Annotated in this window: 54 protein-coding genes and 1 tRNA gene (1 of these 55 running past the window's edge); 28 read left to right on the top strand and 27 right to left on the bottom strand. The window is 63.8% G+C overall.

What is annotated here, in order from left to right:
- The 6 genes from NKI06_RS06720 to NKI06_RS06695 all read right to left on the bottom strand — a co-directional run.
- A protein-coding gene (locus NKI06_RS06720) for an electron transfer flavoprotein subunit alpha/FixB family protein (protein WP_023685323.1) crosses the window boundary here: on the bottom strand, positions 1–378 show its start. 552 nt of this gene lie to the left of the window's left edge; 378 of the gene's 930 nt are visible here — the first part of the coding sequence; it begins with the start codon at positions 376–378; its stop codon lies beyond the left edge, outside the window.
- Positions 379–398: 20 nt separating this feature from the next.
- A complete protein-coding gene (locus tag NKI06_RS06715) occupies positions 399–1,148 on the bottom strand; it encodes an electron transfer flavoprotein subunit beta/FixA family protein (RefSeq protein ID WP_023685322.1) in 750 nt (249 codons plus the stop codon).
- 214 nt (positions 1,149–1,362) lie between these two features.
- The gene (locus NKI06_RS06710) at positions 1,363–2,163 is read right to left on the bottom strand and encodes a rhomboid family intramembrane serine protease (protein ID WP_023685321.1); all 801 of its coding nucleotides are present in this window, start codon (positions 2,161–2,163) and stop codon (positions 1,363–1,365) included.
- Positions 2,164–2,192: 29 nt separating this feature from the next.
- Positions 2,193–2,774: a cob(I)yrinic acid a,c-diamide adenosyltransferase gene (locus NKI06_RS06705; protein ID WP_023671672.1), complete on the bottom strand. Its 582-nt coding sequence runs from the start codon at positions 2,772–2,774 to the stop codon at positions 2,193–2,195.
- A 19-nt stretch (positions 2,775–2,793) separates the two neighbouring features.
- Complete coding sequence (locus tag NKI06_RS06700) at positions 2,794–2,985, bottom strand: twin transmembrane helix small protein (protein ID WP_023671673.1); 192 nt, start codon at positions 2,983–2,985, stop codon at positions 2,794–2,796.
- A 24-nt stretch (positions 2,986–3,009) separates the two neighbouring features.
- The gene (locus NKI06_RS06695) at positions 3,010–3,876 is read right to left on the bottom strand and encodes an SDR family oxidoreductase (protein ID WP_081732471.1); all 867 of its coding nucleotides are present in this window, start codon (positions 3,874–3,876) and stop codon (positions 3,010–3,012) included.
- Positions 3,877–3,936: 60 nt separating this feature from the next.
- On the opposite strand from NKI06_RS06695, the gene NKI06_RS06690 reads away from it, so the two are divergent.
- Positions 3,937–4,788: a YihY/virulence factor BrkB family protein gene (locus NKI06_RS06690; protein WP_023671675.1), complete on the top strand. Its 852-nt coding sequence runs from the start codon at positions 3,937–3,939 to the stop codon at positions 4,786–4,788.
- Here NKI06_RS06690 and NKI06_RS06685 read toward each other — a convergent pair.
- Positions 4,785–5,660 (bottom strand): DMT family transporter, encoded by an 876-nt coding sequence (locus NKI06_RS06685; protein ID WP_027050717.1) that lies wholly within the window; start codon positions 5,658–5,660, stop codon positions 4,785–4,787. The genes NKI06_RS06690 and NKI06_RS06685 overlap by 4 nt on opposite strands.
- A 189-nt stretch (positions 5,661–5,849) precedes the next feature.
- Between NKI06_RS06685 and NKI06_RS06680 the strand changes: the two genes are divergently transcribed.
- Positions 5,850–6,167, top strand: coding sequence for a hypothetical protein (locus NKI06_RS06680; RefSeq protein WP_245260927.1), 318 nt, complete (start codon positions 5,850–5,852; stop codon positions 6,165–6,167).
- Here NKI06_RS06680 and gluQRS read toward each other — a convergent pair whose 3' ends face one another.
- Entirely contained in the window at positions 6,168–7,043 is an 876-nt protein-coding gene (gene gluQRS, locus NKI06_RS06675; RefSeq protein ID WP_023704304.1) for a tRNA glutamyl-Q(34) synthetase GluQRS, read from the bottom strand.
- A 74-nt stretch (positions 7,044–7,117) separates the two neighbouring features.
- Here gluQRS and NKI06_RS06670 point away from each other — a divergent pair, with 74 nt between their 5' ends.
- Entirely contained in the window at positions 7,118–7,759 is a 642-nt protein-coding gene (locus tag NKI06_RS06670; RefSeq protein ID WP_352984577.1) for a DNA-3-methyladenine glycosylase family protein, read from the top strand.
- Between the two features lie 128 nt (positions 7,760–7,887).
- Positions 7,888–8,445 carry an HNH endonuclease gene (locus tag NKI06_RS06665; RefSeq protein ID WP_008874122.1) on the top strand — a complete coding sequence of 186 codons (558 nt, stop codon included), beginning with the start codon at positions 7,888–7,890 and terminating at the stop codon, positions 8,443–8,445.
- A gap of 265 nt (positions 8,446–8,710) precedes the next feature.
- Here NKI06_RS06665 and NKI06_RS06660 read toward each other — a convergent pair whose 3' ends face one another.
- Entirely contained in the window at positions 8,711–9,229 is a 519-nt protein-coding gene (locus NKI06_RS06660) for a disulfide bond formation protein B (RefSeq protein WP_023698696.1), read from the bottom strand.
- Positions 9,230–9,292: 63 nt separating this feature from the next.
- Positions 9,293–9,877 (bottom strand): YqaA family protein, encoded by a 585-nt coding sequence (locus NKI06_RS06655; protein WP_023673756.1) that lies wholly within the window; start codon positions 9,875–9,877, stop codon positions 9,293–9,295.
- Positions 9,878–10,083: 206 nt separating this feature from the next.
- On the opposite strand from NKI06_RS06655, the gene NKI06_RS06650 reads away from it, so the two are divergent.
- Positions 10,084–10,168 (top strand) — tRNA-Leu (locus NKI06_RS06650).
- Between the two features lie 187 nt (positions 10,169–10,355).
- Here NKI06_RS06650 and NKI06_RS06645 read toward each other — a convergent pair.
- Positions 10,356–10,931 carry a cation efflux transmembrane domain-containing protein gene (locus NKI06_RS06645; RefSeq protein ID WP_352984575.1) on the bottom strand — a complete coding sequence of 192 codons (576 nt, stop codon included), beginning with the start codon at positions 10,929–10,931 and terminating at the stop codon, positions 10,356–10,358.
- Positions 10,932–11,070: 139 nt separating this feature from the next.
- Positions 11,071–12,222 carry a YncE family protein gene (locus tag NKI06_RS06640; RefSeq protein WP_023701418.1) on the bottom strand — a complete coding sequence of 384 codons (1,152 nt, stop codon included), beginning with the start codon at positions 12,220–12,222 and terminating at the stop codon, positions 11,071–11,073.
- Between the two features lie 606 nt (positions 12,223–12,828).
- Here NKI06_RS06640 and NKI06_RS06635 point away from each other — a divergent pair.
- Together NKI06_RS06635 and NKI06_RS06630 are read left to right on the top strand one after the other, a co-directional pair.
- Positions 12,829–13,743, top strand: coding sequence for a hypothetical protein (locus tag NKI06_RS06635; RefSeq protein WP_023735178.1), 915 nt, complete (start codon positions 12,829–12,831; stop codon positions 13,741–13,743).
- Between the two features lie 63 nt (positions 13,744–13,806).
- On the top strand, positions 13,807–14,421 hold the full coding sequence (locus NKI06_RS06630; RefSeq protein ID WP_050589749.1) for a hypothetical protein: 615 nt from the start codon (positions 13,807–13,809) through the stop codon (positions 14,419–14,421).
- Between the two features lie 20 nt (positions 14,422–14,441).
- Here the strand turns inward: NKI06_RS06630 and NKI06_RS06625 are convergent, their stop codons facing one another.
- The 5 genes from NKI06_RS06625 to NKI06_RS06605 form a co-directional block, all read right to left on the bottom strand.
- Positions 14,442–15,722, bottom strand: a complete 1,281-nt coding sequence (locus NKI06_RS06625) for a GNAT family N-acetyltransferase (RefSeq protein ID WP_023673759.1) — start codon at positions 15,720–15,722, stop codon at positions 14,442–14,444.
- A complete protein-coding gene (locus NKI06_RS06620; RefSeq protein ID WP_352910749.1) occupies positions 15,722–17,125 on the bottom strand; it encodes a lipopolysaccharide biosynthesis protein in 1,404 nt (467 codons plus the stop codon). Before NKI06_RS06620 ends, NKI06_RS06625 begins: the two co-directional genes overlap by 1 nt.
- A 264-nt stretch (positions 17,126–17,389) precedes the next feature.
- Complete coding sequence (locus NKI06_RS06615) at positions 17,390–17,893, bottom strand: hypothetical protein (RefSeq protein WP_023694007.1); 504 nt, start codon at positions 17,891–17,893, stop codon at positions 17,390–17,392.
- A 158-nt stretch (positions 17,894–18,051) separates the two neighbouring features.
- Positions 18,052–18,351 carry a hypothetical protein gene (locus NKI06_RS06610; protein WP_352984572.1) on the bottom strand — a complete coding sequence of 100 codons (300 nt, stop codon included), beginning with the start codon at positions 18,349–18,351 and terminating at the stop codon, positions 18,052–18,054.
- Positions 18,329–18,601, bottom strand: a complete 273-nt coding sequence (locus NKI06_RS06605) for a DUF4242 domain-containing protein (protein WP_023673765.1) — start codon at positions 18,599–18,601, stop codon at positions 18,329–18,331. The genes NKI06_RS06610 and NKI06_RS06605 overlap by 23 nt, the downstream gene beginning before the upstream one ends.
- A gap of 244 nt (positions 18,602–18,845) precedes the next feature.
- On the opposite strand from NKI06_RS06605, the gene NKI06_RS06600 reads away from it, so the two are divergent.
- The gene (locus tag NKI06_RS06600) at positions 18,846–21,434 is read left to right on the top strand and encodes an ATP-binding protein (RefSeq protein WP_352984571.1); all 2,589 of its coding nucleotides are present in this window, start codon (positions 18,846–18,848) and stop codon (positions 21,432–21,434) included.
- A 215-nt stretch (positions 21,435–21,649) separates the two neighbouring features.
- Here the strand turns inward: NKI06_RS06600 and secA are convergent, their stop codons facing one another.
- The gene (secA, locus tag NKI06_RS06595; protein ID WP_023672992.1) at positions 21,650–24,382 is read right to left on the bottom strand and encodes a preprotein translocase subunit SecA; all 2,733 of its coding nucleotides are present in this window, start codon (positions 24,380–24,382) and stop codon (positions 21,650–21,652) included.
- Positions 24,383–24,626: 244 nt separating this feature from the next.
- Here secA and NKI06_RS06590 point away from each other — a divergent pair, with 244 nt between their 5' ends.
- The gene (locus NKI06_RS06590) at positions 24,627–25,547 is read left to right on the top strand and encodes a peptidylprolyl isomerase (RefSeq protein ID WP_023686683.1); all 921 of its coding nucleotides are present in this window, start codon (positions 24,627–24,629) and stop codon (positions 25,545–25,547) included.
- 46 nt (positions 25,548–25,593) lie between these two features.
- Here NKI06_RS06590 and NKI06_RS06585 read toward each other — a convergent pair whose 3' ends face one another.
- Both NKI06_RS06585 and NKI06_RS06580 read right to left on the bottom strand, forming a co-directional pair.
- A complete protein-coding gene (locus tag NKI06_RS06585; RefSeq protein WP_352984660.1) occupies positions 25,594–26,181 on the bottom strand; it encodes a TetR/AcrR family transcriptional regulator in 588 nt (195 codons plus the stop codon).
- 139 nt (positions 26,182–26,320) lie between these two features.
- Positions 26,321–27,604 carry a caspase family protein gene (locus tag NKI06_RS06580; protein ID WP_352984569.1) on the bottom strand — a complete coding sequence of 428 codons (1,284 nt, stop codon included), beginning with the start codon at positions 27,602–27,604 and terminating at the stop codon, positions 26,321–26,323.
- 115 nt (positions 27,605–27,719) lie between these two features.
- Here NKI06_RS06580 and argJ point away from each other — a divergent pair, with 115 nt between their 5' ends.
- From argJ to NKI06_RS06555, 5 genes are all read left to right on the top strand, one after another.
- Positions 27,720–28,961 (top strand): bifunctional glutamate N-acetyltransferase/amino-acid acetyltransferase ArgJ, encoded by a 1,242-nt coding sequence (argJ, locus tag NKI06_RS06575; RefSeq protein WP_352537044.1) that lies wholly within the window; start codon positions 27,720–27,722, stop codon positions 28,959–28,961.
- 29 nt (positions 28,962–28,990) lie between these two features.
- Positions 28,991–29,740 carry a GNAT family N-acetyltransferase gene (locus tag NKI06_RS06570; protein WP_023713717.1) on the top strand — a complete coding sequence of 250 codons (750 nt, stop codon included), beginning with the start codon at positions 28,991–28,993 and terminating at the stop codon, positions 29,738–29,740.
- On the top strand, positions 29,737–30,153 hold the full coding sequence (mutT, locus tag NKI06_RS06565; protein ID WP_352984567.1) for an 8-oxo-dGTP diphosphatase MutT: 417 nt from the start codon (positions 29,737–29,739) through the stop codon (positions 30,151–30,153). Before NKI06_RS06570 ends, mutT begins: the two co-directional genes overlap by 4 nt.
- A 97-nt stretch (positions 30,154–30,250) precedes the next feature.
- The gene (locus NKI06_RS06560; protein ID WP_023818501.1) at positions 30,251–30,559 is read left to right on the top strand and encodes a hypothetical protein; all 309 of its coding nucleotides are present in this window, start codon (positions 30,251–30,253) and stop codon (positions 30,557–30,559) included.
- A gap of 127 nt (positions 30,560–30,686) precedes the next feature.
- Entirely contained in the window at positions 30,687–30,869 is a 183-nt protein-coding gene (locus NKI06_RS06555) for a Flp family type IVb pilin (RefSeq protein ID WP_023818502.1), read from the top strand.
- 12 nt (positions 30,870–30,881) lie between these two features.
- Here the strand turns inward: NKI06_RS06555 and NKI06_RS06550 are convergent, their stop codons facing one another.
- Positions 30,882–31,754: a methyltransferase domain-containing protein gene (locus NKI06_RS06550; RefSeq protein ID WP_352984565.1), complete on the bottom strand. Its 873-nt coding sequence runs from the start codon at positions 31,752–31,754 to the stop codon at positions 30,882–30,884.
- Between the two features lie 72 nt (positions 31,755–31,826).
- Between NKI06_RS06550 and NKI06_RS06545 the strand changes: the two genes are divergently transcribed.
- From NKI06_RS06545 to NKI06_RS06530, 4 genes are all read left to right on the top strand, one after another.
- Entirely contained in the window at positions 31,827–32,612 is a 786-nt protein-coding gene (locus NKI06_RS06545; protein WP_502900578.1) for a ComF family protein, read from the top strand.
- Between the two features lie 22 nt (positions 32,613–32,634).
- Entirely contained in the window at positions 32,635–32,916 is a 282-nt protein-coding gene (gene grxC, locus NKI06_RS06540) for a glutaredoxin 3 (protein WP_023672982.1), read from the top strand.
- Between the two features lie 86 nt (positions 32,917–33,002).
- Positions 33,003–33,869, top strand: a complete 867-nt coding sequence (locus tag NKI06_RS06535; RefSeq protein ID WP_352984563.1) for a carbon-nitrogen hydrolase family protein — start codon at positions 33,003–33,005, stop codon at positions 33,867–33,869.
- Positions 33,866–34,291 (top strand): DUF1178 family protein, encoded by a 426-nt coding sequence (locus tag NKI06_RS06530; RefSeq protein ID WP_023672980.1) that lies wholly within the window; start codon positions 33,866–33,868, stop codon positions 34,289–34,291. The genes NKI06_RS06535 and NKI06_RS06530 overlap by 4 nt, the downstream gene beginning before the upstream one ends.
- Positions 34,292–34,295: 4 nt before the next feature.
- On the opposite strand, the gene NKI06_RS06525 is transcribed toward NKI06_RS06530, so the two are convergent.
- Positions 34,296–34,781 carry a MarR family winged helix-turn-helix transcriptional regulator gene (locus NKI06_RS06525; protein WP_352984562.1) on the bottom strand — a complete coding sequence of 162 codons (486 nt, stop codon included), beginning with the start codon at positions 34,779–34,781 and terminating at the stop codon, positions 34,296–34,298.
- 101 nt (positions 34,782–34,882) lie between these two features.
- On the opposite strand from NKI06_RS06525, the gene NKI06_RS06520 reads away from it, so the two are divergent.
- Positions 34,883–35,773: a DMT family transporter gene (locus NKI06_RS06520; RefSeq protein ID WP_023693996.1), complete on the top strand. Its 891-nt coding sequence runs from the start codon at positions 34,883–34,885 to the stop codon at positions 35,771–35,773.
- 87 nt (positions 35,774–35,860) lie between these two features.
- Here NKI06_RS06520 and NKI06_RS06515 read toward each other — a convergent pair whose 3' ends face one another.
- The 4 genes from NKI06_RS06515 to NKI06_RS06500 form a co-directional block, all read right to left on the bottom strand.
- A complete protein-coding gene (locus NKI06_RS06515) occupies positions 35,861–36,193 on the bottom strand; it encodes an MmcQ/YjbR family DNA-binding protein (protein ID WP_023693995.1) in 333 nt (110 codons plus the stop codon).
- A 25-nt stretch (positions 36,194–36,218) separates the two neighbouring features.
- The gene (ubiG, locus tag NKI06_RS06510) at positions 36,219–36,968 is read right to left on the bottom strand and encodes a bifunctional 2-polyprenyl-6-hydroxyphenol methylase/3-demethylubiquinol 3-O-methyltransferase UbiG (RefSeq protein WP_023672976.1); all 750 of its coding nucleotides are present in this window, start codon (positions 36,966–36,968) and stop codon (positions 36,219–36,221) included.
- Positions 36,969–37,053: 85 nt separating this feature from the next.
- On the bottom strand, positions 37,054–37,353 hold the full coding sequence (locus NKI06_RS06505) for an antibiotic biosynthesis monooxygenase family protein (RefSeq protein WP_050592920.1): 300 nt from the start codon (positions 37,351–37,353) through the stop codon (positions 37,054–37,056).
- The gene (locus tag NKI06_RS06500; RefSeq protein ID WP_502900577.1) at positions 37,350–39,191 is read right to left on the bottom strand and encodes a CHASE3 domain-containing protein; all 1,842 of its coding nucleotides are present in this window, start codon (positions 39,189–39,191) and stop codon (positions 37,350–37,352) included. The genes NKI06_RS06505 and NKI06_RS06500 overlap by 4 nt, the downstream gene beginning before the upstream one ends.
- Positions 39,192–39,436: 245 nt before the next feature.
- Here NKI06_RS06500 and NKI06_RS06495 point away from each other — a divergent pair, with 245 nt between their 5' ends.
- The 9 genes from NKI06_RS06495 (at position 39,437) to NKI06_RS06455 (ending at position 53,018) form a co-directional block, all read left to right on the top strand.
- Positions 39,437–40,690 (top strand): aspartate kinase, encoded by a 1,254-nt coding sequence (locus tag NKI06_RS06495; RefSeq protein WP_023672973.1) that lies wholly within the window; start codon positions 39,437–39,439, stop codon positions 40,688–40,690.
- A gap of 83 nt (positions 40,691–40,773) precedes the next feature.
- The gene (gene ptsP / locus NKI06_RS06490) at positions 40,774–43,044 is read left to right on the top strand and encodes a phosphoenolpyruvate--protein phosphotransferase (protein WP_023672972.1); all 2,271 of its coding nucleotides are present in this window, start codon (positions 40,774–40,776) and stop codon (positions 43,042–43,044) included.
- An 8-nt stretch (positions 43,045–43,052) separates the two neighbouring features.
- A complete protein-coding gene (gene prfA, locus NKI06_RS06485; protein ID WP_352746907.1) occupies positions 43,053–44,132 on the top strand; it encodes a peptide chain release factor 1 in 1,080 nt (359 codons plus the stop codon).
- Positions 44,125–45,003 carry a peptide chain release factor N(5)-glutamine methyltransferase gene (gene prmC / locus NKI06_RS06480; protein WP_352984557.1) on the top strand — a complete coding sequence of 293 codons (879 nt, stop codon included), beginning with the start codon at positions 44,125–44,127 and terminating at the stop codon, positions 45,001–45,003. Before prfA ends, prmC begins: the two co-directional genes overlap by 8 nt.
- A 304-nt stretch (positions 45,004–45,307) precedes the next feature.
- Complete coding sequence (locus tag NKI06_RS06475; protein WP_352498162.1) at positions 45,308–46,303, top strand: DUF4167 domain-containing protein; 996 nt, start codon at positions 45,308–45,310, stop codon at positions 46,301–46,303.
- Positions 46,304–46,511: 208 nt separating this feature from the next.
- On the top strand, positions 46,512–49,118 hold the full coding sequence (clpB, locus tag NKI06_RS06470) for an ATP-dependent chaperone ClpB (RefSeq protein WP_023685772.1): 2,607 nt from the start codon (positions 46,512–46,514) through the stop codon (positions 49,116–49,118).
- A gap of 71 nt (positions 49,119–49,189) precedes the next feature.
- Complete coding sequence (locus NKI06_RS06465; protein WP_023685771.1) at positions 49,190–49,546, top strand: MmcQ/YjbR family DNA-binding protein; 357 nt, start codon at positions 49,190–49,192, stop codon at positions 49,544–49,546.
- 292 nt (positions 49,547–49,838) lie between these two features.
- Positions 49,839–51,356 carry a L,D-transpeptidase family protein gene (locus tag NKI06_RS06460; RefSeq protein ID WP_023701438.1) on the top strand — a complete coding sequence of 506 codons (1,518 nt, stop codon included), beginning with the start codon at positions 49,839–49,841 and terminating at the stop codon, positions 51,354–51,356.
- A gap of 102 nt (positions 51,357–51,458) precedes the next feature.
- Entirely contained in the window at positions 51,459–53,018 is a 1,560-nt protein-coding gene (locus NKI06_RS06455; RefSeq protein ID WP_352984555.1) for an MFS transporter, read from the top strand.
- A 172-nt stretch (positions 53,019–53,190) separates the two neighbouring features.
- Here the strand turns inward: NKI06_RS06455 and NKI06_RS06450 are convergent, their stop codons facing one another.
- Positions 53,191–55,161, bottom strand: a complete 1,971-nt coding sequence (locus NKI06_RS06450) for a M23 family metallopeptidase (RefSeq protein ID WP_023686664.1) — start codon at positions 55,159–55,161, stop codon at positions 53,191–53,193.
- Between the last annotated feature and the right edge of the window lie 446 nt (positions 55,162–55,607).

The raw sequence follows: 55,607 nt of genomic DNA, 5'->3' as shown, positions 1-55,607 counted from the left end.
CGGCCGTTTGAACGTGTCTGGTGAAACCACTTCGATGATCTCGGAGACTTGCGCGACATCGAGCAGGGCCGCCACGCGCGGCGCGACATTCTTGCCCGACGAGGTCGCCGGCGCGATTATGGTGTCGTAGGCGCCGGCCAGCGAGACAACGAGTGCGGCGAGCGGTTCGGCGAGGCGCTCGGCCAGTTCGTCGGCCTCGGCCAGCAGCACCTTGCTCACGCCCTCGAGCTTGGCAGCGGCGTCGGCCGCGCCCTTGGCGCCTTTGCCGGCGACCAGCACATGCACGTCCGAACCGATCTGCAGCGCCGCCGAGAGCGCCTTCGCGGTCTGGTCGGAAAGGCTGGCGTTGTCGTGTTCTGCGATGAGGAGAATGGTCATTTTATCTGTTCCTTCCAGTCTCAGAGCACGCCGGCTTCGTTCTTGAGCTTGTCGACCAGTTCGGCGACACTGTTGACCTTCACGCCCGCCTTGCGGCCGCTGGGCTCCTCGGTCTTGAGCACCTTCAGGCGCGGCTTGACGTCGGCGCCGTAATCGGCCGGGCTCTTTTCGTCGAGCGGCTTCTTCTTGGCCTTCATGATGTTGGGCAGCGAGGCATAGCGCGGCTGGTTGAGGCGAAGATCGGCGGTGATGATCGCCGGCATCTTCAGTTCCACCGTCTGCAGGCCGCCGTCGACTTCGCGCGTCACCTTGGCCTTGTCGCCGTCGATCACGACCTTGGAGGCGAAAGTGCCCTGTGCCCAGCCGAGCAGGGCGGCCAGCATCTGGCCGGTCTGGTTCGAGTCATCATCGATCGCCTGCTTGCCGAGGATCACGAGACCGGGCTGTTCGGCGTCAACGACGCCCTTCAGCACCTTGGCGACGCCGAGCGGCTCGGTCTGCTCGTCGGTCTTGACCAGGATGGCGCGGTCGGCGCCCATGGCGAGCGCGGTGCGGAGCGTTTCCTGCGCCTGCTGCGGGCCGACCGAAACGACGATGATCTCTTCGGCCTTGCCGGCTTCCTTCAGCCGGAGCGCCTCTTCCACCGCGATCTCGTCGAACGGGTTCATCGCCATCTTGACGTTGGCGAGTTCCACCGCCGAACCATCGGCCTTGACGCGAACCTTGACGTTCGCATCCACAACCCGCTTCACGGGCACAAGGATCTTCATTGTCTGTCACCTCTCCTGAGATATCCGGGCGCGCTATAGCAGCGTGCGCCTCCGCAGAGTTGTCGAAAGCCGACATTCCTGACTGAATTCCGGCCAAACGGAATCCTGGCCGGACGAATTCTGGTCTTCTGCCGCCTAGCGGTGGCGCTCTCCGTAGTTGTGGCGACGCAACACGTCAATATGCCACGGCAGCGGCCAAACCACCCAAATCGGTTCACTTGTGACCGGAAGCGCCACCCCGGCCCCAACGCGTCTCAGGTTGCACGGGAGCGGGACCGGCTGGCGCCGGCCCAGTAGAAGCGGCTGGCTGATCGGCGGGTTGCGGCTCGCCGTCGCCACCGGCGAGCAGCGGCACGCCGCGGCTGCGCATAATGAGCACCAGCACGCCACCGGCAATGATGCCGCCAATATGGCAGGCCCAGGATATCTGGTTTTCGCCGCCGGCGGCAAACATCACCACCTGGAAGCCGATCCACAGGATCAGCGGGATGAAGGCCGGGATACGCAGCGGAATCCGGGCAAAGACCAGCACCCACACTTTCACCCGGGGGTAGAGGACCAGATAGGCGGCGACGACGCCGGCAATGGCGCCGGAGGCACCGATCAGCGGAACCTCCGAACTCCAGGCGACGAGCCCCTGGAAGAAGGCGCCGGCGATGGCGCAAAGCAGGTAGAAGATGAGGTAGCGGATGTGGCCGAGTGCGTCCTCGACATTATCGCCGAACACCCACAGGAACAGCATGTTGCCGCCGAGATGAAAGATATCGGCATGCAGGAAGGCATAGGTAAGGTAACTCAGGCTCTCGGGAATGACGACGAATTGGGGCGAGAGTTCTGCCGTGTCGTGGACAACCGAAGGAATGAAGCCGAAGCCGAGCACGGCTGCGTTGTTGAAATTTTCGCCGCCGATCGTGGTGATGAGAAACACAAGCGCGTTGACCGCGATCAGGCCGATCGTCACATATTGCAGCCGGATGTGGCGCAACCTGTTGGAGTCGTAAAGCGGGATGAACATGCCCCAAGCCCTTTCCCGCCTTCGAAAATTCAGCGGTTCTTGCCGGGCACCCATAACACGTCGGCATTTCCGTTGTCATTGACCGCACGAGCGGCGACGAACAGAAAGTCCGAGACGCGGTTTATGTATTTCAGCCCCTCGCGATTGACATGTTCGGCCGGGTCCTGCGCCAGCGCCACCATGATCCGCTCGGCCCGTCGCGCCACGGTGCGGGCAAGATGAAGTGCTGCCGCCGCCGGCGTGCCGCCATTGAGCACGAAGGATTTGAGCGGCTGCAGATCCTTGTTGAGAAGGTCGATATCCTTTTCGACGCGGTCGGTCTGCGAGGCGATGATGCGCAGCGGCTCGTAGCCCAGCGGCTTGCCGTCGTCGGGCACGGCGAGATCGGCGCCGAGGTCGAACAAATCGTTCTGGATGCGGGACAGCATGGCGTCGATGGCGGGATAACTTGCCGCTGTGTGCAGGCGGGCGATACCGATGCAGGCATTGGCTTCATCGACGGTGCCGTAGGCATCGACGCGCAGGTCGGATTTCAGCCTGCGTTCACCGGTGCCGAGGCCAGTGGTGCCGTCATCGCCGGTGCGGGTGTAGATCTTGTTGAGCTTGACCACGTCGCCTCCCGAACGGCCGTCACTTGCGGGTGAAATACACCACCAGCAGGATCAGTGCCAACGCCAGCGCCTGCAGCAGCACGCGTGCCTGCATCAGCTTGTTCGAGCTCACACCGGAGCCGCCGCGCATCATGTTGATGAGGCCGCGGACAAGCACGATCACCACGGCGACCATGACGAGGACGAGGAGGACTTTGATGACGGTTGCCATGATCTGTTCCCAGTTCTGTTGCGATCAGGCGCGTCCGGCCAGAACGCGGTAGAGCATCGATGCCGGCAGGATGCGCTTGAGCATCACGCCAATCCTGGCCGGCACTGTTACCACATAGTGCGGGCGCGGGCGCCGCGACAGAAGTGCATGGCGCAAGGCCGCATAGACCACCTCCGGCCCCTTTTTCAGCCGTGATGAGCTGCCGCCGGCCCGAAGCCGCGCCAGCTGCGCGGCATAGGCGACGTGGTGGACGGAATTCTCGTGGTCGATGTTTTTCAGGAACCAGAACAGCCCGTTGCTGGCGATTTTCGAGGTCACCGGCCCCGGTTCGATCAGCGAGACATGGATGCCGCTGCCCCTGAGTTCCTGCTGCATGCACAGCATCAGGCCTTCGAGCGCGTGCTTGGAGGCTGAGTAGGCGCCGCGAAAAGGCACCGGCGCTAGCCCAAGGATCGAGGAACAATGAACGAGGCGGCCATGTCCCTGGCGACGCATTACCGGTACGATGCGTCGGGTGAGGTCGTGCCAGCCGAAGAAATTGGCCTCGAACTGCTCGCGCAATGCCGCAACCGGCAGGTCTTCCACGGCGCCGGGCTGTGCATGGGCGCCGTTGTTGAACAGGGCGTCGAGGCGTCCGCCTGTCCGCTCCAGCACCGATGCCGCAAGTGCTGCGATGGAATCCGGCTCACGGTAGTCGAGATAAAAGGCCTCGATGCCGTCGGCTTCAAGTGCGGCTATGTCATCCGGCTTGCGCGCCGTTGCAAACACGCGCCAGCCATCCGCCTTCAGCGCACGGGCGCAGTGGGCGCCTATCCCGGACGAGGCGCCGGTGACGATGATGGTGCGCAACTCTTTGGCAGGCGGCATCGTGGTTTGAGCAAGGGTTGCCATTTGCCACAATCCCTTCCCATATTCGCGGCGTCGAGACAATCGAAGGGAACGCGGCTCTTGATGCGGAATATCGTCGTGCTGCGCCGCGTGCTCTATGACGCGCTTGGCCATTTCAACACCGATGACGGCTGGGCCATGGCCAGCCATCTGGCGATCACTTCGCTCATGGCGCTGTTCCCGTTCCTGATCTTCGCCACCACGCTGGCGAGCTTCCTCGGTGCGCAGGCGTTCGCCGATACTGCCGTGCACCTGGTCTTCGACACCTGGCCCGAACAGATCGCCAAGCCTATCGCGCGCGAGGTGCTCAACGTGCTGACCGTGCGGCGCACCGATCTTTTGACCTACGGCGTGCTTCTGGCGGCCTATTTCGCCTCCAACGGCATCGAGGCGCTGCGCACCTCGCTCAACCGCGCCTACCGCGTCGCCGAAACGCGCGGCATCATCTACCGCCGGGTGCAGAGCATTTTCTTCGTGCTGATCGCGACGGCCGGTTTCCTGGCGATCAGCGTGCTCCTGGTCTTTGCGCCTTTGCTGGCGCGGCTGGCGGAAGCTCATTTCGAGTGGATCAAACCCTATACGGGCACGATCACGCTATGGCGTTACGTCATCGCCTCAACCGTCATCATTGGTGGCTTGTTTGCCGTCCACTATTGGCTGCCGGCGGGCAAGCGCCGCTTTGTCTCGCTGGTGCCTGGCATCATTTTCACTCTGGCTGCGTGGCTTGTCGGCTCGACGATGTTCGCGACCTACCTCGACCATTTCTCGTCCTATGTGACGACCTATGCCGGCCTCGCCTCGATCATGATCGCCGTGGTTTTCCTCTATATGCTGTCGGCGATCTTCATCCTCGGCGGCGAACTCAATGCGGCGATCAGTCGCTTTCTCGAAGCGCGCGCACGTGTCGGCAGCTAGGTTTTGGCTGGCCGAGCCGTGGCCAGCCCGACGCCGAGCGTCGCGATTGCCATGCCGACGATCTGCACGAGGCTGAGCCGTTCGCCGAACAGCGCCCAGGCGATGACAGCGGTGACGGCCGGCACCAGGTAGAACAGCGACGCGACCTTCGACATCTCGCCGTCGCGGATCATCACCATCAGCAGGAAGATGGCGCCGATCGACAGCACCAGGACCAGCCAGGCCATGGCGAAGATCAGTTCGCCGTTGATGATCACCGTGTGGGTCTCCAGTGCCAGCGAAGCCAGGATCATCAGCGAGCCGCCGCCAATATATTGCCACATCGTCGCCGCCACCAGGTCGCCACCCGAGGCATAGCGCTTCTGCCAGATGGTCCCGGCGCTCATGCCCAGCACCGAGACCAGCGACGCCGTCAGGGTTTCGGGCGTAACGCCGCCGCCGAGAGCGCCGAGCTTCGGCCACAGCACGATGATCACTCCCACAAGGCCGACGGCAAGGCCGGCCCAATGGCGCGGCAGGATGGCCTCGCCGAGGAACCGGCCGGCAAGCACGGCGGTGATCAGCGGTTGCAGGCCGACGATCAGCGCCGAAAGCCCGGCGGGCATGCCCCTGTGGATCGCCCAGAACACGGCGCCGAGATAGATGCCATGCATGAGGATGCCGGCGACCGTGGCGTGAAGCGCTTCTGCCCTTGTGGCTCGCTTCGAGCCAAGCACGAGCATCAGCCCGGCAAGCAGCAAGGCGGCGATGACAAAGCGGGCTGCCAGAAAGGTGAAGGGCTCCGCCCAGGGCATGGCGTAGCGCGCGCCGATGAAACCTGTCGCCCATAGGACGACAAACGAGGCGGGGATGAACCGCTTGAGACTGTGCATTTTCGGGGAAGCCGTTTCCGGTGGAGAGGTCCGATTCGGTGAAGAGACAAATACGGCAATTGCTCTAATGCGGTTCAATCCGGCAAGCAAAGCGAAACAATTGGTACATAAGCTCATCCTGATGTAGGAGGTGGCCGAATTCAAAGGGCGGCGTCAGGGCAATCGACTTCTGTCGATGGATCCGGCGACATGGCGTTTTGGCTTCGACAGGGAGCGCGCATGCTGTTGCATCTCGACACAAGCTGGCTGTTGATGACGGTGGCCAGTGTGGCCGTGTTCGGCTTCTTCTTCGGCTCAGCGCTCGACGCCATCATGCAGGAGGACGGTTTTGGGTCGACCGGCAACACATTGCTGTTCACGCTCGGCTTTTTCGCCGCGGTCATGGCCGCGAACGAACATGGCATCGTCCTGAGAGATCTGAAGCTCGCGGTTGCCTGGGGACTGGGCGGCGCCTTCGCGTTTATCGGCGCGTTGGCGCTGCTCAAGGCGGGGCTGGCCCGGCTTTAGTCATAGCCCGGCCAGCCGCCTGACTTCGTCCGGCGACATGCCTGCCTGCCTCAGCGCGGCAAGGCCGGTATCAGCAAAACTCTTCGACAGTTTGCGCCCATCCGGACCGAGTATGAGACGGTGGTGGAAATACTGCGGCTGGCCGAGGCCGAGCAATTCCTGCAGCAGGCGCTGGATGCCGGTCGCGGAATAGAGGTCGCGGCCACGCACGACATGGCTGACGCCTTGCAGAGCGTCGTCGACGACGACGGCCAGGTGATAGCTGGTCGGGATGTCGCGGCGCGCCAGAATGACGTCGCCCCAGTCCTGCGGACGCGCCTCGACGCGCTGCGTCGCCGAAAGCGTCTCGTTGGTGAATTCGCGCCAGGACAAATCCGTGCCGACGCGCGCCAGCGCTGCATCAATGTCGAGGCGCCAGGCGAAGGGCGCATTTTCGGCGATGCGGCGGTTGCGTTCGCTGACCGGCAGCGCCTTGTCGGCGGCGGGATAAAGCGGCACGCCGTCCGGGTCGCGCGGCCAGTCGCGGCGGCGCTTTTCGCTGTCGGCGATGAAGGCCCTGATCTCGCCACGGCTCATGAAGGCAGGGTAGACGAGTTCTTCGCGGACCAGCCGGTCGAGCACGGCCTGATAGTCGGTGAAATGCTCGGCCTGGCGCCGCACCGGCTGTTCCCATTCGAGACCTAACCATTCGAGGTCGCGAAAGATGCCGGCCTCGAATTCAGGCGTGCAGCGGATCGTGTCGATGTCCTCGATGCGCAGCAGCAGGCGGCCGCCGGCCGCACGCGCCAGTTGCTGGTTGAGCAGTGCCGAATAGGCATGGCCGAGATGCAGTTCGCCATTCGGGCTCGGCGCGAAGCGGAATGTCAGGAGCGTCATCTCACAAGCGGCAATCGGGTTGTGCAGCGGTTTTGCCAATTGCTACCGTGAGGTCGGTTCAGGAACAAGAAAACATGCAACGCATCGCGACACTGGACGATATTGCGCGCGGGCTGGATGCGCTTTGCGCAATCGATCCGCGCCTGGAAAAGGTGCGCGGCATGGCCGGCGAGGTGCCGCTGCGGCTGTCGGAGCCCGGCTTTCGAAGCCTGGCCTCCATTATCGTTTCGCAACAAGTATCCCGTGCGAGCGCCGATGCGATTTTCGGCCGGCTGGTGAAACTGGTCGATCCGCTGACGCCGCAGGCGATCCTTGCCGCCGGCGAGGACATGTTTCGCGAGGCCGGGCTGTCGCGGCCGAAGCAGCGCGGTCTGATCGCGGTTGCGCAGGCCGTGGTTGAGGGGCTCGACCTGCATCACCTCTGTTCGCTCGACGCCGAAGAGGCGATCGCGGCTATGATCGCGGTGCCGGGCATCGGCCCGTGGACGGCGGAAGTCTATCTCCTGTTTGCCGCCGGCCACCCCGATATTTTCCCCGCGCGCGACGTCGCGCTGCAGAGCGCGGTTGGCCACGCGCTCGTCATAGAGCCGCGTCCGCCGGAGAAAACGCTGATCGCCCTGGCCGAATCATGGAGCCCGTGGCGAGGCGTCGCATCGCGGCTTTTCTGGTCCTATTATCGCGAAACCAGGGGCCGGGACGCAGCACCTCCGGCCTGAAACCGTAAAAAAGCATGAAAATCCTGCATTTTTGCCGCTTTTGGCTGATGACAATCCGCTTCACATCCCTGTCATGTCGGGCTTACAGTATCCGCGCCGATCGGTTCTAGAACGAGGAGGTCAACAAGGTGACGGTTGCCGTATCTCCGGATGGGCTTCCTGCGCTGGTGCTGAATGCGGATTACCGTCCGCTCAGCTATTACCCCTTGTCGCTCTGGTCCTGGCAGGACGCCATCAAGGCGGTGTTCCTCGACCGGGTCAACATCGTCGCCGAATACGAGCATGCGGTGTCTTCGCCGACCTTTTCGATGAAGCTGCCCAGCGTCGTCAGCCTGAAGGCCTATGTGAAGCCGTCGAGGCACCCGGCATTCACCCGCTTCAACGTGTTCCTGCGCGACCGCTTCCAGTGCCAGTATTGCGGCACGCCCGAGGATCTGACCTTCGACCACGTCATCCCGCGCCATCGCGGCGGGGCGACGACGTGGGAGAATGTCGTGGCCGCATGTTCACCCTGCAATCTGAGGAAGGGCGGCATGATGCCGGCGCACGCCAAGATGTGGCCGCTGCAGAAGCCCTACCAGCCGACCGTGCACGACCTGCACAACAATGGCAGGCTGTTCCCGCCCAACCATCTGCATGAAAGCTGGATGGATTATCTCTACTGGGATGTGGAGTTGGAGCCGTAGGGATTGGCCCGATCGGCCTTGCCAGGGCAATCGCCGATGTCAGGTGCTGCCCCTCATCCGGCTGCCGCAACCTTCTCCCCGAATAGTGACGGGGAGAAGGGAATTGGCTGCAAATTTGGCGCCCTTCTTTCAGCGTTCGGGATTGGCGATACCATTGATGACTGCGTCTTTCTCCCCGTCACTATACGGGGAGAAATGCCCGGCAGGGCAATGAGGGGCGGTGCCAACTTAAGAGACTGGCCGCATGGCGCGACCTCGCACTTGATTATTCGCGCGCCAGCGCGCCGCGGAAGGCGACGGCGGCGAGGATGAAGCTGGCGATGGCGTTCCAGCCGGCCAGCGACAGGCCGAGGATACGAAGGGCTGCCTTGTCGCAGGATGGCGGCACGAATTTGTCGAGCGCGTCGAGCACGCCTTTGCCGCCGGTATCGACCGGGCCGGCGCCGGCCGTGCAATCGGCCGGACCCTGCCACCAGGCCCATTCGACGCCCGAATGATAGACGCCGAGATAGAGCCCGTAGAGCATCAGCAGGCCGCCGACGGCAAGCAGGCCGCGCGTCAGCCATGCGGGTGCGCTGAACATCGAGGCGATCACCGCCAGCAGCATCAGCGGGGCGCCGATATAATAGGGCGTGCGCTGCTCCAGGCAGAGATGGCAGGGGATGTAGCCGCCTATGTGCTGGAAGGCGAGCGCGGAGCCGACCGTGGCGGCCATGGCGACGGCGAGAAACAAAGCGGTGCGCGTGCGCTGGCGTCCGGTATCGGCTGTCATCGTGGCTGTCATGTTTCGTCCGTTGAATTCGCCGTCCGCCGGCATAGTCCTGAAACCACCGCCCGCCTTGGGCGGTCAGAAGGCGTATTTGACGACGATATAGAGCAAAATCAGGGCGGCGGCGCCGGCGCCGACGATCAATCCCAAACGCTTCTCGATGAATTCCTTGATCTCTTCGCCATAGCGGCGCAGCAGCCAGGCCAGAAGCAGGAAACGAGCGCCACGCGCCAGGATGGCGGAGACGATGAAGACGAAAAGATTGACGTGGAGGGCGCCTGCCAGAATGGTGACCACCTTGATCGGCGGCAAGTGGGCGGCACCCGATGTGACAAGCAGCACCAGCATCAGCCCGGTGCCGGCCGACTGCCACCTCTCGAACGCGTCAAGGCCGCCAAAGTGCTCCAGCATCGGCCGTGCTATCGTGTCGTAGGCATAGTAACCGATCAGCCAGCCGGCAATGCCGCCCAGCACCGACGCGACAGTAGCGGTCAGCGCATAGCGATAGGCGCGTTCGGGCCGCGCCAACGCCATGGGCAGGTACAAGACGTCGGCAGGTATGAAAAACACCGAGCTTTCGACGAAGGCGATGAAGGCCAGCCACCATTCGGCGGATTTGCGGGCGGCCAGCGACAAGGTCCAGTCGTAAAGTCCGCGAAGCATCGGCTCTCCTGGATGCAGGTTGCCCAGACGCAACGCGCTTTGATGCGCGTCTGTCTAGAAAGATTTTCCGCGCCGCACAATGGCAGGAGCTTCACGAAACAGAAAGGCGGGCTTTTGCCGCAAGCAGGGCACGGCGGCGCATTTGGCCAGTTGACGAACACGCCTCCAACCGTATAGTCCGCGCCCATCCAGGCCTTTGGGCCTGAGCCCCTATGGCGGAATTGGTAGACGCGCTCGACTCAAAATCGAGTTCCGCAAGGAGTGCTGGTTCGATTCCGGCTAGGGGCACCATTTTTGATCTCACGCCAGTTCGCTTCGCTCACGGGCTCCGATGGGGCGGCCTGACCGGCCGACGGGCGGTCGCCCTTGCGAACCCTCCGGGTTCGAACAGTGCCTCGAACACACAGACCCAACCGCGGCTGGTGCGGATGACAGCGATAGCGCCAATCAGCGGCGGCCGGTAGCGCTCTACGTGCTTTCAGGCCGCCGCACGGTGTTCTTCACGGGCAGCGTCCCACACTTCGCGGGCCGCGTCGGCGTTCATGACCGCGATCCCCAATCCCACCGCCAAATCGGGCCACGCGGAATGCCAGCGCACGGCCGTGACCAACCCTGCGGCGATAATGGCGATGTTGGCCAAGGCGTCGTTGCGGGCCGACAGGAAGGCCGCCTTTGTGAGGCTGCCGCCACGATGCCGGTGCGCGGCCAGCATGTAGGCACAGGACAGGTTGACGGCGAGAGCGCCAAGTCCCGCCAAGGTCAAGGCGATGGGCTGCGGCGGCACCGGCACGTTGAACTTCTCCCAAGCCGTCCAGAGCGTTGCCAGACCCGGCATGAGAAGGATGAGCGCCAATGCCATCCCCACCCGCGCACGGGAGCGCACAGACCACCCAAGTGCGAGCAGGATGAGGAGGTTCACGGAAGCATCTTCAAGAAAGTCGATGCTGTCGGCGAACAGGGACACTGATCCAATGGCGAGCGCCACAGCGAACTCGATCCCGAAATAGGCAAGATTGAGAAGCGCGACGATGAGGACGATGCGGCGAAGGTTCATCTTCTGGCAGTATCCGAAACCAGTGTGTGGAGCTACAGCTTCGCGGTTTCCAAGGAAAGCCCCTGCTCGTTCCGGGTCCCGGCCGATGGGCGGTTGCCCTTGCGACCTTTTGCGTTCGAGCCGCGCCTCGAACACGGACTTAGCGCATATTCCCCGTATGGCCTTGGGAATACCGTCCCGGTTGCGGCCACACCGTCAGGCCGTGCGGCTCTGAGCCAACCCGAAACTTGGTCACCGCGCCCGATGTCGTGTCGATCATGTAGGCGGCACTGTCGAACCGGCCGGACAGCCATAGTTGTTTGCCGTCGGCGCTGACGTTGCCCATGTCGGGGCTGCCGCCGCCGGGGATCGGCCATTGCGTGACGACCGCGCGGGTAGCGAAGTCGATCACCGTCACGCTGCCCGGTCCCTTTGCCTGGCCCTGCTCCATCTTGTGCGAGCCCCGGTTCGAGACATAGAGCCGCTTGCCGTCGCGGCTGACGACGAAGCCATGGGCGCCGATGCCGGTCGGGATGAAGCCGATCTCCTTGAAACTGTCGCCATCGACGAGGAACACGCCGTCATTCATCATGTCGGCGACGTAAAAAACCTTGCCGTCGGGCGAGAGGCGGATGTCCTGCGGCATGCCCATTTTCGAGAAGTCGAGATGGCCAAGCACCTTCTGGTTCTTCAGGTCGATCTTGGCCAGTCCGCCATTGCCGTATTCGCAGGTGAAAATCGCGTAGGCGCCGTCGGCCGAGAAATCGGCGTGGTTGATGCCGGGGCAAGTGGGCGTCGGCAGGCTCGACCTCAGCGCCATGGTGTGGGGATCGCGGAAATCGAGCCGCTCCAGGGCTTCGTCGACGACGATGGCCGCGCCCGGCATGAAATACAAATTGTAGGGATCGTCCACGGCGATCTGCGGGCCGGGCTTGCCGGTCATCGGGTCGATCGGCGTCAGGCTGCCGTTCTTGCCGGTGCCATTGTTGGCGACCCAGAGCGTCTTCAGGTCCCAGGACGGCACGACGTGCTGCGGTTTGCTGCCGACCGGGAACCTGTCGACTTCCTTGAGCGTCATGGTGTCGATCACCGTGACGCTGTTGGACGAGCGGTTCGGCACATATACGCGCGGCAGTGCGCCCAGCGTGGCCGGGCTGAGATGGCCGGCGGCGGTGTGGCTGTAGATGTTGATGGACGGCGCGGGCTCGCTGCAATCCTCGGGACAGCTATCGGCTTCGGCGCGGACAGGCAGCAGTGCAAGCAGCGAAAAGGCCGCACGGGGACCGGCGTGACGCAAAAAGGTTCTGATCATCAGGATGGCTTGTCGTGAAGGCCGGCCGAAATTGCCGCGCCGACCCATAGCTGGTGTCTTGCCGTTGATCCAGTGGCTTTTCTCAGGCTCCCCGCGCGGTTGGCGCAGTCATTGGTGACCTGTATCGCGAGCACAAGCGGCTCGATAGCAACCAAGATCAAAATCCGTTTCGGTCAATATCAGCCTGCTTTGGCGCGTCGGATGCCTTGACCGCGCTACAGCGCCGCCATCGAAGCGGCCGGACAGTCAAAGCTGTCTGCCGTCTGCACTGAGATTGCCCACGTCCGGACTGCCGCCGAAGCGCTCAATTTCGCTCGCAATATTGCATGGCTTCCATCATTACCTCACGTTGCGAACGTCCTCGGATCTCCTCGTCCACCTTGCACACAGGTTGACACACTGCCTGCTAATGACCGCATAAGTTGTTGCTCAGGAGCAACATCGAGAACGCCATGTCGCCGAGCTGGGCCTGGATTCGGGAGGAAAACCGCTATTGACGATTGACTCAACCTTGGGCCGCCGATCACCTTTACGCAGGGAATGGTGGTGGAGGGCGTGATGGACTCAACTTGCAAAGCTTCTCACGAGAGCCGATTTGGCTGCGTAGTGGCCTCGCTGTCAGTGTTTTTTCTCATTCTCATGCTTTCTTCGGTAGCGCCAGCTTCGGCACAGGTCGTCTTCGGTGGTGACGCGGGAGATCCAGAGAACACGATCTGCAGCTTTGCCGGCGTGATCGGCACCACAATAAACGACGATTGTTCGGACTCCGACGATTATTTTGTGCCCGCACCGGGTATCACTATTGGCCCCAACGGCAGCCAAATTAATTTCGACGCGGCGACGGGTGCGGCGACCTTCGGTGGAGCGGTTGATATGGGTGGCAACATCGTAACGAACGTCGGCACCCCGACGGCAGGAACGGATGCGGCCAACAAGGATTATGTTGACGGCGTCGTCGGCGACGCTTCAGCAAAGAACATTGAGCAGGATGGCCGACTAGACGATGTCGAAGCCAAGAACACGCAGCAAGATACTCGGCTCACCGGCGTCGAGACCAAAAACGTCCAGCAGGACACCACCCTCGCCAATCACGAGACGCGGATCACGCAGACGGAAGCGAAGGATACGGAGCAAGACGGCCGGCTTGCCGGACACGACACCATGCTCGCGTCGCTCGATACGCGTGTGACGACAAACACCAGCGATATCGCATCGCTCGACGGACGAGTCGGCGCGCTGGAGAGCGGCTTCTCTGAACTAGGGACGGAGATTTCCGAGAATCGCACCGAGGCCCGTCAGGGCATCGCAGCGGCAATAGCAATGACAACTGCCCCAATGCCGTCCGTTCCGGGCCGCACGAGCTGGGCCGGCAATGTCGGTTATTTCAAGGGTGAAACGGCGTTCGGTGGCTCGCTCGCTCATCGCCTCGACTTCGATGAACCTTTCGCGTTCACCGCGGGTTATGCCTATGGCGGTGGAACCAGCCATGGTTTCCGCCTCGGTCTAGCCGGCGAGTTTTAGCGCCTGCCTGCAAGCGCCGAGGATGGAGCAAGAGCCGGCGGCCTTGGCCGGAGGGTGTGAAAAATGCGCCGATTGACGTGGCTGGCCTTGGTCATGGCCGTCTGCTGCCTGCAAGTGCTTCCCGCCCACGCACAGGCTAAGAAGGATGGTCGTTCGGCGTCTAAGGTGTCCGACGCCCCAAAACCGGCGGACATCGACCACAATGGCGTCCTGATCTTGGTCAGGTCCACATTGCTGGCACTCGACCATGCAAACAGGACCGGAAATTATTCCGTGCTGCGTGAGCTTGGCGCCCCGGACTTTCAAGCCAACAACCCTGCTCGGCTGGGTGAGATTTTCGCGAAGCAGCGCAACGAAGGGCTTGATCTCAGCGGTGTAGCCGTGCTCGAGCCGCAATTGACGTTGATGCCGCAAATCGAATCCAACGGCATGCTGCATATGGCAGGGTTTTTTCCCTCTGCCGCGATGCAGCTAAACTTCGAACTTGTTTTCGCTCCTATCGACCGGCAGTGGAAGATTTCTGCCATGTTGGTCAAAGTCGGCACCAGCGCTCCCAAGGCGCCCGATAGCCCCCCAATTCCAGCCCCCCTCCCGCCGGTCCAAAAACCGGAACCGCCAGCTGCCGCGATTACTACAAAGTCTCAGATCAAGAAGCCCGGTCGCGCTCCGCCACTATAACAACGCGCAGGCCATCGGCTCTATCGCCGTCCCAGCAAACTCTTCACGCGATTGCGCAGCAGGCGGGCCATGTTGCGGGTTTCGCGGTAGAGATGCAGCTGCGAGGCGGCCTGGCGGGCGAGGCGGTCGGCATCCGGCGTCAGCCCGATCACCAGCGAGCCCATCGGCTTGCGCTCGCTCCACAGCCGGCTCATCACCGGGTGGTCGGGCACGGCGCAGGAATCGGTCATCATGATGTTGGGGTCGTCGAGATGCTGCCTGGTCACCTCGATCATCAGCAGCGTGCCCGGCGAATAGGTCGCCAGCGTCTCGTCATAGGCGGTCTTCCAGGTGTAGGCGACGCCGGCCTCGACGAAGACGACCAGGCAGGCGATCGTGCGGCCGTCCAGCGTCAGCGAATGGATGCGGCACATGTCGTGCTCGGCCAGCCGGTGCACGGCTTCGCGGGCAAAGGCGGCGCGGTAGCGGTCGATGGCCATGGCGGTGCGCTCGCGGCCCTTCCAGCCGGCCGCCTCCAGCGTCAGGAAACTTTCGATGGCGTGGCGGATTTCGTCCGGTCCCCGCGCCACGATATGTTCCAGCCTGCCGAGATCCCCCAGGCGCCGTTTCAGGCGGCGGAATTCGCGGTAGTGGTGCGCGCGCAGCGATGCTTTCAAATAGGCCTCGCCGTCGAGGGTGCTTTCGAGCACCGGCCGGTCCGCCTTGCCGGTGGTGACCATTGTCAGGCCGCGCGTCTCGGCAACGGTGGCCAGCACGCTGGCCAACGGGCCGTCGAGGCGCATGTCGGGCAGCACGAAGACCTTCGGCAGCTTCAGATGCGGCCGCGACAGCATGCCGAAGAAATCCTCGACGACGCCGATCGGGTCGTCATGGTCGACCAGCGGCGTGCCGATCGGGCCGAACGGGCTCGACCAGGTGCGCATCACCGGAACGCCGAGCGGCACGGCCGGCCGTTCGACCGAGAACGGCACCAGCAGGCGTAGCCGGTTGCGGTATTCGTCGCCGTCGCGGATCACCGCCAGCTTGACCTCGCGATCTTCCAGCCGGGGCATGGCCGGCGCCAGAAAGCGCGGGTTGAAGAAGACGTTGGGCTCGATCGTGCGGGTGCACAGATAGTCGAGTTCCTCGACCAGTTCGAAGCCGGCCGAAGCCGGATAGATCGCCAGCTTGCGCAGCGGCCGGTTGTTGGCGAGGATCTCGAGATGCGCCGGATCGGCGTCGCGCGCCAGGCCGGCAAGGCCCGACACCATTGCGCCGGCCGGGCCGCCGCTGGTTTCCTCGATCAGCGGGATGGCGGCCATCAGGCGGCTCCCTCGGCAGCGGGCACGAAGATCAGCATGACGATGCGGAGCTTGCGCCAGACGGTGAAGGACAGGGCGCTGGCCTCGAAGACCATGGCGAGGCTGGTGGCGATCGCCGCCCCCCACAGGCCAAAGAGCGGGATCAGCACCACGTTGAGGCCGATGTTGAAGGCCAGCGTCATTGCATAGACGGCGGCGCAGATGTTCTGGTTGCCGCTCATCGTCAACAGGCTTTCGCAAGGGCCGACGGCGGCGCGCGCCACGACGCCGAACACAAGCAGGAACAGCAGCGGATAGCCGGCGGTGAATTCGGGCCCGAACAGCACCAGCATCGGTTCGCCGAGCGCCAGGACCAGCAGCGCCATCAGCAGCGACGGCCAGAACGTCCATGACACGGTCTCGCGGGCGAAGGCGGCGAGCTTTTCCGGTTCGCCATGGGTGAACTGCGCATAACGCTGGGCGACGCCGGCCTTGACGGAGAAATAGACGAAATGCACCAGCGCCAGCGTTTTGACGGTGGCGAAATAGACGGCGACGTCATTGGGCTGGAGATAGGCGCCGACCATCAGCACGTCGGCGTTGGTGAGCAGGAAGAAGAAGCTCTCGACCAGGAAGATCGGCAGCGAGACGATGAACCACTCGGCGAAATGCACCTTCATCGGCCCGGCCGGGATATTCCTGCCCATGCGTGTGGTCACGCCGATGAGCTGGCCGAGCGTGGTGGCGTAGGTGGCGGCGATCGAAGCGAAGATGGCTGTCCTGGCGTCGGGCGCATAGCCCATTGCCAGCATCAGCGCCATCAGCGCCAGGATCAGCACCGGCCGCACCAGATAGGTCGGCGACAACGCAAACAACGCCCAGGAATTGGCGCGTGACTGGCCTTGCAGCAGATCGCCCATGGCGATCATCGGCAGGCAGAACAGGCCGAGGATGAAGGGCATTACATAGTAGCTCTCGATCCAGTTCGCGCACAGCCAGACGCCCAGTGCGCCAAGCCCGGCGATCGCGGTCGAGGCAATCAGCACGAACAGGCGGCTGGCGACCACGATGCCGCGCAGTTCGGCGAGCATGTTGCGTTCGCGGTATTCGGGGATGAAGCGGATCACCGAAGTGTGGAAGCCGAGGCAGGCGAGGTTGCCGACGATGACCATCGTCACCCAGACGAGGACGAAGATTCCGTATTCGAACGAGCCCATCCAGCGCGCCATCAGAACCTGGCTGATGAAGGCGATGACGGCGCTGACGATGCGGATGGCAAAGGCGATCAGCGACATGCGCCCGGCTTCGCCGCGCTCGTCGGCGGTGAACAGCACCGCATCGATCCGGCCAAGCAGCGGCCCCATGCGCAACGCCAAGCGCTGCGGCAAGAACCGCCCGGCCGTCGTCGCCGCGGAAAAGCGCACCCCGATGTCTCTCCGTTTTCCGCCTGTTTCCAAGCTTTCGATGTATCCGAAACACCTTAAGAAAGGGTGGGCAGGTGCGGGTGCGCCGAGGGGCCAAGGACGGCCGCGTGTGCAAGGTGCGTCATCGTATGCCGGGGCATAATAAAAGGCGAGCGAACGCCGGGGAAGACTGGGGAGCCGGTCGGCGTTTCGCTCGCCCCTCCCCCGCCAAGGGGGATGGCCAGGCACCGGATGTCCGGTGCCCGAGGTGTCACATGTGAGGCGTTACATCCCCTTCATGGCGTCGCACGACACGTTCGGGTTCATGTCGGCAAAGGCGCCCGTCGGGTTCTGTTTCCATGCCCAGACGTGCAGTTCGTAGAACGGGCCGAGGCCGTAGCGATTGGGGGCGCTGTTGAAGTTGAACAGCTGGCCTTCGAGCGAGGCCGGGCCCTTCGAGGTGATGTATTCGACCGCTATCAGCTTCAGGCTGCCGTCGGCCGTCGGCTCGTACATCACCGCTTCGGGCTTGGCGACATCGACGGCATCGTCCTTGAGATAGGCGCCGTTGACATAGTGGATGCCCATGGCGCCGCCGGTGATGCCGCTGGCGCAAGGGATGGGGGCATAGCCTTCGGCAGTGGCGGCTGCCACATTTTCGAAGCGGCTGTTGGCGGCGCGCACCTTTTCGGCCAGCGGATTGGCGTCGTGCGCCTGGGCGGCCGCACCCGCCGCGATCGAGATGGCGGCGAAAGCCGCGAAGCGTGTCGTCCAAAGAGTTATGGTCATGGTCTTCCGTCCGTTTGTTGACGCTTAAGGCGACGGCGGCCGATCAGGCTGCCCGAAACGCTGCGGCGTTGGTTTAGGATTTGGTTTGTCCGTCCCGGTTCATGCGATGCGGCTTCCGTTGCCGGGCTTTGGCCGCAGCCCTTAAAAACCGTGCAAAATCAACGATCCCAAAAATAGTATTGCCAATACTCATGCGGGATCTCTCGCTCCGAGAGCCCGATGTCGCGCCTCAGATAGTCGCCTTCCGGCGGCAGGCGCCGCCTTTCAGACAGATACGCAGGCAGCTTCGACGCGAACCGCCATAGACGGCCGAGCACGGAGTGGCCGGTCTTTCCCAGGACAGGCCCGATTCCACCGAGCGGCAGGCCATCAGGCAGTTCGCCATGGCCGCGAAGGACAGTTTGATGCTCATCATCGTGGCGACCGAACGCAGGATCAGAGGTAAAAGTAAGGGTCAAGAACCCGCACCTCCGTGATCTTGTCGACCGGCAGCGAGTTTTTCTGAGCGGTGCTGCGGATCGCTTCGGGCGTCGGCGCGTCGTAGATGCAGAAGCTGTGCTTCTTGTCGGGCGTGACGAAGGACTGGATCCAGGTGACGCCCTTTTCGGCATTGCGCATGACGACGCCGCCCACCGCGCTGGCGCCGATGTCGGTCATCGGAATGTTGAGGCCGTCCGGAAATGTGCGTTCAATCAGGTAGCGAGGCATGGAAGGTTTCCTTTTCCATTGGTTCACGCTCGATCGGAGCGCTGCTGGACGTTGACCACGCCGGCCCGGCCCGCGCATCGGAACGATTCCCCATATTTGGCGGGACGATTCCCTATATTGGCGTCGTTCTTTGTGGAAAGAGGCACGGCAATGTGTGCAAAGTCACATTGCGGCGCTTTCTTCACGGGCTAATCGTGAGCGGCCCGCCATGGTGGGAAAACTCCGATCCTGTGAGACGATGACAATGATGCTTCTGGAACGGCAGATGCAGCTGCAGCAGTTGGAGAGCCTGCTTGGCGATGCAATACGCGGCCATGGCCGCATCGCCGTGCTGGCCGGGGAGGCCGGCGCCGGCAAGACGGCGCTTGTTGAGGCATTCGCGGCCCGTGTCGGGCAAAGCGCGGCAATGTTGCGCAGCGCTTGCGAGGACCTGTCGATCCCAGATCCGCTGGGGCCGCTCTACGATCTGGCCCGTGAGGCGCAATGGGCGCTGCCGCGCGCAATCGACGCCCGGCATGGGCAGAGACTGCCGCTGTTTTCCGATGCGCTCGACGCCTTTGCGGCCAAGGGACCGAGCCTGCTGGTGATCGAAGACCTGCACTGGGCCGACGATGCGACGCTCGATTTCGTGCGCTTCCTCGGCCGGCGTATCGTCAACACCCACATCCTGCTGTTGCTCACGGCGCGCACCGACCGCAGCGAAGGACAGATGCGCGTGCGCCGCGCCCTTGGCGAAATCCCGACCGGCAGCGTGGCGCGCATGGACGTGCCGCTGCTCAGCGAGGCGGCCGTGCTGTCGCTCGCCGATGCGGCCGGACGCGACGGCGACGCCATCTACCGGGCGACCGCCGGCAATGCCTTCTTCGTCACCGAATTGCTGTCGGCGGAAAACGAAACGGCGCTGCCGGCAAGCGTGCGCGACGCCGTGTTGGCGCGGGCTGAACGGCTGTCGCCAGGCGCCCGCGCAATGCTCGACGCGGTGTCGGTGTTTCCGCGCCGCGCCGACGTCTGGGCTCTGCAGGGCCTGTGCGGCGTCGCCAGCGCCGGCCAGCTGGCCGAGTGTGTCGCCAACGGCCTGCTCGACGATCTGGGCGACGGCTACGCCTTCCGGCACGACATCGCGCGGCGCGCCATCGAGATGATGCTGACGACGTCGCACAGGCGGCAATTCAACCAGCGTGCGCTGGCGGCACTGCTCGAAAATGGCGACGTCTCCACAGGCCGCCTGGTGCATCATGCGGTCGAGGCGCATAATCTGGCGGCGGTGCGCGAACTTGCGCCAATCGCCGCGCGCGAGGCGTCGCGCGTCGGCGCCCATCGCGATGCCGCCGGCTATTACGAGATCGCCCTGCAGCAGGCCGACAGCCTGCCGGTGATCGAGCGCGCCGCGCTCTACGAAAGTCATGCCTTCGAGTGCCATCTCATCGGCAAGATCGATGATGCGCTTGCAGCGCAGGGACAGGCGCGCCGGTTGCATCAGGCAGACGGCAACAGGCTGAAGGAGGGCGACAGCCTGAGATGGCTCTCCCGGCTGAGCGAAATGGGCGATGACCGCGAGGCGGCGGCCGCCTTCGGCGCCGAGGCTGTGGCTATGTTGGAAGCGGCTCCCGCCGGTCCCGAACTCGCCATGGCCTATTCGAACCTTTCGCATCTGGCGATGCTTTCGGAGAGGGTGGAGGACACGCTGTTCTATGGCGAGAAGGCAGCGGCGCTGGCTGCGCGCATGAACCGTCCCGACATCGCCTCGCATGCTCTCAACAATGTCGGCTGCGTCGAGCAGTGGCTCAATCCGGATGCCGGACGCCTGCGCCTCGACCAAAGCCTTGAGATTGCGCTCCAAGGCAATTTCCAGGAACATGCCGCGCGCGCCTTCACCAACCGCGCCTGTTTCGAGATCACCCAGATGAGCTACGACGTGGCGCGTCCGGTGCTGGAGAGCGGCATCCACTATTGCACCGAAAACGACCTCGGCACCTGGCGCGACTATCTCAGGGGCATGCTGGCCGATGTGCAACTGCGTCAGGGCCAATGGGATGAGGCCGCCGCGACGGCAAGCGATGTCATCGACAATGAGCGGACAACCACCGTGGGCCGGTTTCCGGCGCTGCTGGCACTGGCGAAACTGCGCCTGAGGCGCGGCGATCCCTCGGCCGAGCCGCTGTTCGCCGAAATGGCGCGCCTGGTCGGAAGCGGCGGCGACCTGCAGATGCTGAGCTCCTATGCGGCCTTGATAGCGGAGCAGGCATGGCTGGGCCTGGCCGACAGGCAAGAGGCGCTGGCGCTGATCACCCGCGCCGAAACGCCGGTGCGCTCGCGTGCCCATGTCGGGGAGCTGGCGCTGTGGCGAACATTGCTCTCTCCCGATATGCCGGCCGGCGACACCGCCGACATGGCGACACCATACCGGCTGCTTCTAACCGGCGACTGGCGTTCGGCTTCTGCACTCTGGGCCGAATTGAATGCGCCATACGAGCGCGGACTGGCGCTCATCCTCGGCGACGACGAGGGGCAGCGGCTGGCATTGGATATTTTCGACGGCCTGGGGGCAAGGCCGGCAGCCCAGCGCCTGCGCGATATCATGCGCAAGAACGGCGTTGGCGGCATCGCCCGCGGCCCGCGCCGCTCGACGCGCGCCAACCTCGCCGGCCTCACCTTGCGCCAGATGCAGGTGCTGCAGCTGATCGAACGCGGCCTCTCCAACAAGCGGATCGCCGAGCAATTGACGATTTCGCCAAAGACGGTCGATCACCATGTCTCGGCGGTGCTGGGCAAGCTGGATGCGGTGTCGCGCGGCGAGGCGACGGCGGCGGCGCGCGATTCGGGGTTGTTGTGAGGTTTTGACGAGGGTTGGACCGAGAGGTCGCGATCCTTCGCGCCCCCTCGGTCCTGCCGGACATCTCCCCCTCAAGGGGGGAGATTGGCTGTCACTGTGGCTTTCGCCAATTGTCGAAATTGAAAGAAGTTACGGCGCCGAAGCTGCTGATCTCCCCCCTTGAGGGGGAGATGGCCGGCAGGCCAGAGGGGGGTGCTGTCCCGCCGACCTAATGATCAAGCAAACGCGCCATGGCAGTGCTTGTATTTCTTGCCTGAGCCGCAGGGGCAGGCTTCGTTGCGGCCGATCTTGCCCCAGGTCGCCTGGTTGTTCGGATCGCGGTCTTCAGGAGCGACAATGGCGTTGCTCTCCTGGCGGACCAGAAGTGCGGTCTCGCCACCCTCAAAATCGTCCTCGCCCGTGGTGCCGTCAATGTGGCTGCCGAACATTTCAGGCGCTTCGGGCGGCGGCGCTTCGGCGGCCTGGCGGACCAGTTCGACGCGCATCAATTGCGCGGTGACGGCCTGGCGCAGATTGCCGAGCAGCGCCTGGAACAGCTCGAACGCCTCGCTCTTGTATTCCTGCAGCGGATCGCGCTGGGCGTAGCCGCGGAAGCCGACGACCGAACGCAGATGGTCGAGGTTGACGATGTGCTCGCGCCACAGATGATCGAGCGTCTGCAGCACCACCGAGCGTTCGACATAGCTCATCACGTCGGGGCCGAAGCGCTCGGCGCGCTCCTTGGCGGCGGCGTCGGCGGCCTTGGTCAGGCGCTCGCGGATGTCGTCCTCGGCAATGCCTTCTTCCTTGACCCAGTCCTCGACCGGCAGGTCGAGATTGAGGAATTCGGCGACCTCGGCCTTGAGGCCGGCGACGTTCCACTGCTCGGCATAGGCGTTTTCGGGGATGTTCTTGGTGACGATCTCCTCGATGACGCCTTCGCGCATCTCGGCGATCGTCTCGGACAGGCCTTCGCCGTCCATCAATTCGATGCGCTGCTCGAACACCACCTTGCGCTGGTCGTTCGAGACGTCGTCGTATTTCAACAGGTTCTTGCGGATGTCGAAGTTGCGCGCTTCGACCTTCTTCTGCGCCTTTTCCAGCGCCTTGTTGATCCACGGATGGATGATGGCCTCGTCTTCCTTGAGGCCAAGCTTCTGCAGCATGCCGTCCATGCGCTCGGAGCCGAAGATGCGCATCAGATCGTCCTGCAGCGACAGGAAGAATTTCGAACGGCCGGGGTCGCCCTGGCGGCCGGAGCGGCCGCGGAGCTGGTTGTCGATGCGGCGCGATTCATGGCGCTCGGTGGCGAGCACGTAGAGGCCGCCGGCGGCTAGCGCCTTTTCCTTCAGGCGCTCGACATCGGCAATGATTTCCTTTTCGCGCGCCTCTCGCTCGGGACCAGCAGGCATGTCGCCCAGTTCGTCCTCGATGCGCATCTCGGCGTTGCCGCCGAGCTTGATGTCGGTGCCGCGTCCCGCCATGTTGGTGGCGATGGTGATGGCGCCGGGTTTGCCGGCCTGGGCGACGATGGCGGCCTCGCGCTCGTGGTGGCGGGCGTTCAACACCTCGAAATCCTTGAACCCTTCCTTGCGCAGGCGCTCGGCCAGCTGCTCGGATTTTTCAATGGAGGTGGTGCCGACCAGCGTCGGCTGGCCCTTGGCGCGCGCTTCCTTGATCTCCTTGACGATCGCCTTGTACTTCTCCTCGACCGTCCGGTAGACCTCGTCGTCCTCGTCCTTGCGGATGACCGGCAGATTGGTCGGGATCTCGGTGACTTCGAGGCCGTAAATGTTGCCGAACTCCTCGGCCTCGGTCAGCGCCGTGCCGGTCATGCCGGACAGTTTCTTGTAGAGACGGAAATAGTTCTGGAAGGTGACGGATGCCAGCGTCTGGTTTTCCGGCTGGATCGCCACATGCTCCTTGGCTTCGAGCGCCTGGTGCAGGCCTTCCGAATAGCGGCGGCCCGGCATCATGCGGCCGGTGAATTCGTCGATGATGACGATCTCGTCGTTGCGGACGATGTAGTCCTTGTCCTTCTGGAACAGCCGGTGCGCCTTCAGCGCGTTGTTGACGTGGTGGACGATGGCGACGTTCTCGACGTCATAGAGCGACTCGCCCTTGAGCAGGCCGGCCGCGCGCAGCAGGTTTTCCAGCTTCTCGGTGCCTTCCTCGGTGAAGATCGAGGTCTTCTGCTTCTCGTCGATCTCGTAGTCGGCTGGGCCGAGCTGCAGCATGAAGGCATCGATGGTGTTGTACATTTCCGAACGGTCCTCGAGCGGACCGGAAATGATCAGCGGCGTGCGCGCCTCGTCGACCAGGATGGAATCGACTTCGTCGACGATCGCGTAATTGTGGCCGCGCTGCACCATCTGCGCGCGCTCATACTTCATGTTGTCGCGCAAATAGTCGAAGCCGAGCTCGTTGTTGGTGGCATAGGTAACATCGGACGCGTAGGCGACGCGGCGTTCCTCGTCGGACAGGCCATGGACGATGACGCCGACCGAGAGGCCGAGGAATTTGTAGACGCGGCCCATCCATTCGGAGTCGCGGGTGGCAAGGTAGTCGTTGACGGTGACGACATGGACGCCCTTGCCGGCAAGCGCGTTGAGATAAACGGGCAGGGTGGCGACCAGGGTCTTGCCCTCGCCGGTACGCATTTCGGCGATGCCGCCATTGTGCAGCACCATGCCGCCGATCAGCTGCACGTCGAACGGGCGCATGCCGAGCACGCGGCGGGATGCCTCGCGGACGGTGGCGAAGGCCGGCACCAGCAGGTCATCGAGCGTGGCGCCGTTGGCGATATCCTGGCGGAATTTTTCCGTGCGGGCCTGAAGCTCGGCGTCGGACAGCGCCCGCATCTCGTTTTCCATGGCGTTGATCGCCTCGACACGCGGCCGGGTCGATTTTACGCGACGATCGTTGGAGGAACCGAAAACCTTACGGGCGAGACCGCCGAGACTGACCATCCGATGGTCCTTTCGATAGAATTCTCAATTTTGAGATGAGCGCCGGCCGGCCCCATCAATTCCGCGTGAAACGCGGACAAACACAAAAAGCGCCCGGAAAACGGTTCTGGACGCAAAGTCGTTGGACAGATAAGAGGGGGCTCAACTGATGTCAACGCCGCGTTAGCCCTATGGGCAGCGCCAAATTCCGCCACAATCCGGCTGATCTGCAAGCCCTACCAATCCCCCCTTGGAGTTAATCTTGATGTCCTTACTGTTTCGCCGTGCGTCGCTCGCCAGCCTTGGCTTGGCTTTCGGCCTGTCGGCCCTGTCGCTGTCTCCGCTGATGGCCCAGGAAGCCGCTCCCGCCCCGGCCGATGCCGCAGCAGCGCCGGCGGCAGCCCCCGTCGATCCGAACGCCGTTATCGCTACCGTCAATGGCCAGAAGCTGACCGAGGCGGACCTTGGGCTTGCCGAGGGCGAGCTGTCGCAGCAGTTCTCGCAGTTGCCACCCGAGCAGCGCCGCGCCGCCGCCCTTTCGGCGGCCATCGAAATCCGCGTCATGGCCGCCCAGGCGGTCGCTACTGGGCTCGACAAGGATCCCGAATTCCAGCGCCGCATGGCGTTCCTGCAGCAGCGCGCGCTGCATGGCGAGATGGTCGAGAAGGGCGTCGTCGACAAGGTTACCGATGCCGAGGTGCGCGCCCGCTACGATCAGGAAATCGCCAGCACGCCGCCGGTCAATGAGATTCATGCCCGTCACATCCTCGTGAAGACGAAGGAAGAGGCCGAGGCGATTATCAAGCAGCTCGATGGCGGTGCCGACTTCCAGAAGCTCGCCAACGAGCATACCAGCGATCCCTCGGGCAAGACCAATGGCGGTGATCTCGGCTGGTTCGGCCCGGGGCAGATGGTGCCGGAATTCGACAAGGCGGCAGTTGCGCTCGAAATCGGCAAATACACCAAGGAGCCGGTGCAAACGCAATTCGGCTGGCATGTCATCAAGCTCGAGGACAAGCGCACCAAACAGCCGCCGGCCTTCGACGACGTCAAGGACCAGGCCAAGCAGGCGGTGATCCGCGACAAGTATTTCGCACTGGTCAAGCAGCTGCGCGGCGCCGCCAAGGTCGAAATCCCCGACGCCAATCTGAAGAAGGCCGTCGACACGATGGAAGCCGGCAAGTAAGGCCGGCACCGAAAAAACACGCAAAGGGCGCCGTTCGGCGCCCTTTTCAATTGCGGGAGATGCCTGACATCACATAGCGGGCAGTGGCACGGATTGTCGCCTCATCTTCGTCCAGCCGGTTGGTCAAAAGGTGTTTCCAGGCATAGGAAGCGATGAGGTCGGCGACCAGCGCTGCGTCGATGTCGGCCGCAACCTCGCCGCGCGCCTTGGCGCGCTCGATGATCCGAGCGGTGTGGGACACGCGCCCATCGGCATAGCCAGTCAGGGCCGCGGCCGCCGCTTCGTCCGACTGGGCCTCGGCGATCAGCGAGCGGAATACGCTGCCCGAGGATGTGTCGCGCCAATGCGCGAAGAGGTTCCTCAGGAAACCGACGAGGTCGTCTTCGAGACTGCCGGTATCGGGGACGTCGACACGCTTTTGCCGCTTGTAGACCTCTAACAGCAGGGCCGCCTTGCTCGGCCACCAGCGATAGATCGTGGGTTTGCCGGCGCGCGCCCGCCGCGCCACGGCCTCTATGGAGAAGCCGGCATAGCCGGCCTCGACCAGCACCGCCTCCGCGGCCTCGAGAATGGCCTCGGCGCTGTCTGGGTTGCGCCGCGCCCCGATCGATCTGCGCGCCGGATCCTCGCCCATGTCTGTCCTCGCCAACAATCTCGCCGGCAATCCTGGCCAACAATCTCGCCGGCAATATAGGTGAGCTGGCAGGCAAACGAAACGGCCCGTTTCCAGCGCTTGTAGAAGCAGGCCTCACGTTCGCCCTGCGCGGGGATTTTCAGTTCATCGCTTGCGAGGTTTCCGAGGCGATCCGCCACTGGCCGTCGCTCTTCACCAGCCCAAGCGTGACTCGTGCCTTGCCGGTCATGCGCGCCGCCGATTTGTCTTTCGACATATAGTCGTAGCTCATCGCGAACACGGCTTCGGCGCGGTTCTCGCCCTGCCGCGTCACATTGAGGCTGCCGGGCTCGAGACTGAACGACCAGGATGCAAATTGCGCGAACCAGTCCGTCTTGAGCTTGACGACGGCGTCGCTGTCATAGCGCGTGCCGAAGATGGTGGCGGAAGGCGCATAGAGCCGCTTGACGGTCTCGCCGATGGCCGCGGCATCGGGCGCAAGATAGTCGTCGCGCAGGAATTTCTCGATTGCGGTCTTGTCGTCGCCTACAGACCGTTCGAGTGCCGCAACCTTTGTTTCGGGCGCCGGGGGGACGGCGGGCTTCGGCTGTGCGACCGTTTCGCCGCCGGGCACAAACTCAAACCGTTCGAGCAGCGAACCCTGTTCCCATGGGCGCTGTCCCTCGCGGGTTTCGGAGACCACGTCGCGGCGCACCGCGATCATCATGTCGTTGATGCTCTGGCCGGGCTCGGCCATGTGCCGCAGCAGGGCGGCGGCGAACGGCGAATTGCGTCCGGTGCCGTCCATGGCGACAGCGCCTGGCGCCGTCGAGAAGGCGATGAAGGAGCCGCGCGTCGAATCGAACTGCGCCAGACCGGCAAGCGCCGTTGCCGAGCGCGTGGCGGCGGTGCGGCTCAGGCTGCGGGCAAAGGGATTGTTGCGGCAGGCGTCGAGGAAAACCAGGCTGACCTTGGTCTGCTGCTCCATGATGTCGAGGACTTCGTCGATCGGCACGGCTTCGAGCTGCAGCTTGACCGGCATGTCGAGCCGGGCGTCGACCGGCACGATGTAGTTGCGCCCTTCCACCTGCAGGCCGTGGCCGGCGTAATAGAAAAGCCCGACGCCCGCACCTTCGAGCGCATCGGAAAATTCGCCGATCTTGCGCTCGAGTTCGCGCTTGCCGAGATCGTTGCCCTCGATGACGTCGAAGCCGATCGAGCGCAGCTTGCCGGCAATATCGAGGGCATCGTTGACCGGATTGGTGAGCGTGCCGGCTTCGGCATAGGTGCCATTGCCGATGACCAGCGCCACGCGCCGTTCCGGCTGCGCATCGGCGCTCAGGAGCAAAAGCCCCATAAACGCCACCGCCAAGATCACCAGCCTGCCCATGGCCGATATCATAACGCCAGAGGCCCCGGTGACGCCAACGGATTTGAAATGCAAGCTTAATCCCTGGTGGCTTGCCGACAGCGGCGGCCAAGAAAACGCCCTTGCGCCGGGCCGTGGTATCGGGCAAACCGGCCTTCGCCTAGCGTTTTTCCGTCGCCCGAGGTCTCCAATGTCCGCAACGATTTCGCCGCTCGCGCCGAAGAAATATCCCAAAATGCCTGCCATTGAGGGCGTGCGCATCGCCACCGCAGAGGCCGGGATCAAGTACAAGAACCGTACCGACCTCTTGGCCATGGTCTTCGATGCCGGCACAGCGGTTGCCGGCGTGTTCACGAAGTCGAAATGCCCCTCGGCGCCGGTCGACTTCTGCCGCGAGAACCTTGGCGCCGGCAAGGCGCGGGTGCTGGTCGTCAATTCCGGCAACGCCAACGCCTTCACCGGCAAGAAGGGCCGCGCCTCCACCCAACTGACCGGCGAGGCCGCGGCCAAGGCCGCAGGTTGCACGCCAGGCGAAGTGTTCCTCGCTTCTACCGGGGTAATCGGCGAGCCGCTCGACACCACCAAATTCAGCCATTTGCTCGCCGGACTGGTCAAGGACGGCAAGCCGGATCTGTGGGCCGAGGCGGCAAAGGCCATCATGACCACCGACACCTATCCGAAAGTGGCGACAGCGACGGTCAAGCTCGGCGACACCGACGTCATCATCAATGGCATCTCCAAGGGCGCCGGCATGATCGCGCCCGATATGGCGACTATGCTGTCCTTCATCGCCACCGATGCGCCGATCGCCGCCCCCGTGCTGCAGGACTTGTTGTCGCGCGGCACGGCCAAGACCTTCAACGCCGTCACCGTCGACAGCGACACCTCGACCAGCGACACGCTGCTGTTGTTCGCCACCGGAGCCGCTGCCAAGCGCGGCGCGCCCGCCATCAGCGATCCCAAGGATGCGCGTCTCGGCGCGTTCCGCCGGGCGCTGGGCAAGGTGCTCAAATCGCTGGCGCTGCAAGTGGTGCGCGACGGCGAGGGCGCCCGCAAGCAGGTCGAAGTCACCGTTACCGGCGCCAAATCGGCGCGCTCGGCCAAGCGCATCGCGCTGTCCATCGCCAATTCGCCGCTGGTCAAGACGGCGGTTGCCGGCGAGGACGCCAATTGGGGCCGCGTCGTCATGGCCGTCGGCAAGGCCGGCGAGCCGGCCGATCGCGACCGGCTGTCGATCTGGTTCGGCGACAACCGTCTGGCGCATGAGGGCGAACGCGACCCAGGCTACTCCGAGGAAGCGACCTCGGCCTATATGAAGCGCGACGACATCCGCATCCGCGCCGATATCGGTATCGGCCGCGGCAAGGCGACGGTGTGGACCTGCGACCTCACCAAGGAATATGTCGCCATCAATGGCGATTACCGGAGCTGATGGAGTTGGCTTCCAGGCATCCGGCAAGCATGCTCGCCATCGTGCGCCGCTACGAGGCGGCGGGTTTTCGCGCCTGGCCGGCTGCGGCCGTCCATTATGACGGCACCTGGGTGGTGCGGCTGACGGCCGGTCATCCGGCCAAACGGCTGAACTCGGTCAACCCGCTCGATCCCGGCGACACCCAGCACATTGCCGAGCGCATCGGCCGCGCCAGCCGGCGCTTCGACGCCTATGGCAGGCCGCTGACCTTCCGCATCTCGCCGCTGTCGGGGCCGGACCTGGCCAAGCATCTCGACAATGAGGGCTGGAGCACATTCGACGAATCCCTGGTGATGCGGCTGCCGCTGGCGGACGCGCAACTGGCGCCGGCCATGGACCAGATTCCGCTGAAGGATATCAGCCGCTTTCTCGGCGCGTCGCTCAAGGTCAGCGGCTCGGATGCATCGCTGCGGCCGGGTCTTTCGGAAATCATCGGCGCCATCCAACCCGAGGTCGGACTGTTTGCGCTGGAGGAAGGGGCCGACCCGCTGGCGGTGCTGATCTGCGTCCATGACGGCGATCTTGCCGGCCTGTTCGAGATCGCCACCGCCAAGTCGGCGCGCAATCAGGGCCATGGCCGCAACCTGATCCTGTCGGCGCTGAAATGGGCGAGGCTGCGTGGCGCTCGCGAAGCCTGGCTGCAGGTCGAGGCCGGCAATGCGCCGGCGCTGGCGCTCTATCGCTCGCTGGGCTTCGACGAAGTCTATCGCTACCACTATCGCCGGCCGCCGGGCGCATGAGCGAGATCACCGGCAAACGCCTGCTGCTGGTCGCCGCGTGCGCGCTGGTCGATACCGATGGGCGGGTGCTTCTGGCGCAGCGACCCGAGGGCAAACAGCTTGCCGGCCTGTGGGAATTTCCCGGCGGTAAGCTAGAGCCAGGCGAGACGCCGGAACAATGCCTGATCCGCGAACTGCAGGAAGAAATCGGCATCGAGACCGACATTCCTTGCCTGGCGCCGCTCACCTTCGCCAGCCATTCCTATGATGATTTCCATCTCCTCATGCCGCTCTTCGTCTGCCGCCGCTTTCGCGGCATCGCGCAGCCGAGGGAAGGGCAGGCGTTGAAATGGGTGCGGCCAAAGCAGATGCGCGACTATCCGATGCCGCCGGCCGACGCGCCGCTGATCCAGTTCCTCATCGACCTGTTGTGATACAAAGCCATTTCGCGGTCTGATCTAGCCAGCGTTAATGGAAGATTTATCTCGTCGTGAAAAATTGCGGCAAAGCGGGTTCGCGGGGAGCGATTGCATGAGCCTCGACAGGGAATGGGACTCGATCCGGCCGGATCGCAGCTTTCGCGCCGCCGGCGTCGGCATATTGCGCGTCACGCTGTTGTTCGGCTCGGCCGCAGTGGCGCTGGCGCTGATTGCGGTCCCCGTGCTGGACAACCAGACGCGATCATCCAGCCGCGATGCTCTTGCAGGCGGTCTCGACCCGATGAGCACGGGTTCGATCGGCTCGCGGGCCACCTATACGCTGCGCAGAAGCGTGCTGCAGCCCTCACCGAGCTCAGTCTGCATCATCCGCGCCGACGGCCAACGCAGCGGCGACTGCTGACCAACAAGGTCGACACCAGCTTGAGAACTTCCTCAACGCAGGCCCATTTCACAGCCTGTTAAGCTTGTGCCGTTAACCTTTCTTAACAGGTCGGCGATATGGTCGGGGATGAGAGGGATCGACCATCATGAAGCCATTGCTGCGCCGATTTTTGCAGGACGAAACAGGCGCCACGGCCGTTGAATATGGCCTGATCGTCGCCGTGCTGTCGCTTGCCATCGTCGGCGGCATCGGCAAGGTCACCACCGCGATCCAGTTTTTGTTCAGTGATACCAACAGCAAGCTTGCCAATGCCTTCGCCGAGCACTGATCCGGAGCGTCGTCACCGCCCGCCGGGATCTTCCAGTATTGTCTTCAGCGAGACCTTCGCCGAGCCCGGTTTCAAGGGCTTTTGCTGCGATGCATCGGGCGCCCAGCCCGACATCCAGACGATGGAAAAGCTTGCCCTGATGCGGCCATCAGCGTCCGAAAAGCGTTCGGCATAGAGTTCGGCGGCACGGGTAAAAAGCTTTCGCGCTCCCGGTCGCCGGCTGCGATCGGTCAGCGCGCTGGTTTCGCCCATCGCCCTGAGATCGGCCGTGAGGTCGAAAAGAGTATCGTAACGCGCCGTCACAGTTTCGACGTCGGCCACCGGCAGCGCCAGTCCGGCGCGCTGCAGCAATGCGCCGGCATCGCGAACATCCGTGAAGGGGATGACGCGCGGGCTGGCGCCGCCATAGAGCTCGGTCTCGGCGGCGAGCAGGCTTTCGCGCAATTCGGAAAGCGTGCCGGCGCCGGCAAAGGCGCCGAGGAAAAGCCCGTCGGGCCGCAGAGCGCGGCGGATCTGCACCAGCATGCCGGGAATGTCGTTCATCGCCTGCAACGACAGAAGTGAAACGACGAGGTCGAGGCTTTCCGGCTGGAACGGCACTGTTTCCAGCGGTGCTATCAGCCCTGGCCGGCCGTCCAGAAACGCTGGATCTGCCTCGACGCGCACGATCTCCGCTGCCTTGCCGCTTGCAGCGACCACGTCCGTTGCGTCCGGCGTCTGGCAAAACAGCACCGCGGCCTTGCCGAATTTCCGCTCGACCGCGCCGAGCCGGTCGGCAAGGTCTTCCGCCGCCCGCCGCATCAGAAAATCCGCGCCGGCTACGGGGTGGGCCAGCGCCCTGCGCTTGCGCACCAGCCAAAGTTCAGTATCGATGATCGGCTGCAACGGTAGACATCCCTGTTTGTCTGTCTAGTGATATCCTGGCGCGGACGACAAAACCACGTGGCCGATCCGGTGATGGAGATCAAGAGCCTCGCTCAAATCATGTTGAAACTGGCCATGTTGGACTGGCCGGCGCGGATGCTGTTCCCGCCGGTCTGTGCCGGCTGTCGCAGGCACGTCTCGCAACCCGGCGTTTTGTGCGGTGCCTGCTGGCCGAAGCTGAGGCTGCTGGAGCGGCCATGGTGCGCGGTGATGGGCACGCCATTCACCCACGATATGGGCGAGGGGTTCCTGTCGGCCGAGGCGATCGCCGATCCGCCGCCGTTCGAGCGGGCGCGGGCGGCCGTGGCCTATTCCGGTGTCGCCCGCCAGATGGTGCAAGGGCTGAAATACCAGGACCGCACCGATCTGGCGCCATGGATGGCGCGCTGGATGCTGCGCGCCGGCGCTGAGCTAATTGCAGACGCCGATGTCGTCGTACCGGTGCCGCTGCACTGGCGGCGCTTCTTTCGCCGGCAGTTCAACCAGTCGGCGGAGTTGGGAAGGGCGGTTGCGCAGCTTAGCGGGCTGCCTTTCTCGCCCTCGGCGGTCCGGCGCGTCAAGCTCACGCGCCAGCAGGTCGGGCTGGAGCGGCAGGAGCGCGAGGCCAATGTCCGCGCCGCCTTCCGTGTGCCTGCGGAAGCCGAAATCGAGATCACTGGGCGCCGCGTGCTTCTGGTCGACGATGTCTACACCACCGGCGCCACCGTGCGCTCGGTCGCCAGGGCGCTGAAGAAGGGCGGCGCCGGAGCGGTCGATGTGCTGACCTTCGCGCGTGTCCTGCCGGGGGACTTTCGGGCCGACGAGTCCGCGACTATATAAGGTCGAGGAAAGGCACGGACCGATGCTCGATGTGACGATTTACACCCGTATGATGTGCGGCTATTGCGCGGCGGCCAAGCGGCTGCTCGACCGCAAGGGCGTCGCCTACACCGAGCATGATGCTTCGTTTTCGCCGGAATTGCGCCAGGAAATGATTTCGCGGGCGCATGGCCGCTCGACCTTTCCGCAGATTTTCATCGGCGACACGCATGTCGGCGGCTCCGACGACCTCCACGAATTGGAGGCGCGGGGCCAGCTGGACAGGCTGCTTGCCAACGGCTCGACGACAAAGAGCGGTTCGTAGGGTCGCTCTATGTCTTTGTTTTTATGCAATTTCGGACGGAAAACCGGTACACACTTTTCCTGGAATTGCTCAAAGAGGACGTGACGATGGGTGTTTTCAAGGCGGCGGCGATCCAGATGCGTTCGGGCGAGAGCCCCGAGCGCAACGCGGTCGATCTCGAACGGCTGGTTCGCGAAGCGGCAGGCCTCGGTGCAACCTACATCCAGACCCCGGAAATGACCGGTGCGCTGATCCGCGACAAGGAAGCCAGGGCTGCTTCCTTCACCTTGGAAGACAAGGACATCGTCGTGGCGGCCGCGCGCAAGCTCGCCAGCGAACTCGGCGTCTTCCTGCATATTGGCTCTACCGCCATCCTGCGCACCGACGGCAAGCTCGCCAACCGGGCGCTGCTGTTTGGGCCGGACGGCGCCACCCTTGCCACCTACGACAAGATCCACATGTTCGATGTCGACCTCGACAATGGCGAGAGCTGGCGCGAATCCGCCGCCTATGAGCCGGGCACCGAGGCCGTCGTCACCGAGATCGACGGCGCCAGGCTGGGCTTTGCCGTCTGCTACGATCTACGCTTTCCGCAGCTGTTCCGCGCCGAGGCGATGGCCGGCGCCGACCTCTTGTCGGTGCCTGCCGCCTTCACCCGCCAGACCGGCGAGGCGCACTGGCATGTGCTGCTGCGAGCCCGTGCCATCGAGAACGGCGCCTATGTGGTTGCTGCAGCACAAGGTGGCCTGCATGAGGATGGCCGCGAAACCTATGGCCATTCGCTGATCGTCGACCCATGGGGTCGAATTCTCGCCGAGGCCGACCATGACGATCCGGAGGTGATCATCGCCGAGATCGACACGGCGCAGTCGTCGGCCGCGCGTAAGAAAATCCCCAATCTCAAGAACGCGCGTGATTTTGCCGTCAATGCCGGCGCAGTGGAAGCGCCGCGGCTCAGGGGCGCGGCTTCGTGATCCGCTTTGCCTTGATCTGCGAGCACGAGCACGAATTCGAGGGCTGGTTTCGCAGCAATGACGATTTCGACACGCAGAAGAAGCGCGGCTTCGTCGATTGCCCGAGCTGCGGCTCGCACAAGGTGCAAAAGGCGCTGATGGCGCCAGCCGTCTCCACCGCGCGGAAGCAGGAAACAATTGCGCTGGCCATGGGCGAAACCCAGAAGCAGGCTTTGGCGCAACTGAAGGCGATGGCCGAGAAGGTGCGCGAGAATGCCGACTATGTCGGCGACAAGTTTGCCGAAGAAGCGCGCAAGATCCATTTCGGCGAGAGCGATGCGCGCGGCATCTATGGCGAGGCGACGTTGGACGAAGCCAAGAGCTTGGCCGAGGATGGCATCGATTTCATGCCGATCCCGAGTTTTCCCGAGGAGCGCAATTGAGCGATCAGCTGGCGCTATCGATCAATTTGCCAAGCAACTGAGCCAGTGCCCCCCGCTCCGTGCCGGTGAGCCCGGAGAGGATTTCATGCTCGTTGGCGACGTGGGCGGTCAGGGCTTCGTCGATCAAGGCCAGACCTTTTTCGGTCAGTTGCACGACAATGCCACGCCGGTCGTTGGGGTGCGGGCCGCGCAGGATCAGTCCGGCCTTCTCAAGCCGGTCGAGCCGGTTGGTCATGGCCCCAGAGGTCACCATCGTCGCCTCATATAGAGCGGTCGGTGTCAGCGCGTAGGGCTGGCCGGAGCGGCGCAGCGTCGCCAGCACATCGAATTCGCCGGCCTGCAGTCCGAAACGGGCAAACAGCGGGGCGAGGCGCTCGCGGGCGATTAGCGACGAGGCTTCGTTCAGCCGCCCAAGCACCAGCATTGGCGACACCTCCAGGTCCGGCCGTTCCCGCTTCCATTGCTCCACCGCCTTTGCCGCGCGATCCATCTGTCTCACCGCTAAGTATCTTGACGTTAAGAATCTTTGTGGTATGCTACCTCAAGATACAGTTTCGACCCAGTGCCGCAAGTGAGTGACGGGACCATCCGATGAAATTTCTCTGGGAATCGGCGCTTGGCCTGCTGGTCGTCACCGGCGGCCTGCTCGGCCTGACCCTGCCGTTCGGCAAGCTGGCGACGGCTGCCGGCGTTCCGGCCATGGTCTGGGCCTTCGTCATCTCGTTCGGCGCCGGGGGCGTGCTGCTGTGCGCGTTGCTCGCGAACGGCGAGCGCATGCGGCTCACCTCGCACAGACTGCGCTATTTCTTCATCACCGCCGCCGTGTCCTACGCCGTGCCCAATCTGCTGATGTTTTCGGCTATCCCGCATCTCGGCGCCGGCTATACCGGCATCATGTTCACGCTGTCGCCGGTCATCACACTGGTGTTTTCGATCCTGCTCGGCGTTCGACGGCCAAATACGCTCGGCAGTATCGGTATCGCCGTCGGCTTCATCGGCGCCGTCATGGTGGCGGTGACGCGCGGCGAGGCCGGCCAGCCGGCCGATGTCTACTGGGTGCTGGTCGGACTTTTGATCCCGGTCAGCCTTGCCGCCGGCAATATCTATCGCACCGTCGACTGGCCCGAAGGCACCGGTCCGATCGAACTGGCCGTCGGCAGCCACCTGGCCTCGGCGACGCTGCTGCTGATCGGCATTCTCGCGCTGTTCGGCGTCGGCGCTTTCGCCCCGCTCAGGGCCGTGCCGCTGGTTGTCGTGGCGCAAGTCGCTTCGGCCTCGGCGATGTTTGCCTTCTTCTTCCGGCTGCAGGCCGTGGGCGGTCCGGTCTATCTCAGCCAGATCGGCTATGTGGCGGCGGCCGTCGGCCTGTTTGCCGGAACCATCTTCCTCGGCGAGCACTACCAGTTGCTGACCTGGGCCGGCGCGGTGATCATCACCATCGGCGTGATCATCACCACCAAGGCGCAGAGCCAGAAGGCATAGGGTCTTTGGTTTACGCAATTCCCTAGGCAAAGCGCTATGCGCTTTTCCCGGGAAAATCGCTTCACACGTTGCTCGAACTGCTCAAGCTTAAATTTGGCTCGCGTCGAGGCGCTTCCGTAGCGCCGGCGGGACGACGTTTCGCCAGGCCGTCCGAACGGCGCTGCGGAATGTCTGTTCGTCGCAGGCTTCGAGCATGATCGACGTCCATCCCTTTTGGCCCCAGCCGCCTGTCACGGGCCTGAAAACCGATGGCTCAGCCGCGGCCATCATCTCTTGCTGGTCGCGGTCGAGCTTGACGACAGCACGGTCGGCTTCGGGCAGCGAGACGAAGATACGGTTGCGGACGCGGAAGTCAGCCTTGCCGAAATGCGATTGCTCGACCGTTTCGGGAAGATCGAGCGCCAGCTCTCGGGCCCTCATAGTGTCCACGGCCGCCCCCTTTCGTTCAGACCGATCGTTTTTCCGCCAGCACCATATAGTTGACGTCCATGTCCTTGGAGCGTGCCCAGCGGTCGGCGAGAGGATTGTAGGTCACGCCGGTGCGGTCGATGATGGTCATGGCGGCGCTGCCGAGGGCCTTTTCAAGCTCTTCGGGCCGCACCAGCTTGCCGAACTGGTGGGTGCCGCGCGGCAGCCAGCGCAGCACATATTCGGCGCCGATGATGGCCAGGCCCAGTGCCTTCAGCGTGCGGTTGATGGTGGCGACGAACATGATGCCGCCGGGCTTGACCATCTCGCCGCACTTGCCGATGAACAGGTCGACATCGGCAACATGCTCGACGACTTCCATGTTGAGGACGACGTCGAATTTCTCGCCGGAATCGGCCAAATCCTCAGCGGTCGTAGCGCGATAATCCACCGTCACGCCGCCTTCGGCCGCGTGCAGCTTCGCCACCTCGATGTTGGTTGCCGAGGCGTCGGCGCCGACCACTTCGGCGCCAAGCCTTGCCATCGGCTCGCACAACAACCCACCGCCGCAGCCGATATCGAGGAAACGCAGGCCTTCGAACGGCCGCGCCGCCCGCGGATCGCGGCCGAAGCGCGCCGCCACCTGGTCCCGGATATAGGCAAGCCGGACCGGGTTGAATTTGTGCAGCGGACGGAATTTGCCGTTCGGGTTCCACCATTCGGCGGCAAGCGCGGAAAAGCGTTCCACTTCTCCGGCATCGATTGTCGATCGTCGGGCCTCTGGCATGGGGCGGGTCTCCTCGGACGCTAGGAAGTCGGGTGCCGGGGCAAGAAAGTCAAGGCCGGTTTTATGCGACTGCTGGCAAGTCGACCTAGGGCCTCGAGATCACAATCGCCGCATGTCCCATCTCAACACTCGCGGGATCGATGGCCCGCATCGCTTCGCAATCGCCGATCTCGGCGATGATGCGGCCGGCGGCGGCGAGAGCCTGCTCGCGACTTCGCCAGCGCACCACATCGACCCATCCGCCATCGTCCCGCCGCGCCAGGCAGCGGTTTACGAAACCAGGTTGCCGCGCCAGCCAGTCGGCGACCAGGTTGTTGGCGGCGGCAAAGCCCGCTTCCGCTCCAGGTTTGAGGCGAAAGGTGACGATTTCCAGGGCCTCGGTCATCTTGCGTCCAGCACGTCGCGCAATTTCGCCGCCAGCTGCTCGATGGTGAAGGGCTTGGCCAGGAAATGCACGTGATGGTCGAGCACGCCATTGTGGACGACGGCGTTCCTGGTGAAGCCGGTGGTGAAGATCACCTTCAGCTTCGGCATGCGCGCCAGCGCCTCCTCGGCGAGCTTGCGGCCATTCATCACCGGCATGACGATATCGGTGAACATGAGCGCCACACCAGGGTTGTCGCTCAGCTTTTCCAGCGCTTCCTGGCCGCTTGCGGCATGAATGACGGTGTAGCCGAGTTCGCGCATGGCATCCGTGGTGGAAGCCCGCACGCGTGGATCGTCCTCCACGACAAGGATGGTTTCGGTGACCGGCACGGCAGGATTTCCGGCTCGTTCCGAAGATATGGCGGCCTCTTCCGGGCCGAAGAAGCGCGGCAGGTAGATCCTGATCGTGGTGCCTTGGCCGGGTTCCGAGTAGATCTTGACGTGCCCGCCGGACTGTTTGACGAAGCCGAACACTTGGCTCAGCCCGAGGCCGGTGCCCTTGTCGACCGGCTTGGTGGTGAAAAATGGCTCGAAAGCCCGCTCCATGACGTCCGCCGGCATGCCGGCGCCGGTGTCGCTGACCGCGATCATCACATACTGGCCGGCGTTGACCTCGGCATGGGTGGCGGCGTAGCTCTCGTCGAGGTGGCTGTTGGCGGTCTCGATGGTCATCTTGCCGTCCTCGCCCATGGCGTCGCGCGCATTGACCGCCAGATTGAGAATGGCATTTTCGAGCTGGCTCGGATCGGCATGGGTCTTCCACAGGCCGCCAGCCAGCACGGTTTCGATGCGGATGGTTTCGCCGAGCGCCCGCCGAAGCAGGTCCGACATGCCGGCGACCAGACGATTGGCGTCTACAACCTGAGGCGCGAGCGGCTGCTGGCGCGAGAAGGCAAGCAGCCGTGACGTCAAGTTTGCGGCCCGGGTCGCCGCATCGGTCGCCGCTTCGATGAATTTCATGATGTCGTGCTCGCCCCGCGCCAGCTTGCGCTGGGCGAGGTTCATGGCGCTGATGATCACCGCCAGCATGTTGTTGAAATCGTGGGCGATACCGCCGGTCAGCTGGCCCACAGCCTCCATCTTCTGCATCTGGCGGATCTGCGATTCGGCCTTTTCACGCGTCTGGATTTCGTTGCCGAGCTCGATGTTCTTGCGCATCAGCTCTTCCTGGGCGATCGCCACTGCGCGGAACCGGCGGCGCGAAAGGCGAACCGTGTAGGCGCCAAGCAGGAAGATCGCCAGCAGCGCCGCTATCGAGCCGATTCGCAGCCAGTTTTCGACCCGGTCGGTATGAGCGTCGCGCGCGGCGATGGCTGCACCGCCAATGCGCCGGATCGTGTCCATGCTGGCCCGGATCTGGTCCATGGCGGCCTTGCCCTGGCCGCTGCGGACCAGTTCCAGAGCTTTTGCCGCATCGCCGCGATCGTAGAGTGCAATCGTCTCAGCCAATTCGGCCTGGTTTTGTGAAAGCGCGTCCTTGACGTGGTTGATCTGCTGCACGAGTTCGTCGTCCGGCGCGGTCATGCCGTCGATGCGGGCAAGCTGGCCCGGAATGGCGTCGACCGCCTGCCGATAAGGCTGGAGGTAGGATTTCTCGCCGGTCAGGAGATAGCCGCGCTGGCTGGTCTCGGCCTCCTGAGCCATCGCAAGCAAACCGGAAAGCAATTCCTGATACTCGACCGCCTCGCGCGCGGCCTCACGATTGGCTCTCTGGGTCTCGACCAGCACGGCGCGTGTGCCGACGATCAACGCCAGCACGGCGAAGCCGATGAACAGCGGCAGCGATTGCCACCGCATGGCGCGTCGAAGGCGAACAATCATTCGATATGCCGGACCAAAAGGAGTTTCCCGCGGGCAGCATTTGGTAAGCAGCGGCGGGGCCGAACGCAATATGCCGCGATCCTGAAGCCGGCATCCGCCGCCAGCCTTGCGAAACCGTGATCATTTGGCTAAGGAGGCGCGCATTCAGCGGCCGGCTTCTGTCGAGCGCTTACTTCCCCTTTCGGTCCTGGGCCGGCTTCAGTCAAAGGCATTTCGCTTCCATGGCGCGCATCGTGATGAAATTCGGCGGAACCTCCGTCGCCGACATCGCCCGCATCCGCAATGTGGCGCGTCACGTCAAACGCGAGGTCGATGCCGGCCATGAGGTCGCTGTCGTGGTTTCGGCGATGGCGGGCAAGACCAATGAACTGGTTGGCTGGACGCGCGAAGCCTCGCCCATGCACGACGCGCGCGAGTATGACGCCGTGGTCGCCTCGGGCGAGCAGGTGACTGCCGGCCTGCTGGCGATCACACTGCAGAATATGGGCGTCCATGCCCGCTCCTGGCAGGGCTGGCAGATCCCGATCAAGACCGACAACGCGCATGGCGCGGCGCGCATCCTCGAAATTGACGGCGCGTTCCTGATCAAGCGCTTCGGCGAGGGCCAGGTGGCTGTCGTCGCCGGCTTCCAGGGCATCGGCCCGGACAACCGCATCGCCACGCTCGGCCGCGGCGGCTCCGACACAAGCGCGGTGGCCATTGCCGCGGCGGTCAAGGCCGACCGCTGCGACATCTACACCGATGTCGACGGCGTCTACACCACCGATCCGCGCATCGAGCCGAAGGCGCGGCGGCTCAACAAGATTTCGTTCGAGGAAATGCTCGAAATGGCCTCGCTCGGCGCCAAGGTCTTGCAGGTGCGCTCGGTCGAGCTTGCCATGGTGCACAGGGTGCGTACGTTCGTGCGGTCGTCCTTCGACGATCCCGATGCGCCCGGAATGGGGGATTTGCTCAATCCTCCGGGAACGCTCATTTGCGACGAGGAAGAGATCGTGGAACAGCAGGTCGTCACCGGAATTGCCTACGCCAAGGACGAAGCGCAGATTTCTCTGCGCCGCGTCGGCGACCGCCCGGGCGTTGCCGCCGGCATTTTCGGCCCGCTGGCCGAGGCCAACATCAATGTCGACATGATCGTCCAGAACATCTCAGAGGACGGCAAGTTCACCGACATGACCTTCACCGTGCCGTCCGGCGACGTGGACAAGGCGCTGGCCGTGCTGGAGCGTCTGAAGGCTTCGATCGGCTATGACGTGGTGCAGTCGGAAGCCGGCATGTCGAAGGTTTCGGTCATCGGCATCGGCATGCGCAGCCATGCCGGTGTGGCCGCCACCGCTTTCAAGGCGCTGGCCGACAAGGCGATCAACATCCGCGCCATCACTACCTCCGAGATCAAGATTTCGATACTGATCGACGGTCCCTACACGGAACTCGCGGTTCGCACTTTGCATTCCGTGTACGGTCTGGATAAGCAGTAGCGAGAGCGATTTGAGTTGTTGCGTGTGCGCCGGTGGCAGTGGAAACTGCGGCGGGCAAAATGCCCATTGGAGAAGAAGCCGCGATGCGTGATACGGCCAGTGGCCCGCGCGTTCTGCTGAAACGGCTCCGCGAGCTCATGCAGGAGCCGCTGGAGCCGCAGGAGCGGCTCGACCGGATCGTGCGCGACATCGCCTCCAACATGGTCGCCGAGGTCTGCTCGCTCTATGTGCTGCGCGCCGATTCGGTGCTCGAACTCTATGCCACCGAAGGTCTGAACCCGAACGCCGTCCATTTGGCGCAGCTGCGGCTGGGGCAGGGCCTCGTCGGCACCATTGCCGCCAGCGCGCGGCCGCTCAACCTCTCCAATGCGCAGGAACATCCGGCCTTCGCCTACCTGCCGGAGACCGGAGAAGAGATCTACAATTCCTTCCTCGGCGTGCCGGTACTAAGGGCAGGGCGCACGCTCGGCGTGCTGGTGGTGCAGAACAAGACCATGCGCCACTACCGCGACGACGAGGTCGAGGCGCTGGAAACGACCGCCATGGTGATCGCCGAGATGATCGCCACCGGCGATCTCGCGCGACTGACCCGGCCCGGCCTCGAACTCGACCTGCGCCGTCCCGTCAGCTTTACCGGCCTGTCCTTCAACGAGGGTGTCGGCCTCGGCCATGTCGTGCTGCATGAGCCACGCATCGTCGTCACCAATCTGTTCAACGAGGACAGTGAGGAAGAGGTGCGCCGGCTGGAGACGTCGCTCGGTTCGCTCAGGCTTTCCATCGACGACATGCTGGAGCGGCGCGATGTCGCCTTCGAGGGAGAACATCGCGAGGTGCTCGAGGCGTATCGCATGTTTGCCAACGACCGCGGCTGGGTGCGCCGGCTGGAAGAGGCGATCCGCAACGGCCTGACGGCGGAAGCGGCGGTGGAAAAGGTGCAGAGCGACATGCGCGCCCGCATGCTGCACATGACCGATCCTTATTTGCGCGAGAGGATGAGCGACTTCGACGATCTCGCCAACCGGCTGCTGCGCCAGCTGATGGGGCGCGGGCCTGACGACGTCGCGGCGTCACTGCCGAAGGATGCCATCCTGGTCGCGCGCTCGATGGGCGCGGCCGAACTGCTTGATTATCCCAGGGACAAGCTGCGCGGCGTGGTGCTGGAAGACGGCGCTGCCACCAGCCATGTCGTCATCGTAGCGCGCGCCATGGGCATTCCGGTCGCCGGCCAGATGAAGGGCGCCGTTTCCATGGCGGAAAACGGCGATGCCATCATCGTCGACGGCGAGGAAGGCACCATCCATCTGCGGCCGCAGCCCGACCTCGAAGCTGCCTATGCCGAAAAAGTGCGCTTCCGGGCGCGCCGGCAGGAAGTCTACCGGGAACTGCGCAAGAAGCCGTCGGTGACCAAGGACGGCGTCCAGGTCGACCTGCTGATGAATGCGGGCCTGGCCGTCGACCTGCCGCAGCTGGCCGAGGCGGGTGCGGCCGGCATCGGCCTGTTCCGCACCGAATTGCAGTTCATGGTCGCCTCGACCTTCCCGCGCGCCGAGGCGCAGGAGCGGCTCTACCGCGACGTGCTGGACGCGGCGCGTGGCAAGCCGGTCACCTTCCGCACCATCGACATCGGCGGCGACAAGGTGCTGCCCTACTTCAAGGGCGCTGTCCAGGAAGAAAACCCTGCGCTCGGCTGGCGCGCGATCCGGCTGACGCTCGACCGGCCGGGTCTGCTCAGGACCCAGATCCGCGCTCTGCTGAAGGCCTGCGGCGGGCGCGAACTGAAGCTGATGCTGCCGATGGTGACCGAGCTCGGCGAAATCGCCCAGGCGCGCGAGATCATCGACCGCGAAGTGCGGCATCTCTCCCGCTTTGCCCACCATCTGCCGACCAGCCTCAAGGTGGGCGCCATGCTGGAAGTGCCGTCGCTGCTGTTCCAGCTCGACGAGTTGATGAAGGCGGTCGATTTCGTCTCGGTCGGCTCCAACGACCTGTTCCAGTTCGTCATGGCGGTCGATCGGGGGAACACGCAGCTCTCCGACCGCTTCGACACGCTGTCGACGCCGTTCCTGCGGGTTCTGAAGCAGATCGCCGACGCCGGGGTTCGCAACCACACGCCGGTGACGCTGTGCGGCGAGCTTGCCGGAAAACCCATTTCCGCCATGGCGCTGATCGGCCTCGGCTACCGCTCGATCTCGATGTCTCCAGCCTCGATCGGCCCGGTAAAGGCGATGCTGACCGAACTGCCATTGGAGGAATTGGAGGCTTTCTTTGCCGACAATCTGATGGCGCCGGCTCAAGGGCTGCCGATGCGGGCGCTGCTGCAGGCCTTTGCCGACGACCGCTCCATCCCGCTATAGCATTAGCCATGGTCAATCTTCCCCGCGAGCGTATGGATCAGGTCGTCAAGCGCTTCGAGATGCTCGAAGCGCAGATGTCGGCCGGCCCGGCGGCCGATGCCTATGTGAAGATGGCCTCCGAATATGCCGAGTTGCAGGACATGGTGGCCAAGGTCAGGGAACTGCGCTCAGTCGAGCGCGAGCAAGCCGACCTCGAGGCGATGCTTGCCGACAAGGGCACCGATGCCGAGATGCGGGCCCTGGCGGAGGCAGATCTGCCCGGCGTCGAAGAGCGTATCGAACAGCTGCAAAAGGACATCCAGATCCTGCTGTTGCCCAAGGATGCGGCCGACGACAAGAACGCCATCCTTGAAATCCGCGCCGGCACCGGCGGCGACGAGGCGGCATTGTTCGCCGGCGACCTTTTTCGCATGTATGAGCGCTATGCCGCCGAACGCGGCTGGCGCTTCGAGACGGTGTCGGCCAGCGACGGCGATGCCGGCGGCTTCAAGGAAATCATCGCCACCATTTCCGGTAGGGGCGTCTTTGCCCATCTGAAATTCGAATCCGGCGTGCACCGCGTGCAGCGCGTGCCGGCGACCGAGGCCAGCGGGCGCATCCACACTTCGGCGGCGACGGTTGCCGTACTGCCGGAGGCCGAAGAGGTCGACATCGACATCCGCGCCGAAGACATCCGTATCGACACGATGCGCGCCTCGGGTTCGGGCGGCCAGCACGTCAACACCACCGATTCTGCGGTGCGCATCACCCATTTGCCGACCGGCATCATGGTGGTGCAGGCGGAGAAGTCGCAGCATCAGAACCGGGCGAAAGCCATGCAGATTCTGCGTGCGCGGCTTTACGACCTCGAGCGCAGCAAGGCGGACGAGGAGCGCTCGGAGTCACGCAAATCGCAGGTTGGTTCGGGCGACCGTTCGGAGCGCATCCGCACCTACAACTTCCCGCAGGGCCGCCTTACCGACCATCGTATCAACCTGACGCTCTACAAGCTCGACCGGGTGATGATGGGCGAGCTCGATGAGGTCATCAATGCGCTGATCGCCGACCATCAGTCGAAGCTGCTCGCCGATATTGGCCTCGATGGCTGACATGTTGCCCGGCGCGCTCGGGCCGTTGTTGCGGGTGGCGCGGGAGCGGCTTGCCGCGGCCGGCCTTTCCGACCCGGCGCTGGATGCCAGGCTTATCGTCGAGCATTTTTCCCGCACGGACCGTACGCAGGCGATCGCCGACCCGCAACGGACGGTCGATGCGGGTGCGGTTGCCGCAATCGGCGCTGCTCTGCAGCGCCGCATGGCCGGCGAACCGGTGCACCGCATCCTCGGGTTTCGCGAGTTTTACGGCCTGCGGCTGTCGCTGTCGCCGGAAACGCTGGAGCCGCGGCCGGACACCGAAACGCTGGTCGAGGCGATCCTGCCTTTTGCCGGAGCGACGGCCGAAAGGCTGGGGGAATGCCGTATCCTCGATCTCGGCACCGGTACCGGCGCGATTGCGCTGGCGCTGCTCAGCGCGGTTCCGGCCGCGACCGCCACCGGGGTCGATATTTTACAAGACGCGCTGGCAACCGCGATACGTAATGCCGAGCAACTCGGACTCGCCGGCCGGTTCGTGGGGCTGCAGTCCGACTGGTTCGAAAAAGTTTCGGGCCGATACCATGTAATTGCCGCAAACCCTCCCTATATATCGTCTGGAGACATTGGAAATCTGCAGGACGAAGTCCGCGATTTCGATCCGCACAGAGCCCTTGATGGCGGTGTGGACGGTCTTGGCCCCTACAGGATCATCGCCGCCGAGGCGGCAAAGTTTCTGGAAGCAGAAGGCAAGATAGCGGTCGAGATCGGCCACTCGCAGCGCAATGAGGTCAGAGACATATTCGCGGCAGCCGGCTACAGGCTGGCCGGGGCATTTGTCGATCTTGGCGGAAACGACAGGGTTCTTATGTTTGAACAGGGAAAGCCTTGACGCAGTGCAAAAAAGCGCTTGGCAATGCCGGGGAATGCGGCTAGGGTCCGCCCTAACCGGATGAGACGAAGCAGGCAGTGCTCTTAGCGATTCGGTTTTCCTTGGAAATAGCTGCCTTCTTGCGCAAACGACGCCCAAGCTTCGTGCGGGAATCGTCCGGCAAGTGATGTAACCGGAACAGGATGACACGTGGCGCCAACGCAATTGATGCGGGCGAACGCCGGTGAAGAAACGAAACGGCTGGCTGCATGAGCGCCTCCGTTCGCGAAACGTTTTTCGAAAATTTCAAAATGAAGAGAGTCTTATGAGGCCACAACAGCAGAACAGGCGCATGCGCGGTCGCAACAACAATGGCGGCGGCGGTGGCAACAACAATAACAACAACAACAACCGCAAGGGCCCAAATCCCCTGACGCGCAACTACGAGAGCAACGGCCCGGACGTGAAAATCCGTGGATCGGCTCAGCAGATCGCCGAAAAATACGCCACTCTGGCCCGTGATGCGCAAAGCTCCGGCGACCGGGTTATGGCGGAAAATTACCTCCAGCACGCCGAGCACTACAACCGCATCATTGCCGCCGCACAGGCGCAGATGCCGATCCAGAATGCCCCGCAGAACCGCGACGAATTCGACGACGATGAAGATCGCGACGATTTTGACAATGCCGGCAGCGGCAATGGCGGCGAGACTCAAGCGCCGATGGCGAACCACGGCAACGGTCCGCAGCCGACGATTGAGGGCACGCCGGCCGAACTCGCATACGGCCAGGAAAACGGCCGCGAGAACAACAGTGGCCGTGACAATAATGGCCGTGACAATAATGGCCGCAACAACAACGGCCGCGACAACAATGGCCGCAACCGTGACCGCCGCCCCAATGGCGGCTATGGCCAGAACGACCAGCGTGGCGACTTTGCCCAGCGTGGCGAGCAGAACGGCCAGCGCGGCGACCAGCAGCGCTTCACCGAAACCCCGGCACAGGCGGAAACCGTTTCCGCGGTTGAGCCCGAAGCCGAGAGCGGTTTCTCCGAGCCGGCGCCGCTGTACGAAAACCTGTCGCCGGCGGCTCTCGCCGCCCGGGCCGAACTCAATGAGGCAGCCGCCGAGAGCGGCGCTGCCCGTCGCCCGCGGCGTCCGCGCCGCCCGCGCAACAATGCCGATCAGGTCGGTGACGAACAGTCTGGTGGTGGCCAGGTGGTGGATGGCGCCGGCGAGACCGCTGCCGCTGTTGACGTGGTTGATGCGGCGCCGGCCGAAAGCTCTGCCGGCGACCCGTTCGCCGTCGACGCCAACAACTGACCCACAAGACATAAGTCGATGAAACGGCGGAGAGAAATCTCCGCCGTTTTCGTTTGCTCGGCCATGCAATATCATCAGCCGGACGTCTTGAGCGGCAATGGCTTGCGCCCCATATCTGGCGTGAACTGGACCCGGCTCGGATGAGCGGGTCCGTCACCGCAATCTGATCCGGTGCCGCAAAGCGGGCCGGTGATGGAAGGAGACAGATATGAACCTCGAGAAATACTCCGAGCGCGTCCGCGGATTCATTCAGTCCGCCCAGACCATGGCGCTCTCGCGCAATCACCAGCAATTCACTCCCGAACATATGCTGAAGGTCCTCGTCGATGACGACGAGGGGCTGGCCGCCTCGCTGATAGAGCGCGCCGGCGGCAACGTGCGCGACGTCAAGCTTGGCGTCGAGACCGCCCTTGAGGCCATGCCCAAGGTGGAAGGCGGCAACGGCCAGCTTTATCTGGCGCAGCCGCTGGCCAAGGTGTTTTCGACCGCCGAGGAATTGGCCAAGAAAGCCGGCGACAGTTTTGTCACGGTCGAGCGGCTGCTGCAGGCGCTGGCGATGGAGAAGTCGGCTAAGACGGCCGATATCCTGTCCAAGGCCGGCGTCACAGCGCAGGCGCTGAACCAGGTGATCAACGACGTCCGCAAGGGCCGTACCGCCGATTCGGCGAGCGCCGAGCAGGGCTATGACGCGCTGAAGAAATACGCGCGCGACCTCACCGCCGATGCCCGCGCCGGCAAGCTCGACCCTGTGATTGGCCGTGACGACGAGATCCGCCGCACCATCCAGGTGCTGTCGCGGCGTACCAAGAACAACCCGGTGCTGATCGGCGAGCCGGGCGTCGGCAAAACGGCGATCGCCGAAGGTCTGGCGCTGCGCATCGTCAATGGCGACGTGCCCGAATCGCTGAAGGACAAGCAGTTGATGGCGCTCGACATGGGCGCGCTGATTGCCGGCGCCAAATATCGCGGCGAGTTCGAGGAGCGGCTGAAGGCCGTGCTCAACGAAGTCACCTCGGCGGCCGGCGGCATCATCCTGTTCATCGACGAGATGCACACGCTGGTCGGCGCCGGCAAGGCCGATGGCGCCATGGACGCTTCGAACCTGTTGAAGCCGGCGCTGGCGCGCGGCGAACTGCACTGCGTCGGCGCGACCACGCTCGATGAATACAGGAAGCATGTCGAGAAGGACGCGGCCCTTGCCCGCCGGTTCCAGCCGGTCTTCGTCAACGAGCCGTCGGTCGAAGATACCGTGTCGATCCTGCGTGGCCTGAAGGAGAAGTACGAGCAGCACCACAAGGTGCGCATCTCGGATTCGGCGCTGGTCGCGGCGGCGACCTTGTCCAACCGCTACATCGCCGACCGTTTCCTGCCGGACAAGGCGATCGACCTTGTCGACGAAGCCGCGTCGCGGCTGAGGATGCAGGTCGATTCCAAGCCCGAGGCGCTGGACGAGATCGATCGCCGCATCATGCAGCTCAAGATCGAGCGCGAGGCACTGAAGGTCGAGAAGGACGAGGCGTCAAAGGACCGGCTCGCGCGTCTCGAAAAGGAACTCGTCGGCCTCGAGGAGGAATCGACCGAGATCACCGCCAAATGGCAGTCGGAAAAGCAGAAGCTTGGCCTCGCCGCTGACCTCAAGAAGCAGCTCGACGCGGCCCGCAACGACCTCGCCATTGCCCAGCGCAAGGGTGAATTCCAGCGCGCCGGCGAGCTTGCCTATGGCAAGATCCCGGAACTGGAAAAGAAGCTGAAGGAAGCCGAAGCCCAGGACGGCAAGGCCGGCATGGTCGAAGAGGTGGTCACGCCCGACCACGTCGCCCATATCGTGTCGCGTTGGACCGGCATTCCGGTCGACAAGATGCTGCAGGGCGAGCGCGACAAGCTGCTGCGCATGGAAGACGAGATCGGCAAGCGAGTCGTCGGCCAGGGCGAAGCGGTACAGGCGGTGTCCAAGGCCGTGCGTCGTGCCCGGGCCGGGCTGCAGGATCCGAACCGGCCGATCGGCTCGTTCATGTTCCTCGGACCGACCGGCGTCGGCAAGACCGAACTGACCAAGGCGCTGGCCAATTTCCTGTTCGACGACGAGAGCGCCATGGTGCGAATCGACATGTCGGAATACATGGAGAAGCACTCGGTCGCCCGGCTGATTGGCGCGCCTCCCGGCTATGTCGGCTATGAGGAAGGCGGCGCGCTGACCGAAGCGGTGCGGCGCCGGCCCTATCAGGTCGTGCTGTTCGACGAGATCGAGAAGGCGCATCCGGATGTCTTCAACGTGCTGTTGCAGGTGCTCGACGACGGGCGGCTGACCGACGGGCAGGGCCGCACGGTCGACTTCCGCAACACGCTGATCGTCATGACGTCGAACCTCGGCGCCGAATATCTGGTCAATCTCGGCGAAGAGCAGGATGTCGATGCCGTGCGCGACGAGGTTATGAGCGTGGTGAGAGCCTCGTTCAGGCCGGAGTTCCTCAACCGCGTCGACGAGGTGATCCTGTTCCACCGGCTGCGCCGGCAGGATATGGGCCGTATCGTCGAGATCCAGCTCAAGCGGCTGGAAAGCCTGCTCGTCGACCGCAAGATCACACTGTCGCTCGACCAGGAATCGATCGACTGGCTGGCGGCGAAGGGCTACGACCCGGCCTATGGCGCGCGGCCGCTGAAGCGGGTGATGCAGAAGGACCTGCAAGATCCGCTGGCGGAAAAAATCCTGCTTGGCGAGATACTCGACGGCTCGACCGTCAAGGTCACCGCCGGCTCCGACCGGTTGAATTTCCGGTCCAGGCCCACTGTGGTGCCGACCGACGCGGCAGCCTGATCCAACGCCGCGCGTCCGACCGGACGCGCGGCATTTTCTTATGAAACAACAATCCTTTGACGGGGGTGCAGATGACGCTGGACGACTACAACAGCTTCTGCGCCTCGCTGCCGCAGACGACGCACGTGGTGCAGTGGGGCGGGGCCGATGTCTGGAAAGTCGGTGGCAAGGTCTTCACCATCGCCGGCCATGACCGGGAGGGTGGCGTCTTCGTCACCTTCAAATGCTCTGAGATGGCATATGACGTGCTGAAGGATCAGCCCGGCTGCCGGCCGGCGCCCTATCTCGCCTCGCGCGGCATGAAATGGATCCAGCGTCAGACAAGCCAGAGCATGGATGATGATGCGCTGAAGGACTATCTCGGCGAAAGCCACCGCCTCGTCGTCCTCAAGCTGACGAAGCAGACGCGCAAGGAATTGGGCCTGTAGCAACCAGTAATCCGCCATCTTCATGCCCGGTTCATGTTGGAAAGCTTATGTTGTGGTTTGCTGGCGAAGGGGTTTGCCTGCAGGCTTTTGACGATCAGGGCGTTCCTTGCGCATCCAAACGGTGGCGAGAACGTTCTGGTGGGAACACTGCCGGGCGGCGGCAATTACGCATGACCCCGAAAATCGAAATTCGATTTTCGGAAAGGATCATGCGCAGACATGAAGTGTTACAGCGTCCTTTGCGCGTCCAAACGGACGCGCGGCGCTGTAAGTACCGGAGAGTTTGACCACCATGTTCCGCACGATCCTTGCCTTTTCGGTGCTCGCCGCCGGGCTGCTCACGTCCAGCGCCATGGCATCGCCGACTGTGGACAACGCACTGCCGGCCGTCCGCGCCGCCGATAGCGGCGGCATTGTGCTTGCCCAGGACGGCAATCTCGACATCTATTACGACGCCAGGGGCAACCGCGTCATCGTCGATGCCGAGACCGGCAAGGTCATCGCCATCCAGCCGCCGCAGACCAGGCTCGACCGCCGCGCGCTGCGCCGGGAAATGCGGGCACGTGAGCTTGGACGCGCACCGGTCGAAGACGACGACCGCTACTATCTCGACGATCCCGAAGACATGGCGCGTTTCCGCCGCAGGCAACTGGACGATCAGGGACGAATCCCCGGCCCGCCGGTTGATGAATACGATCCTGAAAGCGACAGATTCCTGGGGGCCGCTCCGCAGGATGATGCTAATGACAGCGACACCTATCCGGAAGCGCCGAAATCCGCTGAACCGCGGCCCGTCAAGCGCCAGCCGCTGAACGAAGCCTCTATCGATCCCGCCGAACCGGCGGCGCCCGCCGACCAGGCCGCGCTGCCGCCGAAAGCCGGTGGCAAGACCGTGGTCGATCCCTCGCTTTCACTCGGCGCACGCCAGGATGTAGCCGCCTTGCAGGTGCTGCTCGACCGCGCCGGCGCTTCACCCGGCGTCGTCGACGGGCGCTTCGGCTCCAATGTCGACAAGGCGCTTGCCGCCTATAACCAGATCACCGGCAGCAATCTGCGCTCGACCGACGCGGTCGGCATCCAGGCTGCGCTGGCGCAAACCGGTGGCGATGCTTTCGCCAATTATACGATCACGCCCGAAGACGCGGCCGGGCCTTATGTCGCCTCGATACCGGAGGATTACAGCCAGAAGGCGCAGCTCGACCGCATGGCTTACACCTCCGTCACCGAAGCCTTGGCCGAACGGTTCCACATGGACGAGAACTACCTGAAGGGGCTCAATCCCGAGGCCGACTTCAGCCGTCCCGGCACCATCATCAAGGTCGCCAATTTCGGCAGGCTGGTGGCGACGCCGGTTGCCCGCATCGTCGCCGACAAGGACAAGAAGCAGGTGTTCGCCTATGACGCCGGTGGCAAGCTGGTCGCGGCCTATCCGGCCACCATTGGTTCAGCCGACACGCCCTCGCCGACCGGCACTCATACGGTGTCGCGCGTCGCGCTCGATCCGAACTACACCTACAACCCCAGCATCAATTTCAAGCAGGGCCAGAACGACAAGATCCTGACCATCCCGCCGGGTCCGAACGGCCCGGTCGGCTCGGTGTGGATCGCGCTGGACAAGCCGACCTATGGCATTCACGGCACGCCCGATCCCTCCAAGATCGGCAAGACCGAAAGCCATGGCTGCGTGCGCCTGACCAATTGGGATGCGCGTGAACTGGCCAAGCTGGTGTCGCCGGGCGTCACCGTCGAGTTCGTCGGCGGTCCCTCGGCCGATGATGTTGCGGAGCAAGTGAGCGCTCCAGCGCAGTGATATCGGCCTGCCCATAAGGCAGGCCGATATCCAAAGCTGGATTCATGAGCGCAGGGTGCTGGCTGGTTGTTGCCGGCCCGCAACAAGTCTAAGCAGACGCTCATGAAGTCTCCGAGCGAAGCCGCAGCCGTTCCCCTGACCAGGTCGCTTTCCAACGGTACATTTTGCCCGCAGTCGCAGCGCAAGTTCGTGCTGGTAGCGGCGATCCTGGCGTCAGCGCTCGGCTTCATCGACGGGTCGATCCTGGCCATTGCCATGCCGGCAATGCGCGTCGACCTCGGCGCCAGCCTGGCCGAGGTCCAGTGGATTTCCAACGCCTATGCGCTGACGCTGTCGGCGCTGATTCTGGCCGGCGGCGCCGCCGGCGACCGGTTTGGCCTCAGGCGCGCCTTCGTTGCCGGCATTGCGCTGTTCATCGTCGCTTCGCTGGCCTGCGCGGTGGCGCCGAATGCGCTGGTGCTCATCGCCTTTCGCGCCATTCAGGGCCTTGGTGCGGCGATCATGGTGCCGGGCAGCCTCGCCATCATCGCCAAGGCCTATCCGAAGAAGGAGCGCGGCCGGGCGCTCGGCATCTGGGCCGCCGCCTCGGCGCTGACGACTGCGCTCGGTCCGGTGCTCGGCGGCTTCGTCCTGTCGGCCTTTGGCGGCGGTATCTGGCGGGCGATCTTCGCCGTCAACCTGCCGCTCGGGCTGATCTCGATCTATCTCCTGCTGGCCAAGATTCCCGCCGACGCGCCGACGGAGAAGCGAAGCCTCGATCTCGGCGGCGCCGCTCTCGCCACGCTTGCCTTCGGGGCGCTTGCCTACGGACTGACCTCGATGAGCGCCGAAGGCAGCGGGCTGATGTCGGGGCCGAGCATCGCCGCAGGCGCCGTGCTGCTTATCATCTTCATCGTCTTCGAGCTTCGGCAGCGCGAGCCGATGATCGATCTCAAGCTGTTTCGGATCGGCGCCTTTGCCGGCGCCAACCTCGCCACCTTCTTCCTGTATTTCGCGCTGTCGGCCAATCTGTTCTACCTGCCGATGCTGTTGATCGCCGGATGGGGGCTGAGCACCAAAGAGGTCGGTTTCATCTTCCTGCCGCTGTCGGCGTCGATCGCGCTGCTGTCGGGTCTCGTCGGCCAGTGGTCGGATCGCATCGGTCCGCGTTTTCCGATCGCCAGCGGCTGCCTGGTAGTTGCCATCGCCTTTGCCGGGCTGGCTTTGCTCACTCATGCCGGCATGCACAATTTCTGGACCGGTATCTTTCCGCTGATGGCGGTGATGGGGCTCGGCATGGCGCTGGTGGTGTCGCCGCTGTCGACGGCGGTCATGACCGCGGTCGAGGACAAGGATACCGGCGCCGCTTCCGGCATCAACAATGCGGTTTCGCGCATTGGCGGGCTGATTGCTGTGGCGGCGATGGGCTCGCTCGCGGCCTGGGTCTATTCGACGATGCTCGATACCAGCGCTAGGCCGGGCATTCCGGGATTCGGCGAACCGGCATTGGCCGGCCTGGCGCCAGACCTTGATGCAACACGGCTCGCCGCCAGCGATGCGGCGTTCGCGGCCGTGTCGACAGTGACGGCCGTGCTTTGCCTGCTTGCCGCTATTATCGCCTGGGCCACCGTTTCGGGGCAAAAGCTGCCTTGGTCACGAGCCGAAGAGGAGCAGTCGACCTGATTCGGAGCCGACCCGATTCGGAATGCTCTGATGGGGCGATTATGATTCGCCAGCGTCGAGTGTGACGGCTTAAAGCGCGTCGCGCTGAAACGGATTCATACGACGCGCTTTAAGTGTTTGTTTTGAGGCATGTCCTTGTCCAGAGCCGCGGCACACTTCTGGGCGACATGCATTAGCCTTCGATCTTGGCGCTCGCGACCTTCAGCGGATTGCTGTCTTCCTGCTTGAGCAGTTCATCGATGCGCTCGCGCTCGCGCTTGAAAGCGACCAGGTCGTCGCCCTTCAGCACCTTGCCGACCGGCAGGCGCACGCGCATCGGGTCGACCTTGGTGCCGTTGACGATCAGCTCGTAGTGAAGATGCGGACCGGTGGAGAGGCCGGTCTGACCGAGGAAGCCGATGGTCTGGCCCTGGCGGACATGAACGCCCGGTTCGATGCCTTTGGCAAAGGCGCTCTGGTGATTATAGGAGGTCTCGTAGCCATTGGCATGGCGGATGATGATCTGCTTGCCGTAGCCGCCGGCCCAACCGGCCTTTTCGATGGTGCCGTTGCCGGCGGCGATGATCGGCGTTCCGATCGGCGCCGCCCAGTCGACGCCGGTATGCATGCGGACATAACCGAGGATCGGATGCCGGCGGGCGCCGAAGCCGGAGCGGAATTTCCCGGCCGGCAGGGGATTGCGCAGCAGGAACTGCTCGGCGCTCGATCCGTCCTCGTCGAAATAGTCGGTCGAGCCGTCCTGCATCTGGAAGCGGTAGAAATTGCGTGTCTGGCCGCCGAAGGTCGACGAGACATAGAGCAGTTCCGATTCGTCGGAGGCCTGGTCGTCGCCGTCCGGCTGCGAGAACAGCACGTCGATGCGGTCCGATGGATTGAGCCTGGACTGGAAGTCGACGCCGGAGGCCAGGAGCTTGACCAATTGCTGGGTCAGCTTCTTCGACATGCCGTAGGAATAGGCGGCGCGGTAGATGCCGTCATAAACGTTCGGCAGATTGCCGCGCACCACCACCGGTGCCGACGAATCGTCGAACGCGGTCAGCAATTCGGGGTTCGGCTCAGGTTCCTGCGCCGGCACATACTGGCCGCGGTCGTCGAGCGCGATGGTGACGATGTGCGTTGTCTTGTCATAGACGCTGGTGCGAACGACCTTGGCGGCGTCGCCATGTACCTCGAGCCCGACCCGCAGCACGGTTCCGGCCTTCAGCGCCGGTGCGTTGAGCAGCTTACCGATCGCCTCCGCCATGCCGGTGGCGTCATCGCCCGTATAGCCCGAATCGGCGAAGGCCTCGGCAATGTCGCGGTCCCTGGTGAAGGGAATGATTTCCTCGGCGAAAGCCGGGGTCTGGTCGTCGAGCGCGACGCGCGGCGCCACCGAGACGTTTTCCGGCACGATCTTGACGTCGTAGGAGCCGGCCATCGATTCGGCGAAGGCATCGCCGAATCGCTGCGGGTCGACATAATGCAGGGAGGCGACCTGCACGGCGCCGTCGCTGAGGTCGGTGCCGGCCTCGCGCACCACTTTTTCCACCTCGTCGGCGGACAGGTCGCTTTTTTCGTCGAAGGAGGCCGTCTCGACCGGGAAATCGACCGTCTTGAGGCTCATCTCGCTTTCGACCTTGGCGCCGTAGATCTGGCCGCCAACCGCGGAGGCCGTCGCCGGCTGCGCCGGGGTCGAGTCGCCATCGTCGCCGAACACCTGCATCGGGTCGAAAGGCGGATAGGCGCGGTTGGTGGTGTGGCCGGCGGCCAGCGCCATCTTGATCTGCACGAACGGCATGGTGTGGATAACGTCGCGGTCACCGACCTTGGTCACCATCGACACTTCCATGCGCCTGCGGTCCTTGGCCTTGGCGATCTGGCGCGGCGCCACCAGCCTGGTGGTTTTGGCGACCTCGCCGGAATCGCCGCCGCTTTCGAGCTGGGCCAGTTCGGCGATTTCGGGCGGGGTTGCCAGCTGCTGGCGGCCGTCAAGGGCGGCAAACAACGCCACGCCCATCAGCACACTCGAGGTCACGCCGGTAAGAAAGGTGCCCGACAGCCAGCGCGCTGAAACCTCGCGCCGGTCGGGCGGGCCGCTGCGGCCATCCGCGATCAGCGGCGGCTCATTGCCGAGTTCGGCTATGACATCTTCCGTGTCTGGCATCCAGAAAGGCTGCTTCTTCCCCGGGCGGAACGGCTTTTCGCTTCTGTTGGGCCATGACATTTGCCTGTCACGGCGGGTGAAGTCAACGAAGCGGCGAAATCCCCGCTCACACGCTCTGTTTTACAGCCCCTTGTAGAGAGGCGTCTTTATCCTCTTACAGGAGGCTCCGAACCGTGATGCGCAGACCCCGCTTTGGCTCTTATAGGAAGGCACCTCGCGGGCCGCGCCGAGCCCTTCTTTGTTGGCCTCGGTGTCGAACGGCAATGCGGCGGCAATAGGGCTCCTTTTTGGCAACGCCAATGTTCCCCTGGGGCAGTCCGCCGGCGCCAGAACTTCTGTCGCAAAAAGTTCAAAAACATCGTCGATGACTGTTGACAGTTCTGGTTGGTGGCGACTATATACGCCTCACGAACGAGGGCGGTGCGCCGCTGGCGGCGAAGCAGTTT

Origin of the sequence: Mesorhizobium sp. M0772 (genome assembly GCF_040320135.1) — a bacterium.
Lineage (GTDB): Bacteria > Pseudomonadota > Alphaproteobacteria > Rhizobiales > Rhizobiaceae > Mesorhizobium.
Note: the sequence above shows the minus strand (reverse complement) of the source record. Positions and strands in the feature narration are given on the sequence as shown.

Bases quoted from the DNA above. Each gene is read 5' to 3' on its own strand.
- NKI06_RS06715 (WP_023685322.1), bottom strand. From the start codon at position 1,148: ATGAAGATCCTTGTGCCCGTGAAGCGGGTTGTGGATGCGAACGTCAAG.
- NKI06_RS06710 (WP_023685321.1), bottom strand. From the start codon at position 2,163: ATGTTCATCCCGCTTTACGACTCCAACAGGTTGCGCCACATCCGGCTG.
- NKI06_RS06700 (WP_023671673.1), bottom strand. From the start codon at position 2,985: ATGGCAACCGTCATCAAAGTCCTCCTCGTCCTCGTCATGGTCGCCGTG.
- NKI06_RS06695 (WP_081732471.1), bottom strand. From the start codon at position 3,876: ATGGCAACCCTTGCTCAAACCACGATGCCGCCTGCCAAAGAGTTGCGC.
- NKI06_RS06690 (WP_023671675.1), top strand. From the start codon at position 3,937: ATGCGGAATATCGTCGTGCTGCGCCGCGTGCTCTATGACGCGCTTGGC.
- NKI06_RS06685 (WP_027050717.1), bottom strand. From the start codon at position 5,660: ATGCACAGTCTCAAGCGGTTCATCCCCGCCTCGTTTGTCGTCCTATGG.
- NKI06_RS06680 (WP_245260927.1), top strand. From the start codon at position 5,850: ATGGCGTTTTGGCTTCGACAGGGAGCGCGCATGCTGTTGCATCTCGAC.
- gluQRS (WP_023704304.1), bottom strand. From the start codon at position 7,043: ATGACGCTCCTGACATTCCGCTTCGCGCCGAGCCCGAATGGCGAACTG.
- NKI06_RS06670 (WP_352984577.1), top strand. From the start codon at position 7,118: ATGCAACGCATCGCGACACTGGACGATATTGCGCGCGGGCTGGATGCG.
- NKI06_RS06660 (WP_023698696.1), bottom strand. From the start codon at position 9,229: ATGACAGCCACGATGACAGCCGATACCGGACGCCAGCGCACGCGCACC.
- NKI06_RS06655 (WP_023673756.1), bottom strand. From the start codon at position 9,877: ATGCTTCGCGGACTTTACGACTGGACCTTGTCGCTGGCCGCCCGCAAA.
- NKI06_RS06645 (WP_352984575.1), bottom strand. From the start codon at position 10,931: ATGAACCTTCGCCGCATCGTCCTCATCGTCGCGCTTCTCAATCTTGCC.
- NKI06_RS06640 (WP_023701418.1), bottom strand. From the start codon at position 12,222: ATGATCAGAACCTTTTTGCGTCACGCCGGTCCCCGTGCGGCCTTTTCG.
- NKI06_RS06630 (WP_050589749.1), top strand. From the start codon at position 13,807: ATGCGCCGATTGACGTGGCTGGCCTTGGTCATGGCCGTCTGCTGCCTG.
- NKI06_RS06625 (WP_023673759.1), bottom strand. From the start codon at position 15,722: ATGGCCGCCATCCCGCTGATCGAGGAAACCAGCGGCGGCCCGGCCGGC.
- NKI06_RS06615 (WP_023694007.1), bottom strand. From the start codon at position 17,893: ATGACCATAACTCTTTGGACGACACGCTTCGCGGCTTTCGCCGCCATC.
- NKI06_RS06605 (WP_023673765.1), bottom strand. From the start codon at position 18,601: ATGCCTCGCTACCTGATTGAACGCACATTTCCGGACGGCCTCAACATT.
- NKI06_RS06600 (WP_352984571.1), top strand. From the start codon at position 18,846: ATGATGCTTCTGGAACGGCAGATGCAGCTGCAGCAGTTGGAGAGCCTG.
- secA (WP_023672992.1), bottom strand. From the start codon at position 24,382: ATGGTCAGTCTCGGCGGTCTCGCCCGTAAGGTTTTCGGTTCCTCCAAC.
- NKI06_RS06590 (WP_023686683.1), top strand. From the start codon at position 24,627: ATGTCCTTACTGTTTCGCCGTGCGTCGCTCGCCAGCCTTGGCTTGGCT.
- NKI06_RS06585 (WP_352984660.1), bottom strand. From the start codon at position 26,181: ATGGGCGAGGATCCGGCGCGCAGATCGATCGGGGCGCGGCGCAACCCA.
- argJ (WP_352537044.1), top strand. From the start codon at position 27,720: ATGTCCGCAACGATTTCGCCGCTCGCGCCGAAGAAATATCCCAAAATG.
- NKI06_RS06570 (WP_023713717.1), top strand. From the start codon at position 28,991: ATGCTCGCCATCGTGCGCCGCTACGAGGCGGCGGGTTTTCGCGCCTGG.
- mutT (WP_352984567.1), top strand. From the start codon at position 29,737: ATGAGCGAGATCACCGGCAAACGCCTGCTGCTGGTCGCCGCGTGCGCG.
- NKI06_RS06560 (WP_023818501.1), top strand. From the start codon at position 30,251: ATGAGCCTCGACAGGGAATGGGACTCGATCCGGCCGGATCGCAGCTTT.
- NKI06_RS06555 (WP_023818502.1), top strand. From the start codon at position 30,687: ATGAAGCCATTGCTGCGCCGATTTTTGCAGGACGAAACAGGCGCCACG.
- NKI06_RS06545 (WP_502900578.1), top strand. From the start codon at position 31,827: ATGGAGATCAAGAGCCTCGCTCAAATCATGTTGAAACTGGCCATGTTG.
- grxC (WP_023672982.1), top strand. From the start codon at position 32,635: ATGCTCGATGTGACGATTTACACCCGTATGATGTGCGGCTATTGCGCG.
- NKI06_RS06535 (WP_352984563.1), top strand. From the start codon at position 33,003: ATGGGTGTTTTCAAGGCGGCGGCGATCCAGATGCGTTCGGGCGAGAGC.
- NKI06_RS06525 (WP_352984562.1), bottom strand. From the start codon at position 34,781: ATGGATCGCGCGGCAAAGGCGGTGGAGCAATGGAAGCGGGAACGGCCG.
- NKI06_RS06520 (WP_023693996.1), top strand. From the start codon at position 34,883: ATGAAATTTCTCTGGGAATCGGCGCTTGGCCTGCTGGTCGTCACCGGC.
- NKI06_RS06515 (WP_023693995.1), bottom strand. From the start codon at position 36,193: ATGAGGGCCCGAGAGCTGGCGCTCGATCTTCCCGAAACGGTCGAGCAA.
- ubiG (WP_023672976.1), bottom strand. From the start codon at position 36,968: ATGCCAGAGGCCCGACGATCGACAATCGATGCCGGAGAAGTGGAACGC.
- NKI06_RS06505 (WP_050592920.1), bottom strand. From the start codon at position 37,353: ATGACCGAGGCCCTGGAAATCGTCACCTTTCGCCTCAAACCTGGAGCG.
- NKI06_RS06500 (WP_502900577.1), bottom strand. From the start codon at position 39,191: ATGCGGTGGCAATCGCTGCCGCTGTTCATCGGCTTCGCCGTGCTGGCG.
- NKI06_RS06495 (WP_023672973.1), top strand. From the start codon at position 39,437: ATGGCGCGCATCGTGATGAAATTCGGCGGAACCTCCGTCGCCGACATC.
- ptsP (WP_023672972.1), top strand. From the start codon at position 40,774: ATGCGTGATACGGCCAGTGGCCCGCGCGTTCTGCTGAAACGGCTCCGC.
- prfA (WP_352746907.1), top strand. From the start codon at position 43,053: ATGGTCAATCTTCCCCGCGAGCGTATGGATCAGGTCGTCAAGCGCTTC.
- prmC (WP_352984557.1), top strand. From the start codon at position 44,125: ATGGCTGACATGTTGCCCGGCGCGCTCGGGCCGTTGTTGCGGGTGGCG.
- NKI06_RS06475 (WP_352498162.1), top strand. From the start codon at position 45,308: ATGAGGCCACAACAGCAGAACAGGCGCATGCGCGGTCGCAACAACAAT.
- clpB (WP_023685772.1), top strand. From the start codon at position 46,512: ATGAACCTCGAGAAATACTCCGAGCGCGTCCGCGGATTCATTCAGTCC.
- NKI06_RS06465 (WP_023685771.1), top strand. From the start codon at position 49,190: ATGACGCTGGACGACTACAACAGCTTCTGCGCCTCGCTGCCGCAGACG.
- NKI06_RS06460 (WP_023701438.1), top strand. From the start codon at position 49,839: ATGTTCCGCACGATCCTTGCCTTTTCGGTGCTCGCCGCCGGGCTGCTC.
- NKI06_RS06455 (WP_352984555.1), top strand. From the start codon at position 51,459: ATGAAGTCTCCGAGCGAAGCCGCAGCCGTTCCCCTGACCAGGTCGCTT.
- NKI06_RS06450 (WP_023686664.1), bottom strand. From the start codon at position 55,161: ATGCCAGACACGGAAGATGTCATAGCCGAACTCGGCAATGAGCCGCCG.